The sequence below is a fragment of the Citrobacter sp. MGH 55 genome, from assembly GCF_016906145.1.
Taxonomy (GTDB): domain Bacteria; phylum Pseudomonadota; class Gammaproteobacteria; order Enterobacterales; family Enterobacteriaceae; genus Citrobacter_A; species Citrobacter_A amalonaticus.
Map to the genome: position 1 here is coordinate 1297422 of NZ_CP070239.1, position 57671 is coordinate 1355092.

General features: G+C 53.8%; 51 protein-coding genes, 6 tRNA genes and 1 rRNA gene (1 of these 58 only partly in view). 38 read left to right on the top strand and 20 right to left on the bottom strand.

Annotated features, from left to right (window positions below):
• Nucleotides 1-12 precede the first annotated feature (12 nt).
• From rrf to JTI98_RS05170, 3 genes are all read left to right on the top strand, one after another.
• Nucleotides 13-128: ribosomal RNA gene (gene rrf, locus JTI98_RS05160) — 5S ribosomal RNA — on the top strand.
• A 54-nt stretch (nucleotides 129-182) separates the two neighbouring features.
• Nucleotides 183-259, top strand: a tRNA-Asp gene (locus JTI98_RS05165).
• Between the two features lie 8 nt (nucleotides 260-267).
• Nucleotides 268-343, top strand: a tRNA-Trp gene (locus tag JTI98_RS05170).
• A gap of 104 nt (nucleotides 344-447) precedes the next feature.
• Here JTI98_RS05170 and hdfR read toward each other — a convergent pair.
• Nucleotides 448-1281 carry an HTH-type transcriptional regulator HdfR gene (hdfR, locus tag JTI98_RS05175; protein WP_181627984.1) on the bottom strand — a complete coding sequence of 278 codons (834 nt, stop codon included), beginning with the start codon at nucleotides 1279-1281 and terminating at the stop codon, nucleotides 448-450.
• A 118-nt stretch (nucleotides 1282-1399) separates the two neighbouring features.
• On the opposite strand from hdfR, the gene maoP reads away from it, so the two are divergent.
• Nucleotides 1400-1738 carry a macrodomain Ori organization protein MaoP gene (maoP, locus tag JTI98_RS05180; RefSeq protein ID WP_042326051.1) on the top strand — a complete coding sequence of 113 codons (339 nt, stop codon included), beginning with the start codon at nucleotides 1400-1402 and terminating at the stop codon, nucleotides 1736-1738.
• A gap of 26 nt (nucleotides 1739-1764) precedes the next feature.
• Here maoP and JTI98_RS05185 read toward each other — a convergent pair whose 3' ends face one another.
• Nucleotides 1765-3285, bottom strand: a complete 1521-nt coding sequence (locus JTI98_RS05185) for a YifB family Mg chelatase-like AAA ATPase (RefSeq protein WP_216082002.1) — start codon at nucleotides 3283-3285, stop codon at nucleotides 1765-1767.
• Nucleotides 3286-3637: 352 nt separating this feature from the next.
• Between JTI98_RS05185 and ilvL the strand changes: the two genes are divergently transcribed.
• From ilvL to ilvA, 7 genes are all read left to right on the top strand, one after another.
• Nucleotides 3638-3736, top strand: a complete 99-nt coding sequence (gene ilvL, locus JTI98_RS05190) for an ilv operon leader peptide (RefSeq protein WP_001311244.1) — start codon at nucleotides 3638-3640, stop codon at nucleotides 3734-3736.
• A gap of 86 nt (nucleotides 3737-3822) precedes the next feature.
• On the top strand, nucleotides 3823-3873 hold the full coding sequence (gene ilvX, locus JTI98_RS05195; RefSeq protein ID WP_193762813.1) for a peptide IlvX: 51 nt from the start codon (nucleotides 3823-3825) through the stop codon (nucleotides 3871-3873).
• A gap of 2 nt (nucleotides 3874-3875) precedes the next feature.
• Nucleotides 3876-5522 (top strand): acetolactate synthase 2 catalytic subunit, encoded by a 1647-nt coding sequence (gene ilvG / locus JTI98_RS05200; RefSeq protein WP_216082003.1) that lies wholly within the window; start codon nucleotides 3876-3878, stop codon nucleotides 5520-5522.
• Nucleotides 5519-5782: an acetolactate synthase 2 small subunit gene (ilvM, locus tag JTI98_RS05205; protein ID WP_042326055.1), complete on the top strand. Its 264-nt coding sequence runs from the start codon at nucleotides 5519-5521 to the stop codon at nucleotides 5780-5782. The genes ilvG and ilvM overlap by 4 nt, the downstream gene beginning before the upstream one ends.
• A gap of 18 nt (nucleotides 5783-5800) precedes the next feature.
• Nucleotides 5801-6730 carry a branched-chain-amino-acid transaminase gene (ilvE, locus tag JTI98_RS05210; protein ID WP_042998773.1) on the top strand — a complete coding sequence of 310 codons (930 nt, stop codon included), beginning with the start codon at nucleotides 5801-5803 and terminating at the stop codon, nucleotides 6728-6730.
• A gap of 61 nt (nucleotides 6731-6791) precedes the next feature.
• On the top strand, nucleotides 6792-8642 hold the full coding sequence (ilvD, locus tag JTI98_RS05215; RefSeq protein ID WP_042998774.1) for a dihydroxy-acid dehydratase: 1851 nt from the start codon (nucleotides 6792-6794) through the stop codon (nucleotides 8640-8642).
• A 2-nt stretch (nucleotides 8643-8644) separates the two neighbouring features.
• A complete protein-coding gene (gene ilvA / locus JTI98_RS05220) occupies nucleotides 8645-10189 on the top strand; it encodes a threonine ammonia-lyase, biosynthetic (RefSeq protein WP_043001785.1) in 1545 nt (514 codons plus the stop codon).
• Nucleotides 10190-10243: 54 nt separating this feature from the next.
• Here ilvA and JTI98_RS05225 read toward each other — a convergent pair whose 3' ends face one another.
• From JTI98_RS05225 to ilvY, 7 genes are all read right to left on the bottom strand, one after another.
• Nucleotides 10244-11965: a hypothetical protein gene (locus tag JTI98_RS05225; protein ID WP_216082004.1), complete on the bottom strand. Its 1722-nt coding sequence runs from the start codon at nucleotides 11963-11965 to the stop codon at nucleotides 10244-10246.
• Entirely contained in the window at nucleotides 11946-13100 is a 1155-nt protein-coding gene (locus tag JTI98_RS05230) for a glycosyltransferase family 4 protein (RefSeq protein WP_216082005.1), read from the bottom strand. Before JTI98_RS05230 ends, JTI98_RS05225 begins: the two co-directional genes overlap by 20 nt.
• Before the next feature lie 95 nt (nucleotides 13101-13195).
• On the bottom strand, nucleotides 13196-13588 hold the full coding sequence (locus JTI98_RS05235) for a GtrA family protein (RefSeq protein ID WP_044258263.1): 393 nt from the start codon (nucleotides 13586-13588) through the stop codon (nucleotides 13196-13198).
• Nucleotides 13585-14274, bottom strand: a complete 690-nt coding sequence (locus tag JTI98_RS05240) for a methyltransferase domain-containing protein (RefSeq protein WP_044267336.1) — start codon at nucleotides 14272-14274, stop codon at nucleotides 13585-13587. Before JTI98_RS05240 ends, JTI98_RS05235 begins: the two co-directional genes overlap by 4 nt.
• Nucleotides 14271-15560, bottom strand: coding sequence for a glycosyltransferase family 2 protein (locus tag JTI98_RS05245; RefSeq protein ID WP_216082006.1), 1290 nt, complete (start codon nucleotides 15558-15560; stop codon nucleotides 14271-14273). Before JTI98_RS05245 ends, JTI98_RS05240 begins: the two co-directional genes overlap by 4 nt.
• 726 nt (nucleotides 15561-16286) lie before the next feature.
• Nucleotides 16287-17480: an enoyl-ACP reductase FabV gene (gene fabV / locus JTI98_RS05250; RefSeq protein ID WP_042998779.1), complete on the bottom strand. Its 1194-nt coding sequence runs from the start codon at nucleotides 17478-17480 to the stop codon at nucleotides 16287-16289.
• Nucleotides 17481-17612: 132 nt separating this feature from the next.
• A complete protein-coding gene (gene ilvY, locus JTI98_RS05255) occupies nucleotides 17613-18515 on the bottom strand; it encodes an HTH-type transcriptional activator IlvY (RefSeq protein ID WP_042998780.1) in 903 nt (300 codons plus the stop codon).
• Nucleotides 18516-18673: 158 nt separating this feature from the next.
• On the opposite strand from ilvY, the gene ilvC reads away from it, so the two are divergent.
• Nucleotides 18674-20149, top strand: coding sequence for a ketol-acid reductoisomerase (gene ilvC, locus JTI98_RS05260; RefSeq protein WP_044267332.1), 1476 nt, complete (start codon nucleotides 18674-18676; stop codon nucleotides 20147-20149).
• 122 nt (nucleotides 20150-20271) lie between these two features.
• Here the strand turns inward: ilvC and ppiC are convergent, their stop codons facing one another.
• The 4 genes from ppiC to JTI98_RS05280 form a co-directional block, all read right to left on the bottom strand.
• A complete protein-coding gene (gene ppiC / locus JTI98_RS05265) occupies nucleotides 20272-20553 on the bottom strand; it encodes a peptidylprolyl isomerase PpiC (protein ID WP_001140251.1) in 282 nt (93 codons plus the stop codon).
• A gap of 101 nt (nucleotides 20554-20654) precedes the next feature.
• Nucleotides 20655-21800, bottom strand: a complete 1146-nt coding sequence (locus tag JTI98_RS05270; RefSeq protein ID WP_216082007.1) for a glycerate kinase — start codon at nucleotides 21798-21800, stop codon at nucleotides 20655-20657.
• Between the two features lie 7 nt (nucleotides 21801-21807).
• On the bottom strand, nucleotides 21808-23076 hold the full coding sequence (locus tag JTI98_RS05275; protein ID WP_042998783.1) for a GntP family permease: 1269 nt from the start codon (nucleotides 23074-23076) through the stop codon (nucleotides 21808-21810).
• Nucleotides 23077-23195: 119 nt separating this feature from the next.
• On the bottom strand, nucleotides 23196-24335 hold the full coding sequence (locus tag JTI98_RS05280) for a sugar diacid recognition domain-containing protein (RefSeq protein ID WP_044326851.1): 1140 nt from the start codon (nucleotides 24333-24335) through the stop codon (nucleotides 23196-23198).
• A 381-nt stretch (nucleotides 24336-24716) separates the two neighbouring features.
• Here JTI98_RS05280 and rep point away from each other — a divergent pair, with 381 nt between their 5' ends.
• Entirely contained in the window at nucleotides 24717-26741 is a 2025-nt protein-coding gene (gene rep / locus JTI98_RS05285; RefSeq protein WP_044258274.1) for a DNA helicase Rep, read from the top strand.
• A 44-nt stretch (nucleotides 26742-26785) separates the two neighbouring features.
• Here rep and gppA read toward each other — a convergent pair whose 3' ends face one another.
• The gene (gene gppA, locus JTI98_RS05290) at nucleotides 26786-28270 is read right to left on the bottom strand and encodes a guanosine-5'-triphosphate,3'-diphosphate diphosphatase (protein WP_042998786.1); all 1485 of its coding nucleotides are present in this window, start codon (nucleotides 28268-28270) and stop codon (nucleotides 26786-26788) included.
• Nucleotides 28271-28402: 132 nt separating this feature from the next.
• A complete protein-coding gene (rhlB, locus tag JTI98_RS05295) occupies nucleotides 28403-29671 on the bottom strand; it encodes an ATP-dependent RNA helicase RhlB (RefSeq protein ID WP_042998787.1) in 1269 nt (422 codons plus the stop codon).
• Between the two features lie 239 nt (nucleotides 29672-29910).
• Here rhlB and trxA point away from each other — a divergent pair, with 239 nt between their 5' ends.
• The 20 genes from trxA to JTI98_RS05395 all read left to right on the top strand — a co-directional run bounded on the left by trxA (nucleotide 29911) and on the right by JTI98_RS05395 (nucleotide 46988).
• Nucleotides 29911-30240: a thioredoxin TrxA gene (gene trxA, locus JTI98_RS05300; protein ID WP_001280776.1), complete on the top strand. Its 330-nt coding sequence runs from the start codon at nucleotides 29911-29913 to the stop codon at nucleotides 30238-30240.
• A gap of 133 nt (nucleotides 30241-30373) precedes the next feature.
• Nucleotides 30374-30493, top strand: a complete 120-nt coding sequence (locus JTI98_RS05305) for a rho operon leader peptide (protein ID WP_071887707.1) — start codon at nucleotides 30374-30376, stop codon at nucleotides 30491-30493.
• An 87-nt stretch (nucleotides 30494-30580) separates the two neighbouring features.
• Nucleotides 30581-31840 (top strand): transcription termination factor Rho, encoded by a 1260-nt coding sequence (gene rho / locus JTI98_RS05310; RefSeq protein ID WP_002437993.1) that lies wholly within the window; start codon nucleotides 30581-30583, stop codon nucleotides 31838-31840.
• A gap of 238 nt (nucleotides 31841-32078) precedes the next feature.
• Complete coding sequence (wecA, locus tag JTI98_RS05315; protein WP_042998788.1) at nucleotides 32079-33182, top strand: UDP-N-acetylglucosamine--undecaprenyl-phosphate N-acetylglucosaminephosphotransferase; 1104 nt, start codon at nucleotides 32079-32081, stop codon at nucleotides 33180-33182.
• Nucleotides 33183-33193: 11 nt separating this feature from the next.
• Nucleotides 33194-34240, top strand: coding sequence for an ECA polysaccharide chain length modulation protein (wzzE, locus tag JTI98_RS05320; RefSeq protein ID WP_042998789.1), 1047 nt, complete (start codon nucleotides 33194-33196; stop codon nucleotides 34238-34240).
• A 55-nt stretch (nucleotides 34241-34295) separates the two neighbouring features.
• Nucleotides 34296-35426, top strand: coding sequence for a non-hydrolyzing UDP-N-acetylglucosamine 2-epimerase (gene wecB / locus JTI98_RS05325; protein WP_044328970.1), 1131 nt, complete (start codon nucleotides 34296-34298; stop codon nucleotides 35424-35426).
• Nucleotides 35423-36685, top strand: coding sequence for a UDP-N-acetyl-D-mannosamine dehydrogenase (gene wecC, locus JTI98_RS05330; protein ID WP_044267324.1), 1263 nt, complete (start codon nucleotides 35423-35425; stop codon nucleotides 36683-36685). The genes wecB and wecC overlap by 4 nt, the downstream gene beginning before the upstream one ends.
• Nucleotides 36685-37752: a dTDP-glucose 4,6-dehydratase gene (gene rffG / locus JTI98_RS05335; RefSeq protein ID WP_046402119.1), complete on the top strand. Its 1068-nt coding sequence runs from the start codon at nucleotides 36685-36687 to the stop codon at nucleotides 37750-37752. The genes wecC and rffG overlap by 1 nt, the downstream gene beginning before the upstream one ends.
• A 19-nt stretch (nucleotides 37753-37771) precedes the next feature.
• Nucleotides 37772-38653, top strand: a complete 882-nt coding sequence (rfbA, locus tag JTI98_RS05340; RefSeq protein ID WP_058587326.1) for a glucose-1-phosphate thymidylyltransferase RfbA — start codon at nucleotides 37772-37774, stop codon at nucleotides 38651-38653.
• On the top strand, nucleotides 38631-39308 hold the full coding sequence (gene rffC / locus JTI98_RS05345) for a dTDP-4-amino-4,6-dideoxy-D-galactose acyltransferase (RefSeq protein ID WP_042998794.1): 678 nt from the start codon (nucleotides 38631-38633) through the stop codon (nucleotides 39306-39308). The genes rfbA and rffC overlap by 23 nt, the downstream gene beginning before the upstream one ends.
• 4 nt (nucleotides 39309-39312) lie before the next feature.
• Nucleotides 39313-40443, top strand: coding sequence for a dTDP-4-amino-4,6-dideoxygalactose transaminase (gene rffA, locus JTI98_RS05350; protein WP_216082008.1), 1131 nt, complete (start codon nucleotides 39313-39315; stop codon nucleotides 40441-40443).
• A 1-nt stretch (nucleotide 40444) separates the two neighbouring features.
• Nucleotides 40445-41695 (top strand): lipid III flippase WzxE, encoded by a 1251-nt coding sequence (gene wzxE / locus JTI98_RS05355; RefSeq protein WP_058587323.1) that lies wholly within the window; start codon nucleotides 40445-40447, stop codon nucleotides 41693-41695.
• Entirely contained in the window at nucleotides 41692-42771 is a 1080-nt protein-coding gene (locus JTI98_RS05360; protein WP_216082009.1) for a TDP-N-acetylfucosamine:lipid II N-acetylfucosaminyltransferase, read from the top strand. The genes wzxE and JTI98_RS05360 overlap by 4 nt, the downstream gene beginning before the upstream one ends.
• Nucleotides 42768-44120 (top strand): ECA oligosaccharide polymerase, encoded by a 1353-nt coding sequence (wzyE, locus tag JTI98_RS05365; RefSeq protein WP_044267313.1) that lies wholly within the window; start codon nucleotides 42768-42770, stop codon nucleotides 44118-44120. The genes JTI98_RS05360 and wzyE overlap by 4 nt, the downstream gene beginning before the upstream one ends.
• Nucleotides 44121-44122: 2 nt before the next feature.
• On the top strand, nucleotides 44123-44863 hold the full coding sequence (wecG, locus tag JTI98_RS05370; protein WP_216082010.1) for a lipopolysaccharide N-acetylmannosaminouronosyltransferase: 741 nt from the start codon (nucleotides 44123-44125) through the stop codon (nucleotides 44861-44863).
• A gap of 203 nt (nucleotides 44864-45066) precedes the next feature.
• The gene (locus JTI98_RS05375; RefSeq protein WP_058587319.1) at nucleotides 45067-46452 is read left to right on the top strand and encodes an amino acid permease; all 1386 of its coding nucleotides are present in this window, start codon (nucleotides 45067-45069) and stop codon (nucleotides 46450-46452) included.
• A 102-nt stretch (nucleotides 46453-46554) separates the two neighbouring features.
• Nucleotides 46555-46631, top strand: a tRNA-Arg gene (locus JTI98_RS05380).
• 57 nt (nucleotides 46632-46688) lie between these two features.
• Nucleotides 46689-46764: transfer RNA gene (locus JTI98_RS05385), tRNA-His, on the top strand.
• 19 nt (nucleotides 46765-46783) lie between these two features.
• Nucleotides 46784-46870 (top strand) — tRNA-Leu (locus JTI98_RS05390).
• A gap of 41 nt (nucleotides 46871-46911) precedes the next feature.
• Nucleotides 46912-46988, top strand: a tRNA-Pro gene (locus JTI98_RS05395).
• A 686-nt stretch (nucleotides 46989-47674) separates the two neighbouring features.
• Here JTI98_RS05395 and hemY read toward each other — a convergent pair.
• From hemY to hemC, 4 genes are read right to left on the bottom strand one after another with little or no spacing between them, the layout of a single operon-like run.
• On the bottom strand, nucleotides 47675-48871 hold the full coding sequence (gene hemY, locus JTI98_RS05400) for a protoheme IX biogenesis protein HemY (RefSeq protein WP_044258291.1): 1197 nt from the start codon (nucleotides 48869-48871) through the stop codon (nucleotides 47675-47677).
• Between the two features lie 2 nt (nucleotides 48872-48873).
• Entirely contained in the window at nucleotides 48874-50058 is a 1185-nt protein-coding gene (gene hemX / locus JTI98_RS05405) for a uroporphyrinogen-III C-methyltransferase (RefSeq protein ID WP_216082011.1), read from the bottom strand.
• A gap of 21 nt (nucleotides 50059-50079) precedes the next feature.
• Complete coding sequence (gene hemD / locus JTI98_RS05410; protein ID WP_044327607.1) at nucleotides 50080-50820, bottom strand: uroporphyrinogen-III synthase; 741 nt, start codon at nucleotides 50818-50820, stop codon at nucleotides 50080-50082.
• Nucleotides 50817-51758, bottom strand: a complete 942-nt coding sequence (gene hemC, locus JTI98_RS05415) for a hydroxymethylbilane synthase (RefSeq protein WP_046402118.1) — start codon at nucleotides 51756-51758, stop codon at nucleotides 50817-50819. The genes hemD and hemC overlap by 4 nt, the downstream gene beginning before the upstream one ends.
• Before the next feature lie 390 nt (nucleotides 51759-52148).
• Between hemC and cyaA the strand changes: the two genes are divergently transcribed.
• Nucleotides 52149-54695, top strand: a complete 2547-nt coding sequence (gene cyaA, locus JTI98_RS05420) for a class I adenylate cyclase (RefSeq protein WP_042998805.1) — start codon at nucleotides 52149-52151, stop codon at nucleotides 54693-54695.
• A gap of 33 nt (nucleotides 54696-54728) precedes the next feature.
• Here the strand turns inward: cyaA and cyaY are convergent, their stop codons facing one another.
• Nucleotides 54729-55049: an iron donor protein CyaY gene (cyaY, locus tag JTI98_RS05425; RefSeq protein WP_042998806.1), complete on the bottom strand. Its 321-nt coding sequence runs from the start codon at nucleotides 55047-55049 to the stop codon at nucleotides 54729-54731.
• Nucleotides 55050-55187: 138 nt separating this feature from the next.
• Between cyaY and JTI98_RS05430 the strand changes: the two genes are divergently transcribed.
• The 4 genes in view from JTI98_RS05430 to xerC are tightly spaced (at most 36 nt apart) and all read left to right on the top strand, a layout consistent with a single transcriptional unit that may run on beyond the window.
• A complete protein-coding gene (locus JTI98_RS05430) occupies nucleotides 55188-55391 on the top strand; it encodes a lipoprotein (protein WP_042326113.1) in 204 nt (67 codons plus the stop codon).
• A 36-nt stretch (nucleotides 55392-55427) separates the two neighbouring features.
• Nucleotides 55428-56252 carry a diaminopimelate epimerase gene (dapF, locus tag JTI98_RS05435; protein ID WP_044258296.1) on the top strand — a complete coding sequence of 275 codons (825 nt, stop codon included), beginning with the start codon at nucleotides 55428-55430 and terminating at the stop codon, nucleotides 56250-56252.
• Nucleotides 56249-56956 carry a DUF484 domain-containing protein gene (locus JTI98_RS05440; RefSeq protein WP_042998808.1) on the top strand — a complete coding sequence of 236 codons (708 nt, stop codon included), beginning with the start codon at nucleotides 56249-56251 and terminating at the stop codon, nucleotides 56954-56956. The genes dapF and JTI98_RS05440 overlap by 4 nt, the downstream gene beginning before the upstream one ends.
• Nucleotides 56953-57671 carry the 5' portion of a tyrosine recombinase XerC gene (gene xerC, locus JTI98_RS05445; RefSeq protein WP_181627970.1) on the top strand. The gene runs 178 nt beyond the window's last position, so the window shows 719 of its 897 coding nt (coding positions 1-719); it begins with the start codon at nucleotides 56953-56955; its stop codon lies beyond the right edge, outside the window. Before JTI98_RS05440 ends, xerC begins: the two co-directional genes overlap by 4 nt.

A 57671-nucleotide genomic window follows, 5' to 3' on the forward strand; every position in this document is an offset into this window, starting at 1 on the left:
AAACAGAATTTGCCTGGCGGCTGTAGCGCGGTGGTCCCACCTGACCCCATGCCGAACTCAGAAGTGAAACGCCGTAGCGCCGATGGTAGTGTGGGGTCTCCCCATGCGAGAGTAGGGAACTGCCAGRCATCAAATTAAGCAGTAAACTGATGTAAAAATCAGTGGTTGTAGAAAAATTCGGTGGAGCGGTAGTTCAGTTGGTTAGAATACCTGCCTGTCACGCAGGGGGTCGCGGGTTCGAGTCCCGTCCGTTCCGCCACCCTAATTAGGGGCGTAGTTCAATTGGTAGAGCACCGGTCTCCAAAACCGGGTGTTGGGAGTTCGAGTCTCTCCGCCCCTGCCAGAAAATAATCCTTAGCATCTGCTAAGGATTTTTTTTGTCTGTAAAACTCGCCTCCAGATACCGATCTCTTCCTTTTCTGGCATCCTTGCCAATCTCATTTCTGCTTATTCTCCCAGTACATCTATCTTTAGAAGATCTTTGATCAGTACATGTTTATCACTATTTTGCAGCCAAATAGCGTATAACGGACGCGAAAGCGTTGCGCTGTCTGCAACAGTATGCAACCCTCCTTTCTCTTTTGCCCAACGTGTGGGTAACCATGTGCAACCGTTCAGTGCATGAAGTTGCTGTCTGGCCAGTTCAGCAGAACTGGTGGTGAGTACCGGGACTTCATCGGCAGCAATCAATCCCACTTCGTTTTGTTGAAAGTCTGGCCCCCACTCCAGGCGCAGATAATTCAGAGCCTCTTTCATCGTTGAGGGGCTGGCGCAATATAACGCCAGGGTGAAATACCCCAGTAATTGACTGCTAAATTCATCCATTTTTGGGGCTTCTGTGGTGATAAGCAGATCAAGCTGACGTTCATGCAACTGTTTTACCAGGGACTGGCGCTGCGCAATACGGGCTTCGAATTGCAGGCCGTTCTGGGGCTCTTGTGACTGATACAAGAGCCCCAACCAGCCGTTGAGCATGCACTCCCACAGAGAGGCGCTGGCACCGATTGAAAATTCATTATGTCTGGATGTATGGGCGACCTCTTTACGTGCTGCCTGCCATGTATTCATTAGCGTTTCCGCATAGGGCAGAAGCTTCTCGCCGGCCGCCGTTAAACGGATATTATTTCTGTGGCGGGTAAAAAGATTCACACCCAGTTGATTTTCCAACTGTCTGATGCGAAAGCTTACCGCCGACTGAGTCAGGTAGAGCGCTTCCGCAGCCCGGCCAAAGTGGCGCGTTCGGCTAACTTCCAGGAAGGTTTTTAACAATTCCGTATCCACAGTGCTCTCCGCAAAATTATTTGTCGTTATGATTTAAATGTTTTGTTTTACACTCTGTCAAGCGTAACTAATACTCCGCGCCATAAATAGATCGGCCAAAGAATTAGGAGCGTGCAGGATGGCGGAAAGCTTTACGACGACTAATCGATATTTCGACAACAAATATTATCCACGCGGATTCTCTCGTCATGGTGATTTCACTATCAAAGAGGCGCAACTGCTTGAACGTCACGGTTATGCCTTCAACGAGCTGGATCTCGGAAAACGCGAGCCGGTTACCGAAGAAGAGAAGCTCTTTGTTGCGGTATGTCGTGGTGAACGTGAGCCAGTGACCGAAGCGGAACGCGTCTGGTCCAAATATATGACGCGTATCAAGCGTCCAAAACGTTTCCATACCCTGTCCGGCGGTAAACCGCAGATGGAAGGTGCTGAGGACTACACAGAGTCTGATGACTAATAAAAAAAAGGGCGAAGGCCCTTTTTTTATGTCAGTTGTTTCTGCAGGTGAGCAAGCAATCGATCTATCGCCCGGTAACTGACCGCTTCCTGCAAGTGTCTTCGTGAAATGTGTTCGGCTTGCGCGAGATCGGCAATAGTCCTCGATACCTTTAATAATCGCTGCCAGGCGCGTATAGACAATCCAAGATGGATGAGTGTCTCTTCAAGCCACTGCGCGTCTTCATCCGCTAACGGACAATGTTCGCGTATCTCCCTGTTTTGCAGGTGCGCATTCAATTTGCCCTGGCGTTTATGCTGACGTTCCCGCGCACCAATGACCCGCTGTTTAACCGTAAAGCTGTTTTCTCCCTTTACACCGGGCTGGCTGAGTATGCCTGGTGGTGGGAGAGGGATCTCAAGAGAAAGATCAAAGCGGTCCAGAAAGGGGCCCGATAGCCGACTGAGATAGCGTAATGTCTGTTCAGGCGTATTGCGGTTATGGTTGCCCTGATAATGACCGGTGGGACTGGGATTCATTGCCGCTACCAATTGAAAGCGCGCAGGATAGGTGATCTTAGCGCGCGTACGCGAAAGGTGGATCTGACCAGACTCTATCGGTTCACGTAGAGCATCTAATGTGCGTCGTTCAAACTCAGGCAGCTCATCAAGAAACAGTATGCCGTTGTGTGCCAAAGAAATTTCGCCTGGTGCGGGGATAGTTCCGCCACCAACCATGGCGGTCAGGGATGCGCTGTGGTGTGGTGAGCGAAAAGGTCGTTGTTTCCATAATTTTTGCACGCTGGTCGAGTTAACCAGACTGAGGATAGCGGCGCTTTCCAGGGCTTCTTCGTTACTTAATGCCGGCAACAGGCCATTAAGACGGCTGGCAAGCATCGTTTTCCCCGTACCCGGTGGGCCAACTAATAGCAGATTGTGGCCACCTGCGGCGGTGATCTCAAGGCTGCGCTTCCCTTGCTCCTGACCAATAATATCGCTGAGATCATCAGATGACACACTGATAGTGTCGTTGTTAACAACAGGATGGCTAAGGTCATGTTTTCCTTCCAGGAAGGCACAGACAGCTTGTAGATGATCGGCAACCAGACATCCTTCACCCTCAATCAGCCCGACTTCGTCTTCGTTCTCTTTTGCCACGATAATGCCCCTTCCCACCCGTATTGCCTCGGTTGCGCTGGATATGGCGCCGGGAACGCCGCGTAACACACCTGTAAGCGCTAATTCACCCACTAACTCATATTGGTCGAGTTTATGGGTTGTAAGCTGCTCAGAGGCAACCAGAAGCGCCACAGCAATAGGTAAATCATATCTCCCGCCCTCTTTGGGAAGATCGGCAGGGGCGAGATTGATGGTGATTTTCTTTGCGGGAAAGTCATATCCGCTATTAATGATCGCGCTGCGTACCCGGTCGCGCGCCTCTTTGACGGTCGTTTCTGGTAACCCCACCAGTGTTAAACCGGGTAAACCGTTGCTGATATGCACTTCGATAGTAATCGCCGGTGCATTGACACCCAGCGCAGCGCGTGTATGAACAATTGACAGTGACATAGTCCCTCCAGATGCCACTATTATGTCTAATTTCCTCTCTGCAAGATCACTGCTAAATAATGTTTATTCGCAGAAGATTCCGCACTTTTAATGCAATTAGTTTACGTCTTCTCTTTTTCTGGAAGGGCGCTCGCAATCCGTTTTCCTCTCCTGCGACGTTATGAAAAAGGGGTTTACTTCCGTCCAGATAGTGAATTTTTTTCAATTCCTGGTTTTTGTATATAAAACAAGGAGTTTTCGTTAATCCGTTAGCTGAGTCAGAAAAATGAAAAGAAAAAAATCTTGTGCTATTGGCGAAATCTATGGTAACTCTTTAGGCATTCCTTCGAACAAGATGCCAGAAAAGACAAAAATGACAGCCCTTCTACGAGTGATTAGCCTGGTCGTGATTAGCGTGGTGGTGATTATTATCCCACCGTGCGGGGCTGCACTTGGACGAGGAAAGGCTTAAAAATCAAGCCTTAACGAACTAAGACCCCCGCACCGAAAGGTCCGGGGGTTTTTTTTGACCTTAAAAACACAACAGAGGAGCAGAAAATGAATAACAGCATAAAATTCTGTTTCTTCAGATTTATGACGGGGAACTAACTATGAATGGAGCACAGTGGGTGGTACATGCGTTGCGTGCACAGGGGGTCGACACCGTATTCGGCTATCCCGGTGGCGCAATTATGCCGGTCTACGATGCGTTGTACGACGGTGGCGTGGAACACCTGCTGTGCCGACACGAACAGGGGGCCGCGATCGCAGCCATTGGCTATGCCCGTTCCACCGGTAAAACGGGGGTCTGCATCGCTACTTCTGGTCCGGGGGCAACCAACCTGATCACCGGACTTGCAGATGCGCTGTTAGATTCGGTCCCTGTTGTCGCGATCACCGGGCAGGTTGCTGCGCCGCTCATCGGCACTGATGCGTTTCAGGAAGTGGATGTACTGGGGTTGTCGTTGGCCTGCACCAAGCACAGTTTCCTGGTGCAGTCTCTGGAAGAGCTGCCACGCATCATGGCGGAGGCGTTTGAGGTCGCTAACACGGGTCGTCCGGGTCCGGTTCTGGTTGATATCCCGAAAGATATCCAGTTAGCCACCGGGGCGCTGGAACCGTATTTCACGACCGTCGATAACGCGGCAGTTTTTCCTCAGGCTGACGTAGAGCAGGCGCGTAACATGCTGGCTCAGGCGCAAAAACCGATGCTGTATGTGGGAGGAGGCGTAGGGATGGCGCAGGCGGTTCCGGCGCTGCGTGAGTTTATTGCGGTAACGCAAATGCCGGTGACCTGCACGCTGAAAGGCCTGGGGGCTGTTGAGGCGGATTATCCCTACTATCTGGGGATGCTGGGTATGCATGGCACCAAAGCCGCGAATTTTGCCGTGCAGGAATGTGATTTGTTGATTGCCGTAGGTGCACGTTTTGATGACCGGGTGACCGGCAAACTGGATACTTTCGCGCCCCATGCCAGTGTTATCCACATGGATATCGATCCGGCTGAACTGAACAAACTGCGCCGGGCGCATGTCACCTTGCAGGGCGATTTGAATGCACTGCTGCCTGCGCTGCAACAACCGGTCGACATCGATGAATGGCGTCAGCGTAATGCGGAACTGCGTACTGACCACACCTGGCGCTACGATCATCCAGGGGAGGCCATCTACGCGCCGCTGCTGCTGAAACAGCTGTCGGAGCGTAAGCCTGCCAACTGTGTTGTAACGACGGATGTCGGTCAGCATCAGATGTGGTCTGCACAACATATGACCTACAGTCGCCCGGAGAATTTCATCACCTCCAGCGGCTTAGGCACGATGGGCTTTGGTTTACCGGCTGCCGTTGGGGCGCAGGTTGCGCGACCGGACGACACCGTTATCTGTATCTCCGGTGACGGCTCCTTCATGATGAATGTTCAGGAACTGGGCACAGTAAAACGTAAGCAGTTACCGTTGAAGATCGTTTTACTGGATAACCAACGGTTAGGTATGGTTCGACAATGGCAGCAGCTGTTTTTCCAGGAACGATATAGCGAAACCACCTTAACCGATAACCCCGATTTCCTCACGTTAGCCAGCGCCTTCGGCATCCCTGGCCAACACATCACCCGAAAAGACCAGGTTGAAGCGGCGCTCGATACCCTGCTGAATAGCGACGGGCCATACCTGCTTCATGTCTCAATCGACGAACTTGAGAATGTCTGGCCACTGGTGCCGCCTGGCGCCAGCAACGCTGAAATGCTGGAGAAATTATCATGATGCAACATCAGGTCGCCGTAGAGGCTCGCTTTAACCCGGAAACGCTGGAACGTGTTTTACGTGTGGTACGCCACCGTGGTTTTCAGGTATGTGCCATGAATATGGAAGCCGCCCGTGACGCGCAGAATATAAATATCGAATTGACCGTTGCCAGTCCACGGTCGGTCGACTTACTGTTTAGTCAGTTAAGTAAGCTGGTGGATGTGGCACATGTTGCCATCTGCCAGAGCACAACAACATCACAACAAATCCGCGCGTAAGCGTGACAGGAAGAAGAAATGACGACGAAAAAAGCTGATTACATTTGGTTCAATGGCGAGATGGTTCGTTGGGAAGACGCGAAAGTTCACGTGATGTCCCACGCGCTGCACTACGGTACGTCTGTCTTTGAAGGCATCCGTTGCTATGACTCGCACAAAGGCCCGGTGGTGTTCCGTCATCGTGAACATATGCAACGCCTGCATGACTCAGCCAAAATTTATCGTTTCCCGGTCTCTCAGAGCGTGGATGAGTTGATGGAAGCCTGTCGTGAGGTGATCCGTAAAAACAACCTGACCAGTGCTTATATTCGCCCGCTGGTGTTTGTTGGCGATGTAGGCATGGGCGTGAACCCGCCTCCGGGATACACCACCGACGTCATTATCGCTGCGTTCCCGTGGGGCGCGTACCTGGGCGCTGAAGCGCTGGAACAAGGGATCGATGCAATGGTTTCCTCGTGGAACCGTGCCGCACCTAACACTATCCCGACCGCCGCAAAAGCGGGTGGTAACTACCTTTCGTCACTTCTGGTGGGTAGCGAAGCGCGTCGTCATGGCTATCAGGAAGGTATTGCGCTGGATGTGAATGGTTACATCTCCGAAGGCGCCGGTGAAAACCTGTTTGAAGTGAAAGACGGTGTGCTGTTTACCCCGCCGTTTACCTCTTCCGCGTTGCCGGGGATCACCCGTGACGCCATCATTAAACTGGCGAAAGAACTGGGTATTGAAGTGCGCGAGCAGGTTCTGTCCCGCGAATCCCTGTATCTGGCGGATGAAGTCTTCATGTCTGGTACCGCGGCGGAAATCACCCCGGTTCGCAGCGTTGACGGCATTCAGGTGGGCGAAGGCCGCTGTGGTCCAGTCACCAAACGCATCCAGCAAGCGTTCTTCGGCCTGTTCACCGGCGAAACCGAGGACAAATGGGGCTGGTTGGATCAGGTAAATTCATAATTAAAGATAAATGGGACGGCACGCACCGTCCCGTTTTACAGACACCAGGAGTAAATAACGCATGCCTAAGTACCGTTCCGCTACCACCACTCATGGCCGCAATATGGCAGGAGCCCGCGCGCTGTGGCGCGCAACCGGAATGACGGATGCCGATTTTGGCAAACCGATCATTGCCGTCGTGAACTCATTCACCCAGTTTGTGCCAGGACACGTGCACCTGCGCGATCTCGGTAAACTGGTCGCTGAACAGATTGAAGCGTCCGGCGGCGTGGCGAAAGAGTTCAATACCATTGCCGTGGATGATGGTATCGCTATGGGTCACGGGGGCATGCTTTATTCACTGCCGTCGCGCGAGCTGATCGCTGATTCGGTGGAGTACATGGTGAATGCCCATTGTGCCGATGCAATGGTCTGTATCTCCAACTGCGACAAAATCACCCCAGGGATGCTGATGGCTTCCCTGCGTCTGAACATTCCGGTGATCTTCGTTTCCGGCGGTCCGATGGAAGCCGGGAAAACCAAGCTGTCTGATAAAATCATCAAGCTCGATCTGGTCGATGCCATGATCCAGGGCGCGGACCCGAAAGTCTCTGACGATCAGAGTAATCAGGTTGAACGTTCCGCCTGTCCGACCTGTGGCTCCTGTTCCGGGATGTTTACCGCGAACTCGATGAACTGTCTGACCGAAGCGTTGGGCCTGTCACAGCCGGGTAACGGTTCGCTGTTGGCGACTCACGCCGACCGTAAACAGTTGTTCCTCAATGCCGGTAAACGCATTGTTGAGCTGACTAAACGTTACTACGAGCAGGATGACGCCTCCGCGCTGCCGCGCAGCATAGCCAGCAAGGCCGCGTTTGAGAACGCCATGACGCTGGATATCGCGATGGGCGGTTCCACCAATACCGTTCTGCACTTATTGGCGGCGGCGCAGGAAGCGGAGATCGATTTCACAATGAGTGATATCGACAAACTTTCCCGTAAAGTGCCGCAGCTGTGCAAAGTGGCGCCGAGTACGCAGAAATACCACATGGAAGATGTTCACCGTGCGGGCGGGGTGCTGGGGATTCTGGGCGAGCTGGATCGTGCGGGCCTGTTGAACCGGGACGTGAAGAACGTGCTGGGGCTGACGTTGCCGCAAACCCTTGAGCAGTATGACATCACGGTGACGCAAGATGACGCCGTGAAGCAGATGTTCCGCGCAGGCCCTGCGGGTATTCGTACTACAGAAGCGTTCTCGCAGGATTGCCGCTGGGACTCGCTGGATGACGATCGCGCTGAAGGCTGTATCCGTTCGCTGGAACATGCCTACAGCAAAGATGGTGGTCTGGCGGTACTTTACGGAAACTTCGCGGAAAATGGCTGCATCGTCAAAACCGCCGGCGTGGATGACAGTATTCTGAAGTTCACTGGCCCGGCCAAAGTGTATGAAAGCCAGGATGAGGCGGTTGACGCGATCCTCGGCGGCAAAGTGGTGGCAGGCGATGTGGTCGTGATCCGCTACGAAGGGCCGAAAGGCGGACCGGGGATGCAGGAAATGCTCTACCCGACCACCTTCCTCAAGTCGATGGGCCTCGGCAAAGCGTGCGCACTGGTTACCGACGGTCGTTTCTCTGGCGGCACCTCTGGCCTCTCCATTGGTCACGTTTCACCGGAAGCGGCCAGCGGCGGCAATATCGCGATCATTGAAGACGGTGACATGATTGCTATCGATATTCCAAACCGTGGCATTCAACTGCAACTGAGCGATGCGGAAATTGCTGCGCGTCGTGAAGCACAGGAAGCGCGCGGCGACAAAGCGTGGACTCCGAAAAATCGTCAGCGTCAGGTGTCGTTTGCGCTGCGCGCCTATGCCAGCCTGGCGACCAGCGCCGATAAAGGCGCGGTCCGCGATAAATCGAAACTGGGAGGCTGATGATGGCCGAATCACAACCTCTGTCAGCAGCCCCGGAAGGGGCTGAATATCTGCGTGCGGTTCTCCGCGCACCGGTATACGAAGCGGCGCAGGTAACGCCGCTACAAAAAATGGAAAAGCTCTCATCGCGCCTTGATAACGTGATCCTCGTGAAGCGCGAAGACCGGCAGCCCGTTCACAGCTTCAAGCTTCGAGGCGCTTACGCGATGATGGCAGGGCTGACCGAGGCGCAAAAAGCTCATGGGGTGATCACCGCTTCTGCGGGCAACCATGCCCAGGGCGTGGCGTTTTCCTCCGCTCGTCTGGGCGTGAAGGCGCTGATCGTGATGCCTGTTGCGACGGCGGATATCAAAGTCGATGCCGTTCGCGGGTTTGGCGGCGAAGTGCTGCTGCATGGCGCAAACTTTGATGAAGCGAAAGCGAAAGCGATTGAACTGTCGCAGCAGCAGGGTTTTACCTGGGTTCCGCCATTCGATCATCCGATGGTGATTGCCGGTCAGGGAACGCTGGCGCTGGAACTGCTGCAGCAGGATGCGCATCTTGATCGTGTATTTGTACCGGTCGGCGGCGGCGGTCTGGCGGCGGGCGTGGCGGTACTGATTAAGCAATTGATGCCGCAAATCAAAGTGATTGCGGTGGAGGCGGAAGACTCCGCCTGTCTGAAAGCGGCGCTGGACGCGGGCCATCCGGTCGATCTCCCACGCGTTGGCCTGTTTGCCGAAGGTGTAGCGGTAAAACGCATTGGCGATGAAACCTTCCGTCTGTGTCAGGAATATCTCGACGACATCATCACCGTGGATAGCGACGCGATATGTGCGGCGATGAAAGACCTGTTCGAAGATGTTCGCGCAGTCGCAGAGCCTTCCGGCGCGCTGGCGCTGGCGGGAATGAAAAAGTACGTCGCTCAGCACAACATCCGCGGCGAACGTCTGGCGCATATCCTTTCCGGCGCTAACGTCAATTTCCACGGTCTGCGCTACGTTTCCGAGCGTTGCGAGCTGGGCGAACAGCGTGAGGCGCTGCTGGCAGTGACCATTCCGGAAGAAAAAGGCAGCTTCCTGAAGTTTTGCCAGCTGCTGGGCGGTCGCTCAGTCACTGAATTTAACTATCGCTTTGCCGATGATAAGAACGCCTGCATTTTCGTCGGTGTCCGGTTGAGCAGGGGGATGGAAGAACGCACGGAGATCCTGAATCTGTTGCGCGACGGTGGCTACAGCGTGGTTGACCTCTCTGACGACGAAATGGCGAAGCTGCACGTACGCTACATGGTTGGCGGTCGTCCGTCGAAACCGCTACAGGAACGTTTATTCAGCTTCGAATTTCCGGAATCACCCGGCGCGCTGCTCAAGTTCTTGCATACGCTGGGGACTCACTGGAATATCTCGTTGTTCCATTACCGCAGCCACGGCACAGACTATGGCCGCGTACTGGCCGCGTTTGAACTGGGCGATCACGAACCGGATTTCGAAACGCGTTTGCAAGAACTGGGCTATGAATGTCACGACGAAACGCATAACCCGGCATTCCGCTTTTTTCTTGCAGGCTAACCGCGGCTTAACAGGAGATGACCTGACCGGGTTATCTCCTGTTTTTTTGTAAGCTCAACGGTAATACGTATGGGCAAACAGTTTTTTGTTATCATCTCCGTCTTTGAACAACCCATCATAATTCCCTTCTGGCAACAATAGCGCCTTCTCCGGACCATTAAGTAAGGTGATAGTTTTAGCGCCTGCCGACAAAGTAACCGGCGGGGCGAGTGTGATCCCTTCCACGTTTATTTGTGCTGATACGGGGGTGCCGGTTTCACTGTACAACTGATATCTTCCGGACTGCGGTACGTTAAATTCCTCCTGACGGCCAATGTGTAGTTGTCGCCCCGCCAATCTTATATTTGGCGCGACCTTGACGTAGCTGTTGTCGATGGCTTCTGCGATAGCAGAATAGATATTACTCAACCGGTAGGACCATATAATGACTTTCGGGGGGGACTGAGTCAGCACTTGCCAGGCTTCGGAATGTTTACCTTCTCGCCGTGTCTTTAAAACATACCAGGCATCGAGCCACAGCGTCGTCGGCTCCAGCCTGTTGGGCAGCATCCCTATACCATCAAAATACTTTTCGTCAGGTTTGAGTAGTGCTTCTGCTCTGGTAACCAGTTCAAGTTGTTGCACATTGTTAATTTTCAGGTAGCTGAGATTGAGACAGTAGCTTGAAACCAGGGTTACTGTTGTCACCGCCAGGATAAATAATCTCGTGGCTGGCCTGCGGTTTTGGGCGAGAAGGCTATCTACCGGGATGAGGGACCAGAGCGATATAAACGGTAGCGCCATAATAAACACATAGGGCCAGGGCTGGTTATGAGTGAAAACTAACGTGGTAATGACGAATGAAAAAATCAGGGCGATGCGCGTTTTTTCACTCAAGGTTTTCCAGCGCTTTAATGCCATTATCATGCCGCTAAAACAGAGCAGATAGAGAAGCGTATTGTCTAAAAGGGTTTGCAAGACATATACGCGAATCCCGTTATAGGCTTCGCTGCTGTATACCGCCACTTCTACCGGACCGAAGATCAAACCTTCAGCGATACGTAACGGGTCGCTGCCGCCAAATATAAAGCAATAGGCAATTGCAGGAAGTAACCAACCGGCGGTTAAGTAAAAGCCGCGAACGATAGCATCGATGAAATGTTTGCGCAGCGTAGCGTCAATCACCAATCTAAGCCCAAGCGCCAGATTGAAGAACGCTGATTTTTGGGTAACTAAAAACGCCAGTCCGCTCAGGATACCGGCGATAAAAATCTTTCTTGCGTTGAGCGTATGGCCGCGCAGAATTACCAGCACGGCGGCCAGGGCGAAAAACAGCGCCAGGGGCTCTGAACGGGTGCGGAAGATGCGCTCCATAAAATTCGTAAAACAGAGTAAAACGAGAATAATAAAAAGCGCCCGTAAGCGCTGCTCGCCCAGCGCACGCGCGCAGGCATAGACCAGCAGCAGGGTTCCACAAGCGAGGAGTGCCGTCTGCATCCGCGCGACGAGAATGATCGAAACCGCATCCCAGCCAATCAGGTGAGCCAGTTTATAAAACACCGCAAACCCTACGGCCTTAGGGGGGTGAATCGTGTCGAATAGTCCATTAGCAAAATACTTGGCGTAGCCAAGTTGGGCAAACTCATCCATGATCAAGAGAATATGCCAGGCAAAAACGAAAATAAGCGTAACTTTAATGGCAATACTCACACTAAGGAGGAGCGTTAACCTGCGCGGGCAGGCGCCAATAAAAAGCGTGCCGGAGGTATCCATTTTATTATCTTCTGGCTTTGCCATTGGCTTTATCTCCATCTCCATTTAGCACCAACTCCATGATTTCCTGCGCCATTTTTCGCCAGCTATAATGTTCTCTGGCATAACAAATCATGGTCTCACGTTCGTGGAGGGAGAGCACGCAGTTATCTATTGCGACAGAGCAGAACTGTGCCGAACGTTGTGGCTCGTTGAGGTCTATGTTCACACCATGTATCCAGCTTGCCGCTACGGGATCGGCTCTGTGAGCCGGGCTACCACAGATGACGGGTAATCCACAAGCCATTGCCTCCTGGATAACAAGGGGATAACCTTCTCCGACGGCCGGTAACAGAAGAACATCCGCACAGCGATAAAGCTCTGCCAGTGCGCGGGGGGCCTGAACGCCAAGATCGTAAACGTTGCTCAATCCCCATTCTGCGGGGCGAAGTGGGCCGTTTCCGGCCAGTAAAAACTGGCATTCCGGTCTGGTTATTGCCAGAGCGTGCAGTATCGACAACCCTTTCTTTTCAACATAACGACCCACGAATAGTATGCGCCGGGCACAAGGCGGGAGGTTGTATCTTGCCAGCGGAGTTTGACTGGATACTGAAGTCACGGGGGGATAGAAAATGGTGCTATCAACCCCGTTAAACAGCAATTTATACGGATAACGCGCAGGGGTCCCAAGCAGGTCGTGGCGGACAGTATCGCTAATAAATACCCTGGCATCGGCGGCCCATAACATCGGGCGTGTTACGACCAAATTAGCCAGCCGCATAAGCAGACGCAGTACGGGTGATCTGAAAGGAATGGCAGCAATATGTTGAATCAGAATGACGGGCTTCGCGTGGAGTTTGGCCATCATCATACCAAGGATTGATGTGGCATAGAGCGCATCGTGAATCACCACCACGTCGCTACGCCGTACGGCGTCGCTAAGTGCGCAAATGGCTGTAGGGCCAGGTAACGGCATTGGCAGACCGGTGAGTTTCTCCAACGGATCGACGCAGCGTAACGCGATAATGTTGAGATTGTCGGTAGGTAACGCATCGCTGGCGCTGGCTGCCCAATACGGTGTCGCTCCCAGGTGTGCGAACTGGCGGCACAAATGCCCGGCAACGCGTTCAATACCTCCGCCGTGTGCCTCGTAGAAATGGCTTATCATCAAGATATTCACTGGCTAGACCCTCACCAGACGCATCGAATGGGGATAAACCACGAGATGGAGTAACAACGTCTTCTGTTGATAGTGCGGATTAAGGGGAACGTTAATCATATTTGTATGGCTTTACTGCGACCTGACGTGCTGATAGCCCAACGGCTAAGGAGAAAATTCAGCACGAGCATGCAGAGCGAAGCTAGCGGCGCAGCGATGGTCATCGGAAATTCCAGCCAGTGATACCAAATCCAGGTGCTGACAAAGGCAAGAGGGATATTCAACAACATGCTGATGGTATAACGGCCAAAGCCAGCAAATGAAAGCGGTTGTTTAAACGTGAATAAGCTGTGCAGGATATAACCGACGGTAGCGATGATGGCGAAAGACAACAGGATCGCTAACCAGAGCGCAACGCATAAACTATCCGCCACGATCATGATGGCATTATGTCCCAGGAAACAGCAGCCAGAAATGCAGAGATAAGTAAAAGAGGTGCGAATTTTCATCGGGGTGCTTTCCGGGCACGAAGTAAAAATACGCAGGCGTTGTCATGCCGTACTTGCGCCGGCGTGACATAATCTTCGAACATGGCGCGCAGATTCATCATGACGGCCAGACCTGAGGCTAGAACGCCGCCGATGAGGGGGAGCCGACGGATGAAAAACGCAAAACCTGTCAGGCGAATAATGGTGGTTGTAGCCAATGGGCCAACCAGAGCGTCGACTTCTTCAACCACAAACCCGCGATCGGTAAGATCGGATATGAGACCGGTGCGGGTCCAGCGGCGGTGATCTTCGGGGTGAGGATGATAGAGCCAGGTTCCGTGCGTGGAAAGTAACAAGAGACCATCATCATTTAACAAACGCCGAATTTCAGCGCAATACGCATCAAGATCTCTGACGTGTTCCAGTACCTGGACTGAAAGTATGGCTCCTGCGGCACCATCAGCTAAAGGGATGCGTCCCTGTGGGTCAATTTTGAGTGTACCGCTGTCATCAAGATCGGCACCGCAATAGTTAATATTCAACTGACGCATCATTTCAGCATAGGGGGAATCGCCGCAGCCAAAGTCGATCATGAAGGTATTTGGCTGAATGTGACGTTCTGCTTGCTCGCGTAATCGTCTCGCCAGTGCACGTAACAACAGCCAGTCAGTGTGCCAAATTCGAGGGGTGGCCCTGTTTCTTTTCATACTCCGGGTCCTTGCGGTGAGGTATCTGAATCATGCCGGTTCAGGCTGTCCAGCAGGAGCTGTAGTACGAATCCGGCCAGGACCATCAGCACTCCAGCGATGCAGGCTGTACTGATGGCAAAAACAATGTGTACCGACTGTTCCATTGAGCCACGGGTAAATATCCAGTGAAAAGCAAGGAGGAGGTCGGCGAAAAAACCGGCTATGGCAAGCACAGATCCGCTGAATACCAGCCACTCGAGAGGGTGCGAGCGCATGAGCCAGGGGATAACCCGGCTTTCCGCAATCGGGTGGTTAATGGCGATGGCGACCTTCGCTAACACGCCTAACAGGACAGCGATAAGACCAATAAGCGTCGACATTGTCGCCAGGGCAACGAAATGGATACCAAAATAGTAACCGTTGATTTCTATGGGGCCTGCGGCAAGCAGCGCAAGGCCGATAGCTCCGAGCAGTAGTAGCGTAAAGCCAGGGATCAAATAGAGCCTGTCCGGGGCATGAGCGATGAGAAGACGCAGATGTCTCCAGCCGTCACGAAATGAACGTAAATGAGGAGGACGGTTGCGTTTGTCCGGATAGAGCTTGATCGGCACTTCATGAATGATGAGTCCTGCGCGGTGCGCGTTAATGATCATTTCAGAGGCAAATTCCATACCGGTAGAACGAGTGGCCATTTTTTGAAATGCTTCGCGGGTAAAGGCCCGCATCCCACAGTGGAAATCGCGAATGGGTGAGTGGTAAAGCAGCCTGGCTATGCCGGAAAGCAGTGGATTTCCCAGATAGCGATGCAGAGGAGGCATTGCCCCAGGTTCTATTCCCCCAGCAAATCGATTACCCATAACAAAGTCTGCACCGCTTTCCAGTGCATCGACGAAAATATCTAGTTGGCTCCAGTCATAGGAGTCATCGGCATCAGCCATAATGAGATATTTACCTTTTGCCGCACTGGCAGCCGCGCTTATTGCTGCGCCATAACCTTTGACGGATTGATGAATAACTCGGGCACCCAGTGATTTTGCAATTTCAACGGATTGGTCTGTTGAGCCATTATCACCGATGATAATTTCACCTTGAATATCCAGGCGAGTAAACGCTTCTGTTACTTTCTTAATACAGATAGCAAGCGTAAGTTCTTCATTCAGGCATGGAATGATTGCCGAAACCAGTGGCATGGGCTCTGCCGCCGGTATCTCAACTGGAGAGAAGGCAACCTGTCGAGAAATATAGTTGGCGGGAGTTAATAAATTATCAGAATAACCAAACCGATGAAAATGCGTTGAATGCATAATAGTAAGCTCCGATCCATGAGCAGGATTAAGAGTCTATCCCAATGGGCTATTACATTTGGCATTCTGAACCTGGGCAGGCGTTTGAACGGCCATCAGAGCAGCCTGAAAGGCGTGTGAAGCGAGTCCTCCTCACGTATTCCGGCTATGAACCTGTTGTGCCGGGCCACCCGTGTTGCAACATGACTGTAAAATTACACCTATTGGGATAGGCTCTGTATATCTAATGGTAACTTCAATTTAATTCATATTCTGAATGATTTAGAATATGAATGGGTGCTAGTTAATATACCCTGTGTGGATGATATACGTTAATTTAATTCACAACTTAATTTTCGTGATATATATCTAACATCAGATTGCATCGTACAGGAGTTGTCGTTATTAAGTCTACTGGTTTATGGTATGAAAAATAGTAACAGTTTATTCGTTATTTATTAATATCTATAATGTGATGATTTATTCTGCGCGTCAGGCATTACCCATAAATATATTTTCGTGTAGCAAGTGCCGACGTCTTTCACCCAATGTTATCGCCACAACGCCGTCTCTCACGCATCACAGACTACTTGTTCTGTTTTTGGGAACGGCTTAACAAGGGGAAGGTTTCATAGATTGCGGTAGGGAATATTCTTTACGCAGGGCGGCACTGCTCTGATTAGTTAAAGTCCTGACTTTTCAGCCAGGACTTGATCAGACGTCTGTTTTTGCTCTTACATCAGCAAATTACAAAGTCACCACATCAAATTCGACTTCGGGGTTCACATCAGCCTCGTAATCGACTTCGTCGAGGCCAAAACCGAACAGGTTGAGAAATTCCAGCTTGTAGCCTGCATAATCGGTTTCTTGCGCCAGGTTTTCGGTGGTGATCAGCGGCCACAGATCGCGGCATGCCTGCTGAATATCTTCACGCAGTTCCCAGTCATCCATGCGGATACGCTGGTGGTCATCAAGCGCAGCCTTGTCACCGTACAGGCTGGTGGTCATCAGACGGTTAATCTGCTCAATGCATCCTTCATGAATCCCTTGTTCTTTCATCAGCTTGAAGACCATAGAGATATACAGCGGCATTACTGGAATGGCTGAAGAAGCCTGTGTGACTACCGATTTCAGGACCGCAACGTTGGCTGTGCCATTGATTGAAGACAGTTGATTACGCAGCGCGCCTGCCGCACGGTCAAGGTCTTCTTTCGCTTTGCCCAGCGCGCCATGCCAATAGATTGGCCACGTCAGATCGGTACCGATGTAAGAATAAGCAACGGTTTTCACGCCGTCGGCCAGCACATTGGCCTGGCGCAGGGCATCTATCCACAGCTCCCAGTCTTCTCCGCCCATTACGGTCACGGTGTTCTGAACTTCTTCTTCCGTTGCGGGCTCAATGCTGGCCGTCGTGATCTGATCCTTATTGGTATCAATCGCTTTAGAGGTGTAAACCTCACCAATAGGTTTCAGCGCCGAACGGACAACTTCACCCGTTTTCGGCATTTTACGAACCGGGGAAGCGAGTGAATAAACGACTAAATCAATTTGGCCCAGGTCTTCTTTGATGAGCTTGATGACTTCATCACGACATTCGTCGGAGAACGCATCACCGTTAATGCTTTTGGAATACAGACCTTCCCGCTTTGCAGCTTCATCGAAAGCCGCGGCGTTATACCAGCCTGCTGAACCTGGTTTAGATTCGGTACCCGGTTTTTCGAAAAATACGCCGATAGTGGCGGCTCCGCTGCCAAACGCGGCGGAGATTCTTGATGCCAGTCCATAGCCGGTTGAAGCACCGATGACCAGCACGCGGGAAGGACCGTTTTCGATTTTCCCGTTTTGTTTAACGTACTCGATCTGCTTTTCCACATTGACTTTACAGCCAGTCGGATGGGTCGTTGTACAGATGAATCCACGGATTTTTGGCTTGATTATCATAATGATGGCTAATTTAGTTTGTGTTTCGCTGTCATAGGGGCAATGACACCGTCTGTGTATTATGGCGGGTCATTATACAGAAAAGATTCCGCAAAACTGAATCTACCTCTGATTTTAGACCTGACGCTGATACTACTCGGCAATTTTTCGCTCCAGCACAATTTTCCAGAACGCATCAATAAGCGGCTCATGCAGCCGTTTTTTCGGCGCGCAGACGCCCAGTTCGAACGGAGTTTTCTCGTCGCTACGCTCTAAAATCATGACGCGATTGCGCACCGGTTCGGGGCTGTTTTCCAGCACCACTTCGGGCAGCAACGCCACGCCACAGCCGAGTGCGACCATCGACACCATCGCTTCGTGACCCCCCACGGTGGCGTAAATCTGCGGGTTGCTGATTTTATGGCGACGAAACCACAGTTCAATGCGGCGGCGCACAGGCCCCTGATCGGCCATGATGAATGGTACCGTAGACCAGTCGGGTTTCTCCACCGAAACCTGATTGCGTACCGGGCAGGGCAGCGCCGGGGCAATGAGTACCACCGCCAGATTTTCCAGCATCGAAAACGCCACCGCGCCCGGCAGCGTTTCAGGCTTACCGGCAATCGCCAGATCCGCTTCGCCGGTCACCACCTTTTCCATGGCATCGGCGGCGTCGCCGGTGGTGAGTTTAATTTCTACTGAGGGATGCTCAGCGCGAAAGCGATCGAGGATTGGCGGCAGATGGCTGTAGGCGGCGGTCACCGAGCAGAAAATATGCAGTTCGCCCGATAGCGACGGACCTTGCTGATCGAGGGTGTGGCGCAGTTGCTGATACTGCAACAGCGTCTGCTGGGCAAACGTTCGCAGCTCTTCACCCGCTTCGGTCAGCGTGACCGTGCGATTATCGCGGACAAACAACGGCTGCCCGAGGTCTTCCTCAAGGCGCTGGATCTGCCGTGATAGCGTAGAAGGACTGACGTGCATCGCCCGCGCGCTGCGGCCAAAGTGGCGGCTTTCCGCCAGATGCAGGAACATTTTCAGATCGCGTAAATCCACCGGCGAACCTCTTAATTTTTACGTTGCAGTTATTGCAATGTGACGTTGTGAATATATCAATTTCCGCAATAAATTTCCTGTTGTACTGTGGAGTCATTCTCGCTGAACAGCGAACCGAATAATAAGCACCACAACACAACATCACGGAGTACACCACCATGGCTAACTACTTTAATACACTGAACCTGCGCCAGCAGCTGGCGCAGCTGGGTAAATGTCGCTTTATGGGCCGCGATGAGTTCGCCGATGGCGCGAGCTACCTTCAGGGTAAAAAAGTGGTCATTGTCGGCTGTGGCGCGCAGGGTCTGAACCAGGGCCTGAACATGCGTGATTCCGGTCTGGATATCTCCTACGCCCTGCGTAAAGAGGCGATTGCTGAGAAGCGCGCATCCTGGCGTAAAGCGACAGAAAACGGCTTCAAAGTCGGCACGTATGAAGAGCTGATCCCGCAGGCGGATTTGGTGGTTAACCTGACGCCAGACAAACAGCACTCTGACGTAGTGCGTTCCGTACAACCGCTGATGAAAGACGGCGCGGCGCTGGGTTACTCTCACGGCTTCAACATCGTTGAAGTGGGCGAGCAGATCCGTAAAGACATCACCGTAGTGATGGTGGCACCGAAGTGTCCGGGTACTGAAGTGCGTGAAGAATACAAACGTGGTTTCGGTGTGCCGACGCTGATCGCGGTTCACCCGGAAAACGATCCGAAAGGCGAAGGCATGGCGATTGCTAAAGCCTGGGCTGCAGCGACCGGCGGTCACCGTGCGGGCGTGCTGGAATCTTCCTTCGTGGCGGAAGTGAAATCCGACCTGATGGGCGAGCAGACCATTCTGTGCGGTATGCTGCAGGCTGGTTCTCTGCTGTGCTTCGATAAGCTGGTGGAAGAAGGGACTGACCCGGCATATGCCGAGAAACTGATTCAGTTCGGCTGGGAAACGATCACTGAAGCGCTGAAGCAGGGCGGTATCACGCTGATGATGGACCGTCTGTCCAATCCGGCGAAACTGCGCGCTTACGCGCTGTCCGAACAGCTGAAAGAAATTATGGCGCCGCTGTTCCAGAAACACATGGACGACATCATCTCCGGTGAGTTCTCTTCCGGCATGATGGCTGACTGGGCTAACGACGATAAGAAACTGCTGACATGGCGTGAAGAGACTGGTAAAACCGCGTTCGAAACCGCGCCGCAGTATGAAGGCAAAATCGGCGAGCAGGAGTACTTCGATAAAGGCGTACTGATGATCGCGATGGTGAAAGCGGGCGTTGAGCTGGCGTTCGAAACCATGGTGGATTCCGGCATCATCGAAGAGTCCGCGTACTACGAATCCCTGCACGAGCTGCCGCTGATCGCCAACACCATTGCGCGTAAGCGTCTGTACGAAATGAACGTGGTTATCTCTGATACCGCAGAATACGGTAACTACCTGTTCTCTTATGCCTGCGTACCGCTGCTGAAAGAGTTCATGACCACGCTGCAGACCGGCGACCTGGGTAAAGCGATTGCTGAAGGCGCAGTGGATAACGCTCAGTTACGCGATGTAAATGACGCGATTCGCAGCCATGCTATCGAGAAAGTCGGCCAGAAACTGCGTGGTTATATGACCGATATGAAGCGCATTGCCGTTGCGGGTTAAACCGACATTGTCGGGTGGCGGCTACGCCTGACCCGACCTACAAAAGTGCAAAACCGAAGGCCGGATAAGCATCGTGCCATCCGGCAAAAAAAGCCCAGAGTCTGAACGCTCTGGGCTTTTGCTTAGTTACGGTACAGCACTTTGATGATGTGGTAGCCGAACTGGGTGTGCAGCGGGCCGGTCGGTTCCAGCACCGGGCAGGAAAAGACCACTTTATCGAACGCCGGAACCATCTGGCCCTGGCGGAATTCGCCTAAGTCACCGCCTCGTTTGCCTGACGGGCAGATGGAATGTTTCTTCGCCAGTTTGCCGAAGTCGGCGCCGTTTTTAATCTGCTCCAGAAGATCCAGTGCCAGTTTCTCTTCTTTAACAAGGATATGTAGTGCTGCTGCGGTTTTTGCCATGATCGTGCCTTGAGTCGGGGAAATGAAGGGGGCGATTTTAGCATGTGGGGAGAGGGAAAGAATATCCAGGCCAGCGGTTGGTGACTGGCCTGGATATAGGATTAGTGAATTTGCTGCTGCGACAGCTTCCAGACGCTGGCAATATTACGTGCCGAAATGCGCAGATTGTATTCCGCGTCCTCTAAGGCTTCAGGTAGCGTGGTGATGCGCGTCAACACCGAGAAAACGGCATCCAGCCCATGCTCATGAACAATTTGATGATCCTGGGTCAAACCGCCGGCAAGCGCAATAACCGGTTTTTGATAGCGTTTGGCGCAGCGGGCAACGCCAATCGGCGTTTTGCCGCAGATGCTCTGGCTGTCGAGGCGACCTTCTCCGGTGATCACCAGACTGGCATCGGCTACCAGGCGATCCAGTTGCAGCGCGTTAATCACAATCTCCACACCGGGTTTTAAATCAGCGCCCAGTAGACCGAGTAATGCGGCTCCCATTCCGCCTGCTGCGCCAGCGCCCGGCGCATTCATTACATCCCGACCAGTAAACTCCTGTAGTCGCTTGCCATAAACCGCCAGCGCACCGTCTAACGCTGCAACCATCGCTTCCGTCGCCCCCTTTTGTGGGCCGAAAATGGCAGAGGCCCCCGTCGGACCGCACAGCGGATTGTTGACGTCGCAGGCCACGGTGATGGAGACCGTCTTTAGACGCGGGTCGGCGTGGGAAGTGTCGATTGTTGCCAGTTTACTGAGTGCACCGCCGCCTTCGGGAAGCGCGTCTCCGTTTTCATCAAGAAGGTCGATGCCCAGCGCCTGTAGCATGCCTGCGCCTCCGTCATTCGTCGCACTACCACCAATGCCAAGAATAATGTGCTCAACGCCCTGATCAAGTGCGGCAAGGATGAGCTCGCCCGTTCCATAGCTGGTGGTCAGCAGTGGGTTACGATGCTCTGGCGGCACATGGTGGAGACCTGACGCCGCAGCCATTTCGATCACCGCCGTCTTCCCGTCACCCAGCATTCCCCAGCGTGCCTGGACCGGTGTTCCCAGAGGGCCCGTGACATCGATAAAGTGGTAATGGCCCTCAGTGGCCTCCACCATCGACTCAACGGTGCCTTCGCCGCCGTCCGCCATAGGGAGTTTGACATACTGGGCATCGGGATATATTTCGCGAAACCCCTGTTCGATAGCCGTCGCCACCTGCATGGCAGACAAACTTTCTTTAAATGAATCTGGTGCAATAACAATTTTCATCGTGTGCTTACCCGGCGAGTCCGAAGACACCAAACAGCAGTGTCGAAATCAATGCGATGACGAAACCAACAAGGGTTTCATAAGGCAGAAGTTTTAAGCGTTCATGGATTTGCATACTGACGCTACCGCCAGTGGCGTGGAAAAAACTGCCGTGAGGGAGATGATCCAGAACCGTCGCCCCGGCATGAATCATGACTGCACCGGCAAGCGCAGAGACGCCAAGTCCCAGCAGCGTTTGACTGAACACGCCTGCTGCAACGGCGGTTCCGGCCGTTGTCGACGCGGTGGCCATCGACATAATTGCGCCAGAGATGGGGGCCAGGAGATAAGAAGGGAGACCGGAAGAGGTTAACCCGTCGATCAGGACCTCTTTTAACGCTGAGTTGGCAATGATGCCAGCCAGCGTGCCGGTACCGAGCAGCATAATGGCGACAGGTGCCATGCGCGTCAGCCCGGACATCATAAAGGCGTTACTTTGTTTAAATCGGCCCATCAGGATTGCGCCGACTAATCCTCCCACTGGCAGAGCAATGAGCGGATCGATAGCAATGCCCGCCACAGGACGCAGCGCTAACAGAATAATGGCAACAAGGGGGGCGCTGATGGCCGCCAGGAATCCGGGTTGTGTGCCGTGCGTGTCCTGAGAAATGATCTCTTCCGTCGTGACCATCGAGCCTTTTTGGCTCAGACGCTTCGCCAGAAAATAGGCGATTGCCAGGCCGAACAATCCGGGAATAATCCCCCCCATCATGACGGATGTGAGCGGGACATGGAATGAATCCGAAGCGGCAATGGCATTGGGATTCGGTGACATGACGTTACCCGCTTTGCCACCGCCAATCATCGCCAGCAAAATGGCGAGTTTTGATAGCCCGGCGCGTCTGGCGATCGAAAGCGCAATCGGCGCGACGGTAATCACCGCGACATCGATAAAAACGCCAACGGCCGTCAGAATCATCGTGGCGATGGCTAAGGCAAGCAGGGCACGACTTTCGCCCACTTTTTTCACTACCGTTTCCGCGATTGTGTTCGCGGCGCCGGATTCGATCAGTACACCAGCCAGTACGCCTGCAGCGAGAATGCGCAGTACGGCATTGGTGATGCCCTGCGCACCCGTGACCATCAGCGTGACGGTCTGGACCAGGTCTGCCCCGCCGACGAGACCACCGACCAGCGCACCAACCATCATGCCGTACGCGGGAGAGACTTTGCGTAATATTAAGACGATCGCCACCACGAGTGCGATGATGGCGCCTGTTGCGGATATTGAAACCATCTTCTGCTTTCTCCATTAAATTGACTGAGGCAGTATGGAGAAGCCGCCGGGAATAGCCTTGTGAGGATCCGCTAAAAAATACGCGTCTGACAGGATGTAAATTTGGAGGAAAATACAGACTACCGTTGCAGCTCCATGCCAATGTACAACCAAAGGAGTTGTTTCAAGTTGTTGATTTTTATTCCCGTTATCTCTTCAACGCGTTGCAGTCGATAGCGCAGGGTGTTTACGTGAATATGCAGACTGGTGGCAGTTTGCGAAAGATCACAATTATGTTCGAAATAGTGCTGCAATGTTTTTTGCATGACGCCTTTGCTGTCCTGAGCAACCAACTCGCACCATATTTTTGATAACTCTTCCGCTTGCCAGGTGCCGGAAAGTCCCCCCAGCAATGAGGCCAGCGCGTAGTCATCGTGAAAGATAAACTGATGCTTAAGCTTCAGTCTTTTCACCATTGCCTGGGTTGATTTCGCCGTCTGATAGGAGCGTCGCAGGCCATTTTCTCCCGCAAAATAGCCGCCGACGATGAGACGTGAAAAGCCGCAGGACTGTGCGTAATGCTTAAATTTCTGTAGCTCGTGCTGCTCCAGCGATTTATTGAGAGTCCCATTTTTCAGGGTGACGGGTTTGAGGATAATCAGCTCGTTAAAGTCGGAAAATGTCACCAGATGGTCGCGGGCGCTGTATTCAAAATAATCCATCAGCGTACGTAGCGCATCGCGATCCGGCTGCTGCAATTCCATGATAAGCACCACGCGCGGCAGTTGGAGATTAACGCCTAACCATGAGACCACGGCGCTTAACGATGACGGAGGCGGGTCGCGTAAAATAAGCTGGTTGATTAGCTCTTCGCGGTAGCGTTTATCCCACTGTTTTTGTTCAAGTAACGCCATTTGTTCAATGATGAGTTCCGACGCCATCTTGACGAGTTGCGCATAAGCCTTCACCTCACCCGGCTCTCCGGTGATACCCAGTACGCCGATAAGCTGATCGCGAAAATTTATTGGCAAATTAATACCGGGCTTCACACCTTTGAGTTTGTCAGCCGTCGCCGAATCGATTTCAACAATCCGGTTTTCAGTTAACGCCAGCACCGCACCTTCATGGCGCTGATGTAAACGGGACGCCTCACCTGAGGCAATGATCATGCCGTGCTCGTTCATAACGTTAACCGAATAGGGGATAATCCCCATCGTGCGTTGGACTATCTGGCGAGCGGTTGAGTCTTGTAGGTAGTAAGTGGCCTGGATCTTATTCATTGTATGCTCAGCATAAGAGGAGGTGCGGTACGTGGCAGCACCTGATTTATTAGCGTATTTGGTTCAGAAATGTTTCGGTTGAATAAACAAAGAAAGTGGGATGAACGGTCTTCTTTTTTGTCGGTTTATACAAGCCAAAGCAGCTTAGTCCGACTATTGTTACTGTTTTTCTTTTATACTCAATATGTTAATTCAACCTCTTGTGCAGGCGTTGTGTAATTTTTTCCGTGTGATCGGCGTTCAGGATTGTTCAGAATCTGGACAGCAGCACAAGCTTACTTACCCTCACAGGCAGCGTTACGCGCGGTTACGGAAAGCTCAATCTCGACCTCGCTTTCTGCTACAATTCGTCCCCCGTTCGAAGATTGAGCACTTTTACCTATGCGTTTAAACCCCGGCCAACAACAAGCTGTCGAATTCGTCACCGGACCGTGCCTGGTGCTGGCGGGGGCGGGTTCCGGTAAGACACGCGTGATCACCAACAAGATCGCCCATCTGATCCGTGGCTGCGGTTACCAGGCGCGACACATTGCGGCGGTGACTTTTACTAATAAAGCGGCGCGCGAAATGAAAGAGCGTGTCGGACAGACGCTGGGACGCAAAGAAGCGCGCGGGTTGATGATCTCCACTTTCCATACGCTAGGGCTGGAGGTGATTAAACGCGAATACGCCGCGCTGGGGATGAAGTCGAATTTTTCGCTGTTTGATGACACGGACCAGGTTGCGCTGCTCAAAGATCTGACGGAAGGGCTGATTGAAGACGACAAAGTGATACTGCAACAGCTGATCTCGACGATCTCGAACTGGAAGAACGATCTCAAAACGCCCGCACAGGCGGCCGCCGGTGCGAAAGGCGAGCGTGATCGTATCTTTGCGCACTGCTACGGGCTGTACGACGCGCATATGAAAGCCTGCAATGTCCTCGACTTTGATGATTTGATTCTGCTACCGACGCTGCTGTTGCAACGTAATGAAGAGGTGCGTGAGCGCTGGCAGAACAAGATTCGCTATCTGCTGGTGGATGAATATCAGGACACCAACACCAGTCAGTACGAACTGGTGAAATTGCTGGTGGGAAACCGGGCGCGATTCACCGTCGTAGGGGACGACGATCAGTCGATTTACTCCTGGCGCGGAGCGCGTCCGCAAAACCTGGTGTTGTTAAGTCAGGATTTTCCGGCGTTACAGGTGATCAAACTGGAGCAGAACTACCGCTCCTCCGGGCGGATCCTGAAGGCGGCGAACATCCTCATTGCCAATAACCCGCACGTCTTTGAAAAACGGCTTTTTTCCGAGCTGGGATATGGCGCGGAACTCAAAGTTCTGAGTGCGAATAATGAGGAGCACGAAGCCGAGCGGGTGACCGGGGAACTCATCGCCCATCACTTTGTAAATAAAACGGAATACAAAGATTACGCCATTCTGTATCGCGGCAACCACCAGGCGCGAGTATTCGAAAAATTCCTCATGCAGAACCGGATCCCCTACAAAATCTCCGGTGGAACGTCGTTCTTCTCGCGTCCGGAAATTAAAGACTTGCTGGCCTATCTGCGGGTGTTGACCAATCCGGATGATGACAGCGCGTTCCTGCGTATTGTGAATACGCCAAAGCGTGAAATCGGCCCCGCCACGCTGCAAAAGCTGGGTGAATGGGCGATGACGCGGAACAAAAGCCTGTTTACCGCCAGTTTTGATCTGGGGCTTAGCCAGACGCTCACCGGGCGCGGCTATGACTCGCTCACCCGTTTTACCCACTGGCTGGGCGAGGTTCAGCGGTTGGCAGAACGAGAGCCGATTGCCGCTGTTCGCGATCTCATCCACGGAATTGATTACGAATCATGGCTTTACGAAACCTCGCCCAGCCCAAAAGCCGCTGAAATGCGCATGAAAAACGTCAACCAGCTGTTTAGCTGGATGACCGAAATGCTGGAAGGCAGCGAACTGGATGAGCCGATGACGCTCACTCAGGTTGTCACCCGCTTCACGCTGCGTGACATGATGGAGCGCGGTGAGAGTGAGGAAGAGCTGGATCAGGTGCAACTGATGACGCTGCATGCCTCGAAAGGGCTGGAGTTCCCGTATGTGTTTATGGTGGGTATGGAAGAAGGCTTCCTGCCGCACCAGAGTAGCATCGATGAAGACAACATTGATGAAGAGCGCCGTCTGGCCTATGTCGGCATCACCCGCGCGCAGAAAGAGCTGATATTTACGCTGTGTAAAGAGCGGCGTCAGTACGGTGAACTGGTGCGTCCGGAGCCGAGCCGTTTCCTGCTGGAGTTACCGCAGGACGATCTGATCTGGGAGCAGGAACGCAAAGTGGTGAGCGCCGAAGAGCGAATGCAGAAAGGGCAAAGCCATCTGGCGAATCTGAAAGCGATGATGGCGGCGAAAAGAGAGAAATCGTAGGCTGGAGGCCGGATTAGGCATTTACGCCGCCCTCCGGCAGTGAATCATTCACGCACTGCTAAAGGCCAGTGGACATAGCTCTGCCACTGGCTTTCTTGTTCAATCAACTCTTTCCCCAACGGATGCTGTTCCAGCCAGTCCGGCGGTAGCGCCAGGGTGAGAATTTCATTCGATGCCTGTAGCGTAATGGCTGGCACCAGATCGTCACGACGGCGGCTGGCGAAGATAATCGCCAGTCTGAGCAGACGACAAAGATGCTCCGCCACACGCGGCGGTACGGCATTTTGCTGATGCAACGACGAGAGATCGACCGGGTTGGTCTGATTTAACAATAGCGTGGCGAGCAGTTTTTTCTGTGCGGGCGTGAAACCCGGCAGATCCAGATTACGGACCAGATAGGCGGCATGCTGAGGCGCTTGCTTAAAATCAACGCTCAGGCCTATCTCGTGCAGCTGGCAGGCGCTGATCAGCAGTTCGCGGCTGATCGGCTCAAGATGCCACTCATTTTCTACCTGATCGAGAAAACTCACCGCCAGATTCGCAACGCGATGCGCCTGTTCGGTATCCACCATAAACCGGCGCTGAATATTACGCAGCGTGCGGCTGCGAATATCCTGATCCACCGCAAGATGCAGCATCCCGTAGACCAGCCCTTCACGTAATGCCCCACCGGCCAGGGTCATACACTGAATATTGAGTTCGGTGAAGATGGCGATAAGAATAGCCAACCCGCTGGGGAACACCAGCGCTCGTTCCAGGGTTAAGCCTTCAATTTCAAGCTCTTCCAGACGACCACAGTGAATCGCCCGCTGTTTCAACTGCTGCAGTTTCGCCAGCGTGATGCGCTCATCCATCCCCTGCGCCATCATGATTTCCTGCAACGCCTGAACGGTACCGGAGGCACCGACGCAGACTTTCCAGCCGTGATAGCGAAGTTCATCGGCGACCGGGCGCAGCACATCGCGCGCCGCTTTTTCCGCTTCGTCGAAATTCTCTTGTGCCAGATTGCGATCGGTAAAGTAGCGTTCGAGCCAGGTGACGCAGCCCATTGACAGGCTGAACAGGGAGGTGGTTTGCGCACCTGTTCCGGTGACCAGTTCGGTGCTGGCGCCGCCGATATCGACGACCAGACGCTGATCCGCTCCGCCAGTGGTGTGCGCCACGCCCTGATAAATCAGGCGCGCTTCTTCTTCACCGCTGATGACCTGAACCGGACAACCGAGGATTTCCTGCGCTTTAGCGATAAACTCGCTGGCGTTTACCGCGATACGTAACGTAGCCGTAGCGACCACGCGAATTTGCGGCTGCGGAATATCCTGAAGGCGCTCGGCAAACAGACGCAGGCATTGCCAGCCGCGTTCCATTGCTTCAGCAGAAAGGACATTGTTGCTGTTCAGACCGGCGGCCAGACGCACTTTGCGTTTAATGCGCGTGAGCGTCTGGATGCTGCCCGCTACCTCGCGTACGACCAGCATATGAAAACTATTGGAACCGAGATCGATAGCGGCGTACAACGAGGTAGAATTCATACACTTCATCCTTCAACCGGTATCTGTGCTGGCTGCGTTTTTTCACTCGAATCACTGAAAGTAAGTTCATCAGGATTCGTTTTCTTGCCGCCCTGATACAGGCTGAATGATGTTGTGTATGGCATAACTTTCTTAACCTGAACGACGACGATTACGCGGAGCACCGCCAGAGCGGCGCGGGCCATTGCCAGGGCGCGTACGCGTCAGGCGCAGCGGCTTCGGCAGATTGTTCATCAACGCTTCCGGGTTGTATTTACTCACCGGAATCGAGTGACCAATGTAGGTTTCAATCGCAGGCAGGTTCAGGGCGTACTCTTCACAGGCCAGGCTGATCGAGTGACCGCTTGCGCCAGCACGGCCCGTACGACCGATGCGGTGTACGTAGTCTTCGCAATCGTCCGGCAGATCGTAGTTAAAAACGTGCGTGACGGCAGGAATGTGCAGGCCGCGCGCGGCAACATCGGTTGCGACCAGAATATCCAGATCGCCACGGGTAAATTCGTCGAGAATACGCAGACGTTTTTTCTGCGCCACATCGCCAGTCAGCAAACCAACGCGATGACCATCGGCGGCCAGATGGCCCCAGATATCTTCGCAGCGGTGTTTGGTGTTCGCGAAGATGATGGCGCGATCCGGCCACTCTTCTTCGATCAGCGTTTGCAGTAAGCGCATTTTCTCTTCGTTAGACGGATAGAAAAGCTCTTCTTTAATACGGTGACCCGTTTTTTGTTCCGGCTCGACTTCAACGTATTCGGCGTTGTTCATCTGTTCGAACGCCAGTTCACGCACGCGGTAAGAGAGGGTAGCAGAGAACAACATGTTCAGGCGTTGGTTGGCCGGCGGCATGCGGCGGAACAGCCAGCGAATATCTTTAATAAAGCCCAGATCGTACATGCGATCGGCTTCATCGAGGACCACCACCTGGATGGCGCCCAGGTTGATGTGATTCTGTTTCGCGTAGTCGATCAGACGACCCGTGGTGCCGATGAGAATATCGACGCCGCTTTCCAGCACTTTTAGCTGTTTGTCGTAACCGTCACCGCCGTAAGCGAGACCCAGCTTCAGACCGGTCGTCTGTGCCAGCGGCTCGGCATCAGCGTGGATCTGCACGGCTAACTCACGCGTCGGCGCCATAATTAAGGCGCGTGGCTGGTTCACCTTGCGATCGTCAATCGCGGGATGAGAGAGAAGATAATGAAACGTTGACGTCAGGAACGCCATCGTTTTTCCGGTACCGGTTTGCGCCTGCCCTGCAACATCGCGACCAGCCAGCGTAAGCGGCAGTGCGAGGGCCTGAATGGGCGTGCAGTTATGAAAGCCTTTATTTTCAAGGGCTTCGATAACCTTTGGGTGCAGGGCGAAGTCGGAAAACTTCTGTTCTGTTAAATGTGTTTTGCTCATAGTGTGGTAGAATATCAGCTTACTATTGCTTTACGAAAGCGTATCCGGTGAAATAAAGTCAACCTTTAGTTGGTTAATGCTGTACACAAATCATTCATGATGCGTCGAGGCGGCAAGCGAACTCGTCCACAAGAACGTACAGAGTACGTGACCTGGACGATGAGTGAAGCCAACAAAGAGGCAGCTTAAAGGATGATGTGTATACACCAACACACCAGGCTTATTCCTGTGGAGTTTATATGAGCGATAAAATTATTCACCTGACTGACGACAGCTTTGACACGGATGTACTCAAAGCGGACGGGGCGATCCTCGTTGATTTCTGGGCAGAGTGGTGCGGACCGTGCAAAATGATCGCCCCGATTCTGGATGAAATCGCTGACGAATATCAGGGCAAATTGACGGTTGCTAAACTGAACATTGACCAAAACCCAGGCACTGCGCCGAAGTATGGTATCCGTGGCATCCCGACCCTGCTGCTGTTCAAGAACGGTGAGGTTGCAGCGACCAAAGTGGGCGCACTGTCCAAAGGTCAGCTGAAAGAGTTCCTCGACGCGAACCTGGCGTAAGCCGGACGTCTCATGTTCGGGCGACCTGAATCCTAATTGATTCGGATGACTGGACGCCCGACTTGAGTCGTGCTAAGTTAGTGTTGACTTCGTATTAAACATACCTTATTAAGTTTGAATCTTGATAACTCCAATACTTCCCGTTTTTTCTCGCACGCGAAGTGGACAGATTCCTGGCTTATCATTCAATCCGTCTTGTCGTTTCAGTTCTGCGTACTTTCCTGTGACCAGACAGCGAACAGACATGAGTTGATGGCCGTAAACAGGCATGGATGACCCTGCCATACCATTCACAACATTAAGTTCGAGATTTACCCCAAGTTTAAGAACTCACACCACTATGAATCTTACCGAATTAAAGAATACGCCGGTTTCTGAGCTGATCACTCTCGGCGAAAATATGGGGCTGGAAAACCTGGCTCGTATGCGTAAGCAGGACATTATTTTTGCCATCCTGAAGCAGCACGCAAAGAGTGGCGAAGATATCTTTGGTGACGGTGTGCTGGAGATATTGCAGGATGGATTTGGTTTCCTCCGTTCTGCAGACAGCTCCTACCTCGCCGGTCCTGATGACATCTACGTTTCCCCCAGCCAAATCCGCCGTTTCAACCTCCGCACTGGTGATACCATCTCTGGTAAGATTCGCCCGCCAAAAGAAGGCGAACGCTACTTTGCGCTGCTGAAAGTTAACGAAGTTAACTACGACAAACCGGAAAACGCCCGTAATAAAATTCTCTTCGAAAACTTAACCCCGCTGCACGCAAACTCTCGTCTGCGTATGGAACGTGGTAACGGCTCTACCGAAGACTTAACGGCGCGCGTTTTGGATCTGGCTTCACCAATCGGTCGTGGTCAGCGTGGTCTGATCGTCGCACCGCCGAAAGCCGGTAAAACCATGCTGCTGCAAAACATTGCGCAGAGCATCGCTTACAACCACCCTGACTGTGTGTTGATGGTGCTGCTGATTGACGAACGTCCGGAAGAAGTGACCGAGATGCAACGTCTGGTGAAAGGTGAAGTTGTTGCTTCTACCTTTGACGAACCGGCATCCCGTCACGTTCAGGTAGCGGAAATGGTGATCGAGAAAGCGAAACGTCTGGTTGAACACAAAAAAGACGTTATCATTCTGCTCGACTCCATCACCCGTCTGGCACGTGCATACAACACCGTGGTTCCGGCTTCCGGTAAAGTGCTGACCGGTGGTGTGGACGCTAACGCTCTGCATCGTCCGAAGCGTTTCTTCGGTGCGGCGCGTAACGTGGAAGAGGGCGGCAGCCTGACCATCATCGCAACGGCGTTGATCGATACCGGCTCTAAGATGGATGAAGTCATCTACGAAGAGTTTAAAGGCACCGGTAACATGGAACTGCACCTCTCTCGTAAGATTGCTGAAAAACGCGTCTTCCCGGCTATCGACTACAACCGTTCCGGTACCCGTAAAGAAGAGCTGCTCACCACTCAGGAAGAGCTGCAGAAAATGTGGATCCTGCGCAAGATTATTCACCCGATGGGCGAAATCGACGCAATGGAATTCCTCATTAATAAACTGGCGATGACCAAGACTAACGACGACTTCTTCGACATGATGAAGCGCTCGTAAACGAGCTCTCAGCCGAAAACGCCACGTTTTTACGTGGCGTTTTGCTTTTATGTCTGTAATCTTAACGACAAGTTAACAAATCAGGGGTTATTGTCCTCCGCTGCACGTGCGTCAGCCATCAAGTGCGACACGTGGTTAATAATTATACAAAACAGACGGTTCGGAGTGGAGTTTCCCTTCTGAATACAGGCCTTCGTGGTTATACTTCTGCTTATAATTTTCTCTGAGAGCACGCATTGTGAATTTACTGACAGTCAGTACTGATCTCATCAGTATTTTTTTATTCACGACACTGTTCCTGTTTTTTGCACGGAAGGTCGCAAAAAAGGTCGGTTTAGTGGATAAACCCAACTTCCGTAAACGCCACCAGGGATTGATACCGTTGGTTGGGGGCATCTCAGTTTATGCGGGGATTTGTTTCACATTTAGCATTGTGAATGTCTATATCCCCCACGCTGCTCTCTATCTGGCTTGTGCCGGTGTCCTGGTTTTTATCGGCGCACTGGACGATCGCTTTGATATTAGCGTAAAAATACGTGCCACCATTCAGGCTGCTATCGGCGTAATTATGATGGCGGTGGGCAAGCTTTATCTCAGCAGCCTCGGTTATATCTTTGGCCCGTGGGAGATGGTGCTCGGGCCGTTTGGTTATTTCCTCACGCTTTTCGCCGTATGGGCCGCGATCAATGCCTTCAACATGGTGGATGGTATCGATGGCTTATTAGGCGGGCTCTCCAGCGTCTCATTTGCCGCAATGGGGCTTATTCTGTGGTTTGATGGACAGACCAGTCTGGCTATCTGGTGCTTTGCCATGATCGCCGCCATCCTGCCCTATATTCTCTTGAACCTCGGTGCGCTTGGCCGTCGCTATAAAGTGTTTATGGGTGACGCCGGCAGTACGCTGATTGGTTTTACCGTTATCTGGATCCTGCTTGAAACCACCCAGGGTAAAACGCACCCGATAAGCCCGGTTACCGCGCTGTGGATCATCGCCATTCCGCTGATGGACATGGTGGCCATCATGTATCGTCGTCTGCGTAAAGGGATGAGCCCGTTCTCGCCAGACCGTCAGCATATTCATCATTTGATCATGCGTGCAGGGTTTACTTCACGTCAGGCGTTTGTCCTGATCACGCTAGCCGCCGCAATACTGGCCTCGATTGGCGTGCTGGCGGAATATTCTCATTTTGTCCCGGAATGGGTCATGCTGGTGCTCTTTTTGCTAGCATTCTTCCTCTACGGTTACTGCATTAAGCGTGCCTGGAAGGTGGCGAGGTTCATTAAGCGCATGAAGCGCAGATTACGAAGAAACCGTGATAACAATCCAAAATTAACCAAGTAAATGAGGGTGCGATGACTCAACCATTACCGGGGGCACACGTTGTGAGCGCTGAAAATGAACTGGATATTCGTGGGTTGTTTCGTACCTTATGGGCCGGGAAGGTGTGGATTGTCGGTATCGCGCTGTTATTCGCGCTGATCGCGCTGGCGTATACTTTTTTTGCTCGTCAGGAGTGGAGCGCGACCGCGATCTCCGATCGCCCCACGGTGAATATGCTGGGGGGTTACTATTCCCAACAGCAGTTTTTGCGGAATCTGGATGCGAAAGCGGACAACGCGTCAGGCGATCAACCTTCGGTCATGGATGAAGCCTATAAAGAGTTCGTGATGCAACTGGCTTCCTGGGATACGCGTCGCGACTTCTGGCTGCAAACCGACTATTACAAGCAGCGGATGGTTGGCAACAGCAAGGCCGATGCCGCCATGCTGGATGAGATGATCAACAACATTCAGTTCACCCCCGGTGATTTTGCCCGTGCCATTAACGACAGCGTCAAGCTGATTGCCGAAACCGCACCTGATGCGAACAATCTGCTGCGTCAGTATGTGGCGTTCTCCAGCCAGCGTGCGGCAAGCCATCTCAATGAAGAACTGAAAGGCGCGTGGGCCGCGCGGACCGTGCAAATGAAGGCGCAGGTGAAACGTCAGGAAGAGGTGGCGAAAGCAATTTTCTCCCGCCGCGTGAGCAGTATTGAACAGGCGCTTAAAATCGCTGAACAGCACAATATCTCCCGCAGTGCGACCGATGTGCCAGCGGATGAATTACCGGATTCGGAGCTGTTTCTGCTCGGACGTCCCATGCTCCAGGCACGCCTTGAAAATTTACAGGCGGTCGGCCCCTCTTTCGATCTGGACTACTTCCAGAATCGAGCCATGCTAAATACATTGAATGTGGGCCCCACGCTGGACCCGCGTTTTCAGACCTATCGCTATTTGCGTACACCGGAAGAACCGGTAAAACGCGATAGCCCGCGCCGTGCCTTCCTGATGGTGATGTGGGGCATCGTGGGGGGGCTTATCGGCGCAGGTGTTGCGTTAACCCGCCGCCGCACGATTTAGCACGACTGCCGCAGTGAGGGGCTGGGCCCTCACTGACTATTCGAAGAGAATCGATGTGAAAGTACTGACTGTATTTGGCACGCGACCGGAAGCCATAAAAATGGCACCTCTGGTGCATGCGCTGGCAAAGGATCCTGATTTCGACGCAAAAGTCTGCGTTACCGCGCAGCACCGGGAGATGCTCGATCAGGTATTGAATCTCTTTTCTATTGTTCCTGATTACGATCTCAATATTATGCAGCCGGGTCAGGGATTGACAGAGATAACCTGTCGGATACTGGAAGGGCTGAAGCCTATCCTCGCTGACTTCAAGCCGGATGTGGTACTGGTACACGGAGATACCACCACCACGATTGCGACCAGTCTGGCCGCGTTTTATCAACGTATACCGGTCGGCCATGTCGAAGCCGGGTTACGCACTGGCGATCTCTATTCCCCGTGGCCGGAAGAGGCAAACCGTACGCTGACCGGGCATCTGGCGATGTATCACTTTGCGCCGACGGAGAACTCGCGGCAAAACCTGTTGCGCGAGAATATTGCCGACAGCCGCATCTTTGTCACCGGCAATACGGTGATCGATGCGCTGATCTGGGTGCGCGACCGCGTTCTGGCTAGTGATACGTTGCGTTCAGAACTGGCCGAGCAGTATCCGTTCCTCAGTTCGGATAAAAAACTGATCCTGGTGACCGGTCATCGTCGCGAAAGTTTTGGTCGCGGATTTGAGCAGATTTGCCATGCGCTGGCGGAGATTGCGGCTGCCAATCAGGATGTGCAGATTGTCTATCCAGTGCACCTGAACCCGAACGTCAGCGAGCCGGTCAACCGCATTCTCGGTCATGTTGAAAACGTGACGCTGATTGAACCGCAGGACTATCTGCCCTTTGTCTGGCTGATGAATCACGCCTGGCTGATTCTGACGGACTCCGGCGGGATTCAGGAAGAGGCGCCGTCACTGGGCAAACCGGTGCTGGTGATGCGTGAAACAACCGAACGACCCGAGGCCATTACCGCCGGGACCGTGCGTCTGGTGGGGACAGACTCCCAGCGCATTGTTGAAGAAGTCACGCGTTTGCTGCATGACGAAAACGAATATCAGGCTATGAGCCGCGCCCATAACCCTTACGGTGACGGGCAGGCCTGCGGCCGCATTTTACACGCGTTAAAAAACAATCGGGTATCGCTATGAGTTTTTCTACCATTTCTGTTATTGGTCTGGGATATATCGGTTTGCCGACGGCGGCTGCCTTTGCTTCGCGCCAAAAGCAGGTGATTGGGGTGGACGTTAACCCGCATGCGGTGGAGACCATCAACCGCGGTGAAATCCATATTGTTGAGCCGGACCTCGATAACGTCGTGAAAACGGCGGTGGAAGGCGGTTTTCTGCGCGCCACCACGACCCCTGTCGATGCCGATGCGTATCTGATTGCAGTACCGACGCCGTTTAAAGGTGAGCATGAGCCGGATATGACCTATGTCGAAGCGGCGGCGAAATCCGTTGCGCCAGTGCTGAAAAAGGGCGCGCTGGTGATCCTCGAGTCGACCTCTCCGGTTGGCGCGACCGAACAGATGGCGGCGTGGCTGGCCGAAATGCGTCCGGATCTCACTTTCCCGCAGCAGGCGGGCGAGCAGGCGGATGTGAATATCGCCTATTGTCCTGAGCGCGTTCTGCCGGGTCAGGTGATGGTTGAACTGATCAAGAATGACCGGGTCATCGGCGGCATGACGCCGGTGTGCTCGGCGCGCGCCAGCGAACTGTACAAGATATTCCTTGAAGGCGAGTGCGTGGTGACCAATTCCCGTACGGCCGAAATGTGCAAGCTGACGGAAAACAGCTTCCGCGACGTCAATATCGCCTTTGCGAACGAACTGTCGCTGATTTGCGCCGAGCAGGGGATTAACGTCTGGGAACTGATCCGCCTGGCGAACCGTCATCCACGCGTCAACATTCTCCAGCCGGGACCGGGGGTGGGCGGGCACTGTATTGCTGTCGACCCGTGGTTCATCGTGGCGCAGAATCCGTTGCAGTCGCGTCTGATCCGTACCGCGCGTGAAGTAAACGACGGTAAACCACACTGGGTCGTCGATCAGGTCAAAGCCGCCGTTGCGGACTGCCTGGCGGCGACGAATAAGCGCGCCAGCGAGGTGAAAATCGCCTGCTTTGGCCTCGCATTCAAACCCAATATCGACGATTTGCGTGAAAGCCCGGCAATGGGGATCGCAAAAAGTATCGCCCAGTGGCACAGCGGTGAAACGTTGGTGGTGGAACCGAATATTCACCAGTTGCCGAAAAAGCTGGACGGTCTTTGTACTCTTGCCGCCCTGAACGACGCGCTGGCGACGGCCGACGTGCTGGTGATGCTGGTCGATCATAGCCAGTTTAAAGCCATTCAGGGCGATGCTGTGCAGCAGCAGTACGTCGTGGATACCAAAGGAGTGTGGCGTTAATGAAACGGATTCTGGTGACGGGTGGCGCAGGTTTCATCGGCTCAGCGGTGGTACGGCATATCATTAATGAGACGGCAGATGCGGTGGTGGTGGTGGATAAACTCACCTACGCCGGCAATCTGATGTCGCTGGCTCCGGTTGCGCAGAACGATCGCTTTGCTTTCGAGAAAGTGGATATTTGCGATCGTGCCTCTCTGGATCGGGTTTTTCAACAGTATCAGCCAGACTGCGTGATGCACCTGGCCGCCGAAAGCCATGTCGATCGTTCCATCGACGGACCGGCGGCGTTTATCGAAACCAACATTGTTGGCACCTACACGCTGCTGGAAGCGGCGCGGGCGTACTGGAGTGAACAGGCTGACGAGAAGAAATCGGCGTTTCGCTTCCACCATATCTCGACGGACGAGGTGTATGGCGATCTGCATTCGACGGATGATTTCTTTACCGAGACGACGCCCTACGCCCCTAGCAGCCCCTATTCCGCGTCGAAAGCCAGCAGCGATCACCTGGTGCGCGCCTGGTTGCGCACTTACGGTCTTCCAACCCTTATCACCAACTGCTCTAACAACTATGGCCCTTACCACTTCCCGGAAAAACTGATCCCGCTGATGATTCTTAATGCGCTGGAGGGCAAACCGCTGCCGGTGTATGGCAACGGACAGCAGGTCCGCGACTGGCTGTATGTGGACGATCACGCGAGAGCGCTGTACTGCGTGGCGACCACCGGAGAAGTCGGTGAAACGTATAACATCGGCGGTCATAACGAGCGTAAGAATCTGGACGTGGTTGAGACGATTTGCGAGCTGCTGGAAACGCTGGCGCCGAACAAACCGCGGGGTATCGCACATTACCGCGACCTGATTACCTTTGTGGACGATCGTCCTGGTCACGACTTACGTTACGCCATTGATGCGTCAAAAATCGCCCGTGAGCTTGGCTGGACGCCGCAGGAAACCTTTGAAAGCGGCATGCGTAAAACCGTGCAGTGGTATCTGGCGAATGAGGCCTGGTGGAAGCCCGTACAAGACGGTAGTTATCAGGGGCAACGTTTAGGTCTGAAGGGCTAATTTCCCGGAGGAGGAAGGCATGAAAGGTATCATTCTGGCGGGCGGCTCTGGCACCCGTTTGCATCCTATCACGCGTGGCGTGTCGAAACAGCTGCTCCCCATTTACGATAAGCCGATGATTTATTACCCGTTATCGGTGCTCATGCTGGCCGGCATTCGTGAGATCCTGATTATCACCACGCCGGAAGACAAAGGATATTTTCAGCGTCTGTTAGGCGACGGTTCTGAATTTGGCATTCATTTGCAGTATGCCGAACAACCGAGTCCGGATGGCCTGGCGCAAGCGTTTATCATCGGTGAGACGTTCCTGAACGGCGAACCTTCCTGCCTGGTGTTAGGCGACAATATTTTCTTCGGTCAGGGGTTCAGTCCTAAATTGCGCCATGTCGCCGCGCGTACCGAAGGGGCGACCGTGTTTGGCTATCAGGTGATGGATCCAGAACGGTTTGGCGTGGTGGAGTTTGATGACAATTTCCGCGCCATCTCGTTAGAAGAGAAACCGAAGCAGCCAAAATCTAACTGGGCGGTGACCGGGCTCTATTTCTACGACAGCAATGTGGTGGAGTACGCAAAGCGCGTGAAACCATCTGAACGCGGCGAACTGGAGATCACCTCTATCAATCAGATGTACCTTGACGCAGGCAATCTGACCGTTGAGCTGCTGGGCCGCGGTTTTGCCTGGCTCGATACGGGAACGCATGACAGCCTGATTGAGGCGAGCACCTTTGTGCAGACGGTTGAAAAGCGTCAGGGATTCAAAATTGCCTGTCTGGAAGAGATTGCCTGGCGCAATGGTTGGCTGGATGATGACGGCGTGAAACGTGCCGCCAGCGCTCTGGCGAAAACAGGTTATGGCCAATATTTACTGGAGCTGCTTCGTGCACGTCCACGCCAGTATTGAGCCGCTGGGCTGGGAAAACCGCTTCTTTGGCATCAACAGCGCCATTGTCCGGCTGGATCCGGCGGCGCCGTTATTGACCGCAGAAGCCTTACAGCCCTGGTCGCGGGTGCAGGCCAAAATCCCGGCGGCCAATACCCGCGAGCTGGATGCTCTGCAACAACTGGGTTTCGCGCTGGTGGAAGGGGAAGTCGATTTTGTTCTTCCTGTCGGGAAAAACAACGGTCAAACTGGCGCAGAAATTGCACAACTGACGGACATTCCGGCCTTGCGCCAGCTCGCTGCGGCGGCCTTTGCGCAAAGCCGCTTTCGCACGCCGTGGTATGCGCCTGACGCCAGCGCTCGCTTTTATGCGCAGTGGATTGAAAACGCGGTGCATGGCACGTTTGATCATCAGTGTCTGGTTCTTCGCACCTCAAATGGGGATATTCGCGGCTATGTCTCGCTGCGTGAACTGGATGACCGCGAGGCGCGAATCGGCTTGCTCGCCGGGCGTGGCGTTGGGGCAGAGCTGATGCAGGCGGCGCTGGGCTGGGCGCAGGCGCGCGGCAAAACAACATTGCGGGTGGCGACCCAGATGGGCAACACCGCCGCGCTTAAACGTTATATACAAAGCGGTGCGAATGTAGAAAGCACCGCGTACTGGTTATACAGGTGACAACATGATTCCGTTTAACGCACCGCCGGTGGTGGGTACCGAACTTGAGTATATGCAGTCTGCAATGGGCAGCGGCAAGCTGTGTGGCGACGGGGGCTTTACCCGTCGTTGTCAGCAGTGGCTTGAGCAGCGTTTTGGCAGTGCGAAGGTACTGCTGACGCCTTCCTGTACCGCCTCACTGGAGATGGCGGCACTGCTGCTGGATATCCAGCCGGGTGATGAAGTGATCATGCCGAGTTACACCTTCGTGTCGACCGCGAATGCCTTTGTGCTGCGCGGCGCTAAAATCATCTTTGTGGATATCCGTCCGGATACCATGAACATTGACGAAACGCGCATTGAAGCGGCGGTCACCGAAAAAACGCGGGCGATTGTGCCGGTGCATTATGCGGGTGTGGCCTGTGAGATGGACACCATCATGGCGCTGGCGGATAAGTACAACCTGTTTGTGGTAGAAGACGCCGCGCAGGGGGTGATGTCGACTTACAAAGGCCGGGCGCTGGGAACGATCGGCCACATCGGCTGCTTTAGTTTCCATGAAACCAAAAACTACACCGCCGGTGGCGAAGGCGGCGCAACGCTGATTAACGATCGCAGCCTTATTGAGCGAGCCGAAATCATTCGTGAAAAAGGGACTAACCGCAGCCAGTTCTTCCGTGGTCAGGTCGACAAATATACCTGGCGTGATATTGGTTCCAGCTATTTGATGTCCGATCTACAAGCCGCTTATCTCTGGGCACAGCTGGAAGCGGCGGACCGCATTAATCAGCAGCGTCTGGCGTTGTGGCAGACCTACTACGATGCCCTCGCACCGCTGGCGCGTGCGGGCAGAATTGAATTGCCATCCATTCCGGATGACTGCAAACAGAACGCCCATATGTTTTATATCAAGCTGCGCGACATTGACGATCGTAGCGCGCTGATTAACTTCCTGAAAGAAGCCGAGATTATGGCGGTGTTCCACTACATTCCGCTGCATGACTGCCCGGCTGGCGACAAGTTTGGTGAATTCTCCGGCGAGGATCGCTACACCACCAAAGAGAGCGAACGTCTGCTGCGCCTGCCGCTGTTCTATAACCTGTCGGCAGTGAATCAGCGCACGGTGATTACGACATTGCTGAACTATTTCGCCTGATATGTCGCTTGCGAAAGCGTCCTTGTGGACGGCGGCCAGCACGCTGGTCAAAATTGGCGCGGGGTTACTGGTCGTTAAGCTGCTGGCGGTGTCATTCGGCCCGGCGGGTGTCGGGCAAGCGGGAAATTTCCGTCAGATGGTCACCGTGCTTGGCGTCCTGGCGGGGGCCGGCATTTTCAACGGCGTCACCAAATACGTTGCGCAGTCTCACGATAACCCCGAACAATTGCGGCAGGTGGTCGGGACATCCTCGGCGATGGTGCTGGGTTTTTCGACGCTGCTGGCGCTGGTGTTTCTGCTTGCGGCGGTACCGATTAGCCAGGGACTGTTTGGTCATACGCAGTATCAGGGGTTAGTACGCTTAGTGGCGCTGGTGCAGATGGGGATTGCCTGGGCCAACCTGCTGCTGGCGTTAATGAAAGGATTTCGTGATGCGGCCGGGAATGCGCTGTCACTGATTGTCGGCAGCCTGGTGGGCGTTGTCGCCTATTATGGCTGTTACCGGCTGGGCGGCTATGAAGGCGCGCTCCTCGGCCTGGCGCTGGTGCCCGCACTGGTGGTGATCCCGGCGGCAGCCATGCTGCTGAAACGCGGAATGATCCCTCTGCGCTATCTCAAGCCATCCTGGGATAACGGGCTGGCGGGCCAGCTCAGCAAGTTTACCCTGATGGCGCTGATCACCTCCGTCACGCTGCCAGTGGCGTATGTGATGATGCGAAACCTGCTGGCGGCGCACTACAGTTGGGATGACGTCGGGATCTGGCAAGGGGTGAGCAGTATCTCGGATGCTTACCTACAATTTATTACCGCGTCGTTTAGCGTTTACCTGTTGCCGACGCTGTCGCGCCTTACCGAAAAGCGGGACATCACACGGGAAGTGGTGAAGTCGCTGAAGTTTGTTCTGCCTGCGGTGGCCGCTGCGAGCTTCTCCGTCTGGCTGCTGCGTGACTTTGCTATCTGGCTGCTGTTCTCTGAGAAATTCACCGCCATGCGCGATCTGTTTGCCTGGCAGTTGGTTGGAGATGTGCTGAAAGTTGGGGCATATGTCTTCGGTTACCTGGTGATCGCCAAAGCGTCACTGCGGTTTTATATTCTGGCGGAAATCAGCCAGTTCATTTTATTGACGGCATTTGCGCACTGGCTGATCCCGGCACATGGCGCGCTGGGTGCGGCACAGGCCTATATGGCAACGTATGTCGTCTATTTTTCTTTATGTTGTTGTGTATTTTTACTCTGGCGTAGGCGGGCATGACTGTACTGATTCACGTACTGGGATCGGATATCCCTCACCATAATCAAACCGTGCTGCGGTTTTTCAACGATACGCTGGCATCGACCAGCGAGCATGCCCGTGTCTTTATGGTCGCCGGTCAGGATGCCGGGTTGACGGAAAGTTGCCCGGCGCTCTCCATCCGTTTCTACAGCGGTAAAAAATCGCTGGCGCAAGCGGTGATAGCGCAAGCTAAAGCGAACAGACTGCAGCGTTTCTTCTTCCACGGTCAGTTTAATATGGCGCTGTGGCTGGCATTACTGAGCGGTGGAATTAAGCCCAGTCAGTTTTACTGGCACATCTGGGGCGCGGATCTGTATGAAGTCTCCAGTGGACTGAAATTCAAACTGTTTTATCCGCTTCGCCGTCTGGCGCAAAGCCGTGTTGGGGGCGTTTTTGCCACCCGTGGCGATCTGAACTATTTCGCCCAACAGCATCCGCGTGTGCCGGGAGAACTGCTCTATTTCCCGACGCGAATGGATCCCGCGCTCAACAATATGGTGAACGATCGCCAACGCAGCGGAAAAATGACCATTCTGGTGGGCAACTCAGGCGATCGCAGCAACGAACATATCGCCGCGCTGCGGGCGGTGCATCAGCAGTTTGGCGACACCGTAAATGTGGTTGTCCCGATGGGCTATCCGGCGAATAACGAGGCGTATATCGCGGACGTTCGTCAGGCGGGGCTAAGACTGTTCAGTGCAGATAACCTGCAGATCCTCAGCGACAAGCTGGCGTTCGACGACTATCTGGCGCTGCTTCGTCAGTGCGATCTCGGGTACTTTATTTTTGCCCGTCAGCAGGGAATTGGCACCTTATGTTTGCTGATTCAGGCAGGCGTTCCCTGCGTGCTGAACCGCGAAAATCCCTTCTGGCAGGACATGGTGGAACAGCATCTTCCGGTGCTGTTTACGACCGATGAACTCAACGAACAGGTGGTGCGCGAGGCGCAGCGCCAGCTGGCATCCGTGGATAAAAATACGATTACCTTCTTTAGCCCGAACTATTTGCAGCCCTGGCATCACGCGTTGCAGGTTGCCGCAGGGGAGGCGCTATGAGTCTGATGCAGTTCAGCGGCCTGTTTGTCGTCTGGCTCCTCTCCACGTTGTTTATCGCCACGCTAACCTGGTTTGAGTTTCGCCGCGTGCGCTTCAACTTCAACGTGTTCTTCTCGCTGCTGTTTTTGCTGACCTTCTTTTTTGGCTTTCCGCTGACCAGCGTGCTGGCGTTCCGCTTTGACGTTGCCGTCGCACCGCCGGAAATCCTGCTACAGGCGCTGCTTTCCGCCGCCTGTTTCTACGCGATCTACTATGTGACCTATAAGACCCGCTTGCGCAAACGGATTGCGGACGCGCCGTACAAACCGCTGTTCACGATGAATCGGGTGGAAACCCATCTCACCTGGATGATTCTGATGGGGATTGCGCTGATCAGCGTGGGCATCTTCTTCATGCATAACGGTTTCTTACTGTTCCGCCTGCAGTCGTATAGCCAGATTTTTTCCAGTGAAGTTTCCGGCGTGGCGTTAAAACGCTTCTTTTACTTTTTCATCCCGGCGATGCTGGTGGTCTATTTCCTGCGTCAGGACAGTAAAGCGTGGTTGTTCTTCCTGGTCAGCACCGTCGCATTTGGCCTGCTGACGTATATGATTGTCGGCGGCACTCGCGCCAATATCATCATTGCCTTCGCCATTTTCCTGTTTATCGGCATTATTCGCGGCTGGATCTCGCTGTGGATGCTGGCGGCGGCAGGCGTGCTGGGGATTGTCGGGATGTTCTGGCTGGCATTGAAGCGCTACGGGCTGAACGTCAGCGGTGACGAGGCGTTCTATACGTTTCTCTATCTCACCCGTGACACGTTTTCTCCGTGGGAGAACCTGGCGCTGCTGCTGCAAAATTACGACAAAATCGACTTTCAGGGGCTGGCGCCAATTGCCCGTGATTTCTACGTCTTTATTCCTTCCTGGCTTTGGCCAGGGCGGCCGAGTGTGGTGCTGAATACGGCGAACTACTTTACGTGGGAAGTGTTGAACAACCATTCCGGTCTGGCGATTTCGCCAACGCTGATTGGTTCGCTGGTGGTGATGGGCGGCGCGCTGTTTATCCCGCTGGGCGCGGTTGTGGTAGGGCTTATCATCAAATGGTTCGACTGGCTGTACGAGCTGGGTAATCGTGAGGCCAACCGCTACAAGGCCGCGATTTTGCATAGTTTTTGCTTTGGCGCGATTTTCAATATGATCGTGCTGGCGCGAGAGGGACTGGACTCGTTTGTCTCGCGTGTTGTTTTTTTCCTGGTGGTTTTTGGTGCCTGTTTGCTGGTGGCAAAACTTCTGTTCTGGCTGTTTGACCAGGCCGGACTGATCCATAAACGTTGGCGAGCCCTGCCAGACAAACAGGTTGAAGGATAGCAATGACTGATAATACAACAGCACCAATTTACGATCTGCGCGGACTCCAGCTGATTGGCTGGCGTGATATGCACCATGCGCTGGATTATCTCTATGCTGGCGGCCAGCTTAAACAAGGTACGCTGGTGGCGATTAACGCAGAAAAGGTCCTGACGGCGGAAGATAACCCAGAAGTCCGTACCCTGATTGAGGCAGCAGAGTATAAATATGCCGACGGGATCAGCGTCGTGCGCTCGGTACGCAAAAAATTTCCGCATGCCCAGGTTTCTCGCGTAGCGGGTGCCGATCTCTGGGAAGCGTTGATGGTCCGCGCGGGTGAGGAAGGCACGCCGGTATTCCTTGTGGGCGGAAAGCCGGAAGTGCTGGCACAAACGCAAGCGAAACTGCGCGCCCAGTGGAATGTGAACATTGTCGGCAGCCAGGACGGTTATTTTACGCCGGAGCAGCGTCCTGCGCTATTTGAGCAAATCCACGCCAGTGGGGCGAAAATCGTCACCGTGGCGATGGGATCGCCGAAACAGGAAATCTTTATGCGCGATTGCCGGCAGGTGCATCCGCATGCGCTCTATATGGGCGTCGGCGGTACCTATGATGTTTTCACCGGTCATGTAAAACGTGCGCCGAAGGTGTGGCAAAATCTGGGGCTGGAGTGGCTGTATCGCTTGCTGTCGCAGCCGAGCCGCATTACCCGCCAGCTCCGTTTACTGCGTTACCTGCGCTGGCACTACAGCGGAAATATTTAAAAATCCCTTCTTCATGCAGGTAGCGCATTATGCTCTATGCGCTACCTTGTTGCCTCATTTTTGCACCGTTTTTACAAAAAAATGCAATTTTTTAATGCTTCGTTTGCCATTTTGCCAAATTTGCGAAAACATGCGCCCCCAGCGATGTACCCATAACAATAACCGGCAATGCCGGAAAGCATGTAAACACGACAAGAGGATTTATGGCAGAGAATAAACCGGAGCTACAGCGTGGGCTGGAGGCTCGTCATATCGAATTGATTGCCCTCGGGGGCACCATTGGTGTCGGCCTGTTTATGGGGGCGGCAAGCACCCTGAAATGGGCAGGACCATCGGTACTGCTGGCATATATTGTCGCCGGCCTGTTCGTCTTTTTCATTATGCGTTCAATGGGCGAGATGCTGTTCCTGGAGCCGGTTGCCGGTTCTTTCGCCGTTTACGCTCACCGCTACATGAGCCCGTTCTTCGGTTATCTCACCGCATGGTCATACTGGTTTATGTGGATGGCGGTCGGTATTTCGGAGATCACCGCGATCGGCGTCTATGTCCAGTTCTGGTTTCCGGAAATGGCGCAATGGATACCGGCGCTAATTGCCGTTGGACTGGTGGCGCTGGCAAACCTGGCGGCCGTTCGTCTGTATGGCGAAATTGAGTTCTGGTTTGCGATGATCAAAGTCACCACCATCATCGTGATGATTGTGGTGGGGCTGGGCGTGATTTTCTTCGGCCTCGGCAACGGCGGGCAGCCGATTGGCTTTGGTAACCTGACCGGGCACGGCGGTTTCTTTGCCGGTGGCTGGAAAGGCTTCCTCACCGCGTTGTGTATTGTGGTCGCCTCTTATCAGGGCGTGGAGCTGATTGGGATTACGGCGGGCGAAGCCAAAAACCCGCAGGTCACGCTGCGTAGCGCGGTAGGTAAAGTGCTGTGGCGTATTCTGATCTTCTACGTGGGAGCGATTTTCGTGATCGTCACTATCTTCCCGTGGAACGAAATTGGTAGCAACGGCAGTCCGTTCGTCCTGACCTTTGCCAAAATTGGTATCACTACCGCGGCGGCGATTATCAACTTTGTCGTGCTGACCGCCGCGCTGTCTGGCTGTAACAGCGGAATGTACAGCTGTGGTCGTATGCTTTACGCGCTGGCGAAGAATCATCAACTACCAGCGGCGATGGCGAAAGTCTCCCGTCACGGCGTTCCGGTGGCGGGTGTCGCGCTGTCGATTTTGATCCTGCTGGTCGGTTCGTGCCTGAACTACATCATTCCTAATCCGCAGCGCGTCTTCGTCTATGTTTATAGTGCAAGCGTGCTGCCGGGGATGGTGCCGTGGTTTGTGATCCTGATTAGCCAGCTGCGTTTTCGTCGGGCGCATAAAGCGGCGATGGCCAGCCATCCGTTCCGTTCGATTCTGTTCCCGTGGGCAAACTATTTGACGATGGCTTTCCTGGTTTGCGTACTGATCGGCATGTACTTTAATGAAGATACCCGTATGTCGCTGTTTGTCGGCATCATCTTCCTGCTCTCCGTGACGGCTGTTTACAAGGTTTTTGGCCTCAACCGTCAGGGTATCGCCCAGAAAACGGGGGAATAAGCGACAAAACGCGCAAAGCGTAACCAAACGCGCATTTTATTTAAAAAGGCACTAGACAGCGGGGTGTGAAGTCCGTATTATCCACCCCCGCAACGGCGCTAAGCGCCCGTAGCTCAGCTGGATAGAGCGCTGCCCTCCGGAGGCAGAGGTCTCAGGTTCGAATCCTGTCGGGCGCACCATTTACCCGGTGCTGGAGCTGCGGTGGTTTTGATACCGCGTAACAAAGATTTGCAGTGGTGGCTATAGCTCAGTTGGTAGAGCCCTGGATTGTGATTCCAGTTGTCGTGGGTTCGAATCCCATTAGCCACCCCATTATTAAAAGTTGTGAAATGCGAAGGTGGCGGAATTGGTAGACGCGCTAGCTTCAGGTGTTAGTGTCCTTACGGACGTGGGGGTTCAAGTCCCCCCCCTCGCACCACGACTTAACGAATTGAACTAAAAATTCAAAAAGCAGTACATCGGCGAGTAGCGCAGCTTGGTAGCGCAACTGGTTTGGGACCAGTGGGTCGGAGGTTCGAATCCTCTCTCGCCGACCAATTTTGAACCCCGCTTCGGCGGGGTTTTTCTTTTTCTATGCCACACTTTCTTCTTCTTTTCCCCTGTTGCTTCCCTGAGACAACCCTGTTTGCCATTGTCGCCATTTGGTGACGATTAACCTTCTGAAATTTCAAGACTTTCGTATATCGGGCGAGATCTGTCTCTGCTGAGCGACAATGGGGTGTATTTCCGACTGGCAGAAAAAGGCAAAATTGCCGACAACCCGCGCCAGTACAGGGATAGCGAATTATCCTAATCCCTATTTTTAGCGGTGCAATCCTGGCATGCAATGTGCAATAATAGACGGGTAGATGCTCATTCCATCTCTTATGCTCGCCATAGTGCCTCATAAACTCAGGAATGATGCAGAGCCGTTTACGGTGCTTATCGTCCACAGACAGATGTCGCTTCGGCCTCATCAAACACCATGGACATAACGTTGAGTGAAGCACCCATTTATGTTGTCATAAAGACCTGTTTAACGCCTGCTCCAAAAGAGCGGGCGTTTTTTTATGAATATACGTCATCCTCCAGGCTGCCTCTTTGTTGGCTGCGCCTGCTCACCCCGGTCACTGACTTATGTAAGCTCCCGGAGATCCTCAGACTTGCCGCCTCGATGCATCCTGAATGATTTTGTGTATGCGATTAATGCCCGGAGCGCGAAGCGTCACCGGGCGTCAGGGCGTTATTGCGGGGGATTATTCTGCAACGTCAGCATCAGGCCGTCACGGCGCATGGTGGCCGCTTCTTCCGGTTGATGCAGGCGGTCGAGCGCGTCGGCAAGCCAGGCGTAATCGTACGCGTCCGGACGCTGCTTCAGCGCGGCGCGGAAGGCAACGGTCGCTTCCTGCCATTCGCCGTGCTTCATCAGCGACTGACCCAGCGTACTCCACAGCAGAGGGCGATCGCCGACGGTCTTGATTTGCTGACGCAGGACTTTCTCCAGCTGTTCCGGATTATTGGTTTTCAGACGCGGAATTGGCAGCACGAGGCGATCGTCATACTGACGCTTCAGACCGTCGATAATGATTTGCTGTGCCATGTCGTGATCGTCGCATTCAATCAGATGCTCGGCCATGGCCACCTGCAGGGCGACCTGATGACGGGTTTTACGGCTCTGGTTTTTCCACCATTCGCGTAGACCATCGCTGCCCTGATCGGCGCGCGCCTGATCCATCAGACCAATCCACGCCTGCTGTTCCAGCATCGCACGATGCTCTTCATCACCGACGTTCGCTTTCGCCATTGACGGGATGATATCCAGCAGCGAGCTCCAGGCACCGGTGCGAATGTAGGCCTGTTCTGCCAGACGCAATACTTCCGGATGGCGCGGCGTCACCTCCAGCAGTTTATCCACGCCGTGGCGCGCGGCATGGTTCTCATTGCGCGCCAGTTGCAGACGGACACGCGCAATCTCAACCGGAATCGTGTCGTTACCCGCGAGTTCTGCCGCACGTTCCAGATGTTGGTTTGCGCGCGCTTCGTCACCACGCTGTTGCGCTGCTTCAGCGGCGAGCAGGTAGTTCACTACCGGCTGTTCAGCATGATCGGCATTTTTCGCCATCAGCTTCTCAACCTGCTGATAGTCTCCTTCCGCCAGTTTCAACAGTGCCTGTTCGGTCTGCTTGCGGGCGCGACGACGTTTGCGACCCACAAACCAGCCGCGTGTATGTGCGCCGGTTCGGAAGAGGCGGCGCAGCAGCCATTCGATGGCAAACAGTACCACCATCGCAAGGATCAGGATAATGACCAGCCCGGTCACGCTGGTTTCAATATTGTAGGTGTCGGTCTGGATCAGGACATAACCCTGGTGACCGGCAATCATCGGGCCGATCACGATACCCGCGATCAACAGCACAAAGAGCAATAATACTTTTAGCATCATTATTCTCCTTGCGGCGCGGCTGCCGGGGTTTCTGCCTGCGGTGCTTCAGACGCAGGGGCCGCTTCAGATGGCGCGGCGCCCGGTTGTGCCAGCAGGTTACGCACGCGGGTTTGCATCAATTTTTCGAGGATCGCCTGGCTTTGCAGCGTTTCCGGTACGTCCATCGTGATGCTCTGCTGACTCAACTTGTCCACTTCTTCAAGGAAGGCTTTTGTCGTGGCGTCGTCGGTATCGTAGTAGGCACGCACCCAGGTGGAGACGTTATCCAGCGCCTGACGGTAAGTCTCTTCCTGATGGCGCGGCACGGCCTGGGCGGCAACCAGCAGACGAGAGCGGATGTTTTCCCGCAGATAGACATCCTGATTCGGCGCTAACAGCGGGACCGCAGTATCATCGCGGCGGCGGATGGTGATAAAGCTGTCCATAAAGTTCTGCCAGCTTTTTTGTAGATTGACGCGCCATTCGCTGATTGAACTGGAAAGCTCAGGGCTATCGGCGTCCATCGGTGAACCGTCGCTGTCGTTATCCGCCAGACGCAGGTTATCGATCTGATTAGAAAGCTGATTAATTTTCAGGATGATACCGTCGTAATCCACCTGAGCGACGGAGGAAAGACTGGCGATATCATCGGTGATAGCCCGGCGTGCGGTAATCAGGCTGGGATCGTTCATGTCCGCGAGGCTGGCATCTGCACTCTTCAGTAGCGCGGCCGCCGTCGTCACATCCTGATCGCTCCACAGCTTACGTCCGGCCAGCTTGACCAGGAAATCGGCCTGCGCAAGCAGCCAGGTTTTGGCATCACTACCGGAAATCGTGGCGACTTTCTGTTGGACTTCATCCAACTGTTTCGCTAGTTCAGTTTGCTGACGGTTGGCCTGCTCAAGCTGCGCCGCCTGCTGTTTAATGACGTCTTCCAGCTCCGCCTTCTGGCTTTCCTGCGCTTTTTGCAGCGCGGTCAGTTGATTAGCCAGTGCATCGCTGGTGGCGGTCTGTGTGATCGCCTGTTGTTTTCCCCAGCCATAGAGTCCAACACCGGCTGCCAGCGCGATGGCGATTGCCACCGCACTCAGGATGAGCGCAGTGCCGTTTTTACTCTTTTTTTCAGCAGTAGCTGGCTGTGGCTGAGTTTCCACGGCCTCCCTGGTCTCTTCAACCACGGCGGAGGATTTTTCTTGTTCCGTCATTATGGCTTCCCATTATGAGAGTTATTGTAATGCGCGCAGTAGCGCATCGTTGTCGGCGTTATCAGCGACCTTAATATCTTGCCAGCCCAGTTCCCGGGCGAGGTGCGCCAGACGCTCGCTGACGACAATAAGCCGACAGCGTAGTAACCAGTTTTCGCGATACCACTGCGGGATTAGTGCGTTAAGCTGTTGCAGCATTTCCCCGCTGGTGACCACTATCGTTGTCACGCCGCGCGACTGCCAGCGCATCGCTTCTTGTGCCCCATCGTAAGGTTTAGCACTACGTTGATAACATTCATAAAACGTGACATCTGCACCGCGTGCCGCCAGGGTTTCGCCTAATAGCTCCCGACCGCCGTTGCCGCGTAAGATCAGCGCACGTTTGCCCGCAATATTTTGTAATTCAGGTAATTGTAGCAAGACTTCGCTGATTTCCCGATCCAGTGGATAGCGAATGTCATATCCGCTGACGGTATGCAGCGCCAGGGCGGTCGTGCGACCAATAGCAAAATAGTGCGCGGCGGCCGGCCACTTCAGCCCTTCACGTTCCAGTTGCGCATGGGCAAAAGAGACCGCGTGCTGTGACAGCACAAAGAGCAGATCGTTATCAGTGATCGTCGAAAACACCCCGGCCAGTCGCGATAAATCCTGACCCGGGGTAAATTCGATGAGCGGAAAACTCCAGGCCTCCTGCCCCAGTGTGCGCAGACGGCTCACTAACTCTTCCCCTGCGGGAGACGGGCGGGTGACCAGGATACTCATGCGGGGGATTCTCCGTTATAAACCTCGGTCAGAATCGCGCGCGCGCCGTTATCCAGCAGCTCTTCGGCCAGCGAAATGCCCATCTGCTCCGCCTGATCGGGCGAGCCACGGCGCTCTCCGCGTACCATTTGTGAACCGTCTGGCGCACCGACCAGCGCGCGTAGCCAAATCTCACCATCAATGATTTCAGCATAGCTGCCAATTGGCACCTGACAGCCCCCTTCCAGGCGGGTGTTCATGGCGCGCTCGGCTTTGACGCGAAGTGCGGTCATTTCATCATTCAGCGGGGCCAGCAGCGCCTGAGTCCAGCTATCGTCGAGGCGGCATTCGATGCCAACCGCGCCTTGCCCCACGGCAGGCAGCGACACTTCTGGTGGAAGCGCCGTGCGGATTCGCGATTCCAGTCCTAAGCGTTTTAAACCGGCAACGGCCAGGATAATGGCATCATAGTCGCCGTTATCCAGCTTGCTCAGGCGGGTTCCAACATTGCCGCGCAGTGAACGAATGACGAGATCCGGACGGCGTTCTGCCAGCTGACACTGGCGGCGCAAACTGGAGGTACCCACGATGCTGCCGGCAGGCAGTTCATCAAGGGTGTTATATGTGTTCGAGACAAAGGCGTCGCGCGGATCTTCGCGCTCACAGATAGTAACCAGTCCCAGACCTTCCGGAAATTCAACCGGAACATCTTTCATTGAGTGCACCGCGATGTCGGCACGTTTTTCGAGCAGCGCAACTTCCAGCTCTTTTACGAACAGACCTTTGCCGCCTACTTTCGCCAGTGGGGTATCAAGAATGACATCACCACGCGTCACCATAGGCACCAGCTCCACGACCAGGCCGGGATGGCTCGCCATCAGAGCGTCTTTGACATAATGTGCCTGCCAGAGCGCGAGGGGGCTTTGGCGTGTGGCAATTCTTAAAACATTGTCTAACATGCTTGTTACCGTCATTATCGTCCGTGGTTCATCCTAACATCCTTACAAGTGGGATGTCAGTGTTACGGTCAAAGGTAAGTCAAGGATAAGACACTGTGTTGCGGCTGGCAGTATTTAATGACGAGAAACCGTCCGGGCGTACTTCAGAATTTACGCGAAGCGATTGGTGCTACACTTGTATGTAGCGCATCTTTCTTTACGGTCAATGAGCAAGGTGTTAAATTGATCACGTTTTAGGCCATTTTTTCGACTGAACGCACAAAAAAAAGGTCGTAAAAGGTAACGGTTATTTTTGTCATTTGGTTTATCCCGAATGGTGAAGGTTGTTGGTAAGCGGATCGCGCTGCGACAATCGACGGCATGACGGGTAGCAACATCAGGCGATACGTCTTGTACCTCTATATTGAGACTCTGAAACAGAGACTGGATGCCATTAATCAACTGCGTGTGGATCGCGCGCTTGCTGCCATGGGACCTGCTTTCCAGCAGGTGTACAGTCTTCTGCCGACATTATTGCACTATCACCATCCGCTGATGCCGGGATACCTCGATGGTAACGTTCCCAGAGGCATTTGCTTTTACACGCCTGATGAAACCCAACGCCACTATCTGAACGAACTGGAACTGTATCGCGGTCTGGCGCCGCAGGATCCGCCAAAAGGTGAGTTGCCGATTACCGGCGTTTATTCCATGGGCAGCACCTCCTCTGTCGGACAAAGTTGTTCGTCGGATCTTGATATCTGGGTGTGCCACCAGTCCTGGCTGGACAGTGAAGAACGACAACTGCTGCAGCGTAAATGCAGTCTGCTGGAAAGTTGGGCCGCTTCGCTGGGGGTGGAAGTCAGCTTCTTCCTGATTGATGAAAACCGTTTCCGCCATAATGAAAGCGGCAGTCTGGGTGGTGAAGACTGTGGCTCGACGCAGCATATCCTGCTGCTGGATGAATTCTACCGTACCGCGGTGCGTCTCGCCGGTAAGCGTATTCTGTGGAATATGGTGCCGGGCGATGAAGAAGAGCATTACGACGACTACGTTATGACGCTCTACGCTCAGGGTGTGCTCACGCCAAACGAATGGCTGGACCTGGGCGGATTAAGCTCACTCTCCGCTGAAGAGTACTTTGGCGCCAGCCTCTGGCAACTGTATAAAAGTATCGATTCACCGTACAAGGCGGTGCTGAAAACGCTGTTGCTGGAAGCCTACTCCTGGGAATACCCCAATCCACGCCTGTTGGCGAAAGACATTAAACAGCGCCTGCATGACGGCGAGATCGTCTCGTTTGGTCTTGACCCGTACTGCATGATGCTGGAACGCGTGACGGAATACCTCACGGCGATTGAAGATCCGACGCGCCTGGATTTAGTGCGCCGATGTTTCTACTTAAAAGTTTGCGAAAAACTGAGCCGCGAACGCGCCTGCGTCGGCTGGCGTCGTGAAGTGCTCAGTCAGTTAGTAAGCGAGTGGGGATGGGACGAAAATCGTCTGGCCATGCTCGACAACCGGGCGAACTGGAAGATTGATCAGGTACGTGAAGCGCACAACGAACTGCTCGATGCCATGATGCAGAGCTACCGTAATCTGATCCGCTTTGCGCGTCGTAATAATCTCAGCGTCAGCGCCAGTCCGCAGGATATTGGCGTTCTGACCCGTAAGCTGTACGCCGCGTTTGAAGCGTTACCCGGTAAAGTTACGCTGGTGAACCCACAGATTTCGCCGGACCTCTCTGAACCGAACTTAACCTTTATCCACGTTCCGCCAGGTCGCGCCAACCGTTCAGGTTGGTATCTCTACAACCGTGCGCCAAACATGGATTCCATCATCAGCCATCAGCCGCTGGAATATAACCGCTATCTGAATAAGCTGGTGGCCTGGGCGTGGTTTAACGGTCTGCTGACGTCGCGCACGCATCTGTTTATTAAGGGCAACGGCATTGTCGATCTGCCGAAATTGCAGGAGATGGTGGCCGATGTGTCGCACCATTTCCCGCTACGTTTGCCTGCGCCGACGCCGAAAGCGCTCTACAGCCCGTGTGAAATTCGCCATCTGGCGATCATCGTTAACCTCGAATATGACCCGACGGCGGCATTCCGCAATCAGGTGGTCCATTTTGACTTCCGTAAGCTGGATGTTTTCAGCTTTGGCGAAGAGCAAAATTGCCTGGTGGGCAGCGTAGATCTGCTGTACCGCAACTCGTGGAATGAAGTGCGTACGCTGCATTTCAACGGCGAACAGGCGATGATAGAAGCACTGAAAACGATTCTGGGCAAAATGCACCAGGACGCCGCGCCGCCGGACAGCGTGGAAGTGTTCTGCTACAGCCAGCATCTGCGTGGTTTGATTCGTACCCGCGTGCAGCAACTGGTTTCAGAGTGCATCGAGCTGCGTCTCTCCAGTACCCGTCAGGAGACAGGGCGCTTTAAGGCATTGCGCGTTTCCGGTCAGACATGGGGCCTGTTCTTTGAACGCCTGAATGTGTCGGTACAGAAGCTGGAAAACGCCATTGAGTTCTACGGCGCAATTTCGCATAACAAATTGCACGGCCTGTCAGTTCAGGTGGAAACCAATCAGGTGAAACTGCCGTCGGTCGTGGATGGCTTCGCCAGCGAAGGGATCATTCAGTTCTTCTTTGAAGAGACCGGTGATGAGAAGGGCTTTAACATCTACATTCTGGACGAGAGTAACCGGGCGGAAGTGTATCATCACTGCGAAGGCAGCAAAGAAGAGCTGGTGCGCGACGTCAGCCGTTTCTACTCCTCGTCGCACGACCGCTTTACCTACGGCTCCAGTTTCATCAACTTCAACCTGCCGCAGTTCTATCAGATTGTGAATACGGACGGGCGCGCACAGGTGATCCCGTTCCGCGCACAATCACTCGGCAACGTTCCGCCAGCCAATCAGGATAACGACACGCCGCAGTTGCAGCAGTATTTCTCGTGATAGTTTTGCCGGATGTTATCCGGCAAATAAGACTTAACGGAAGCTGACTTCTTCGCCCGCCTGATGCGTTGCCGCCTGTTCCAGCAGATCCCAGAAGGTTTCTCCGCTCCGGTCGCAAACCCATTCATCCCCTTTCAGGTCAAAATGGTAGCCGCCCTGTTTGGTCGCCAGCCACACCTGGTGCAGCGGTTCCTGACGGTTAATAATGATTTTGCTGCCGTTTTCAAAGCTAATGGTCAGTACGCCGCCATTGATTTCGCAGTCGATATCGCTGTCGCCGTCCCAGTCGTCAAGACGTTCTTCGATGGTCATCCACAAGGTATCGGCCAGGCGATGAAATTCACTGTCGTTCATTGTCGTTTCCCGTTTTTTCGTGATGGCGGCAGTATAACCTGAAACAAATCGCGTTGCAGATTACAGGCAAACTCTTGCTTTTACGCCTTCTCCTGCGATGATAGAAAACAGAAAGTATGAACTTACAGGCAATCCATAATGAAAAACGTCTTTCAGGCACTCGCTGTTCTTCTCACTCTGTTCAGCCTGACGGGTTGTGGCCTTAAAGGGCCGCTCTATTTCCCTCCGGCTGATAAAAATGCACCGCCGCCGACTAAACCGGTTGATACACAAACGCAATCCACCACGCCCGATCAAAACGATCGTGCCACGGGAGATGGGCCTTCCCAGGTGAACTACTGACGGTGTGTTTCTGTACCCGCGTGAACGGAGTGAATAATGCAATTCTCTAAAATGCATGGCCTTGGCAACGATTTTATGGTCGTCGACGCGGTAACGCAGAATGTCTTTTTTTCGCCAGAATTGATCCGTCGTTTATCTGACAGGCATCTGGGGGTGGGGTTTGATCAACTGCTGGTGGTTGAACCTCCGTACGATCCTGAGCTGGATTTTCATTACCGCATTTTTAATGCCGACGGCAGTGAAGTGTCGCAGTGTGGTAACGGCGCGCGCTGTTTTGCCCGTTTTGTGCGCCTCAAGGGGTTAACCAACAAACGTGATATTCGCGTCAGTACGGCGAATGGGCGGATGGTGTTGAGCGTGACGGACGATGAGTTGGTGCGCGTCAACATGGGTGAACCCAATTTTGAGCCATCGCAGGTGCCTTTTCGCGCTAACAAAGCGGAAAAGACCTATATTATGCGAGCGGCGGAACAGACAATATTGTGCGGTGTCGTTTCAATGGGTAATCCGCACTGTGTGATTCAGGTCGACGATGTTGATACGGCGGCGGTGGAAACGCTGGGACCGATTCTGGAAAGTCACGAACGTTTTCCTGAACGGGCCAATATCGGTTTTATGCAGATCATGAAACGCGAGCATATTCGCCTACGCGTTTATGAGCGCGGCGCGGGAGAGACACAGGCCTGTGGGAGCGGCGCGTGCGCGGCCGTCGCCGTCGGCATTCAGCAAGGTTTGCTGGCGGAAGAGGTCCGCGTGGAATTACCGGGCGGTCGCCTTGATATCGCCTGGAAAGGTCCGGGTCATCCGTTATACATGACTGGCCCGGCGGCACATGTCTATGACGGGTTTATCCATCTATGAAGCAGCCAGGGGAAGAACTACAGGAAACGCTTACGGAACTCGATGACCGGGCGGTCGTCGACTATCTGCAGAAAAACCCTGAGTTTTTTATCCGCAATGCGCATGCCGTGGAAGCGATGCGGGTGCCGCACCCGGTGCGGGGCACCGTCTCGCTCGTTGAGTGGCACATGGCCCGCGCGCGTAATCACATTAACGTCCTTGAAGAAAATATGTCGCTGTTGATGGCGCAGGCGAATGCCAACGAAAGCCTGTTTTATCGCCTGTTGCATTTGCAGGGACGTCTGGTTGCCGCGACCAGCCTGGACGATATGCTGATGCGCTTTCATCGCTGGGCGCGTGAACTGGGCCTTGCCGGTGCCACGGTGCGCCTGTTTCCCGATCGCTGGCGTCTCGGCGCGCCGTCAAGCTATACCCATCTGGCGTTAAGCCGCCAGGCCTTCGAACCGCTGCGTATTCAGCGGCTGGGGCAGGAGCAGCACTATCTGGGCACCTTAAACGGTCCGGAATTGCTGGTGGTGTTGCCGGAAGCGAAGGCGATTGGTTCGGTGGCGATGTCGATGCTGGGACGTGACGGCGATTTGGGCGTCATTTTATTCAGCAGCCGCGACACGCATCACTATCAGGCAGGCCAGGGAACGCAACTCCTGCATGAAATCGCGCTGATGATGCCGGATCTGCTGGAGCGCTGGATTGAACGCGTATGACGGACTTTGCCACCGATGTCACCCGATTTCTGCGCTATCTGGGCGTAGAACGCCAGCTTAGCCCCATCACGCTGAAAAACTATCAGCGTCAGCTTGATGCCATCATCGCTTTAGCCGGAGAAACCGGACTGCAAAGCTGGCAACAATGTGACGCTGCAATGGTGCGCAGTTTTGCGGTGCGCAGCCGCCGTAAAGGACTTGGCCCTGCGAGTCTCGCGCTACGCCTCTCTGCTCTGCGCAGCTTCTTCGACTGGATGGTTAGCGAAGGCAAGCTGAAAGCCAATCCGGCGAAAGGGGTACAGGCACCCAAAGCGCCGCGCCATTTGCCGAAAAATATCGATGTTGATGATGTGAACCGTTTGTTGGATATCGACCTTAACGATCCGCTCGCCGTGCGCGACCGTGCGATGCTGGAGGTGATGTACGGTGCGGGTCTGCGTTTGTCGGAGCTGGTGGGGCTGGACATCAAACATCTGGATCTCGACAGCGGTGAAGTGTGGGTGATGGGGAAAGGCAGCAAAGAGCGTCGCCTGCCCATTGGTCGCAATGCGGTGGTGTGGATTGAGCACTGGCTGGATCTGCGCGGGTTGTTTGGCAGCGAGGAAGACGCGCTGTTCCTGTCGAAGCTGGGCAACCGTATTTCCGCGCGCAACGTGCAAAAGCGTTTTGCCGAGTGGGGCATTAAGCAGGGGTTAAACAGCCACGTGCATCCGCA

Bases quoted from the DNA above. Each gene is read 5' to 3' on its own strand.
- maoP (WP_042326051.1), top strand. From the start codon at position 1,400: ATGGCGGAAAGCTTTACGACGACTAATCGATATTTCGACAACAAATAT.
- JTI98_RS05185 (WP_216082002.1), bottom strand. From the start codon at position 3,285: ATGTCACTGTCAATTGTTCATACACGCGCTGCGCTGGGTGTCAATGCA.
- ilvL (WP_001311244.1), top strand. From the start codon at position 3,638: ATGACAGCCCTTCTACGAGTGATTAGCCTGGTCGTGATTAGCGTGGTG.
- ilvG (WP_216082003.1), top strand. From the start codon at position 3,876: ATGAATGGAGCACAGTGGGTGGTACATGCGTTGCGTGCACAGGGGGTC.
- ilvM (WP_042326055.1), top strand. From the start codon at position 5,519: ATGATGCAACATCAGGTCGCCGTAGAGGCTCGCTTTAACCCGGAAACG.
- ilvE (WP_042998773.1), top strand. From the start codon at position 5,801: ATGACGACGAAAAAAGCTGATTACATTTGGTTCAATGGCGAGATGGTT.
- ilvD (WP_042998774.1), top strand. From the start codon at position 6,792: ATGCCTAAGTACCGTTCCGCTACCACCACTCATGGCCGCAATATGGCA.
- ilvA (WP_043001785.1), top strand. From the start codon at position 8,645: ATGGCCGAATCACAACCTCTGTCAGCAGCCCCGGAAGGGGCTGAATAT.
- JTI98_RS05225 (WP_216082004.1), bottom strand. From the start codon at position 11,965: ATGGCAAAGCCAGAAGATAATAAAATGGATACCTCCGGCACGCTTTTT.
- JTI98_RS05235 (WP_044258263.1), bottom strand. From the start codon at position 13,588: ATGAAAATTCGCACCTCTTTTACTTATCTCTGCATTTCTGGCTGCTGT.
- JTI98_RS05240 (WP_044267336.1), bottom strand. From the start codon at position 14,274: ATGAAAAGAAACAGGGCCACCCCTCGAATTTGGCACACTGACTGGCTG.
- JTI98_RS05245 (WP_216082006.1), bottom strand. From the start codon at position 15,560: ATGCATTCAACGCATTTTCATCGGTTTGGTTATTCTGATAATTTATTA.
- fabV (WP_042998779.1), bottom strand. From the start codon at position 17,480: ATGATAATCAAGCCAAAAATCCGTGGATTCATCTGTACAACGACCCAT.
- ilvC (WP_044267332.1), top strand. From the start codon at position 18,674: ATGGCTAACTACTTTAATACACTGAACCTGCGCCAGCAGCTGGCGCAG.
- ppiC (WP_001140251.1), bottom strand. From the start codon at position 20,553: ATGGCAAAAACCGCAGCAGCACTACATATCCTTGTTAAAGAAGAGAAA.
- JTI98_RS05270 (WP_216082007.1), bottom strand. From the start codon at position 21,800: ATGAAAATTGTTATTGCACCAGATTCATTTAAAGAAAGTTTGTCTGCC.
- JTI98_RS05275 (WP_042998783.1), bottom strand. From the start codon at position 23,076: ATGGTTTCAATATCCGCAACAGGCGCCATCATCGCACTCGTGGTGGCG.
- JTI98_RS05280 (WP_044326851.1), bottom strand. From the start codon at position 24,335: ATGAATAAGATCCAGGCCACTTACTACCTACAAGACTCAACCGCTCGC.
- rep (WP_044258274.1), top strand. From the start codon at position 24,717: ATGCGTTTAAACCCCGGCCAACAACAAGCTGTCGAATTCGTCACCGGA.
- gppA (WP_042998786.1), bottom strand. From the start codon at position 28,270: ATGAATTCTACCTCGTTGTACGCCGCTATCGATCTCGGTTCCAATAGT.
- rhlB (WP_042998787.1), bottom strand. From the start codon at position 29,671: ATGAGCAAAACACATTTAACAGAACAGAAGTTTTCCGACTTCGCCCTG.
- trxA (WP_001280776.1), top strand. From the start codon at position 29,911: ATGAGCGATAAAATTATTCACCTGACTGACGACAGCTTTGACACGGAT.
- rho (WP_002437993.1), top strand. From the start codon at position 30,581: ATGAATCTTACCGAATTAAAGAATACGCCGGTTTCTGAGCTGATCACT.
- wzzE (WP_042998789.1), top strand. From the start codon at position 33,194: ATGACTCAACCATTACCGGGGGCACACGTTGTGAGCGCTGAAAATGAA.
- wecC (WP_044267324.1), top strand. From the start codon at position 35,423: ATGAGTTTTTCTACCATTTCTGTTATTGGTCTGGGATATATCGGTTTG.
- rffG (WP_046402119.1), top strand. From the start codon at position 36,685: ATGAAACGGATTCTGGTGACGGGTGGCGCAGGTTTCATCGGCTCAGCG.
- rfbA (WP_058587326.1), top strand. From the start codon at position 37,772: ATGAAAGGTATCATTCTGGCGGGCGGCTCTGGCACCCGTTTGCATCCT.
- rffA (WP_216082008.1), top strand. From the start codon at position 39,313: ATGATTCCGTTTAACGCACCGCCGGTGGTGGGTACCGAACTTGAGTAT.
- wzxE (WP_058587323.1), top strand. From the start codon at position 40,445: ATGTCGCTTGCGAAAGCGTCCTTGTGGACGGCGGCCAGCACGCTGGTC.
- JTI98_RS05360 (WP_216082009.1), top strand. From the start codon at position 41,692: ATGACTGTACTGATTCACGTACTGGGATCGGATATCCCTCACCATAAT.
- wzyE (WP_044267313.1), top strand. From the start codon at position 42,768: ATGAGTCTGATGCAGTTCAGCGGCCTGTTTGTCGTCTGGCTCCTCTCC.
- wecG (WP_216082010.1), top strand. From the start codon at position 44,123: ATGACTGATAATACAACAGCACCAATTTACGATCTGCGCGGACTCCAG.
- JTI98_RS05375 (WP_058587319.1), top strand. From the start codon at position 45,067: ATGGCAGAGAATAAACCGGAGCTACAGCGTGGGCTGGAGGCTCGTCAT.
- hemY (WP_044258291.1), bottom strand. From the start codon at position 48,871: ATGCTAAAAGTATTATTGCTCTTTGTGCTGTTGATCGCGGGTATCGTG.
- hemX (WP_216082011.1), bottom strand. From the start codon at position 50,058: ATGACGGAACAAGAAAAATCCTCCGCCGTGGTTGAAGAGACCAGGGAG.
- hemD (WP_044327607.1), bottom strand. From the start codon at position 50,820: ATGAGTATCCTGGTCACCCGCCCGTCTCCCGCAGGGGAAGAGTTAGTG.
- hemC (WP_046402118.1), bottom strand. From the start codon at position 51,758: ATGTTAGACAATGTTTTAAGAATTGCCACACGCCAAAGCCCCCTCGCG.
- cyaY (WP_042998806.1), bottom strand. From the start codon at position 55,049: ATGAACGACAGTGAATTTCATCGCCTGGCCGATACCTTGTGGATGACC.
- JTI98_RS05430 (WP_042326113.1), top strand. From the start codon at position 55,188: ATGAAAAACGTCTTTCAGGCACTCGCTGTTCTTCTCACTCTGTTCAGC.
- dapF (WP_044258296.1), top strand. From the start codon at position 55,428: ATGCAATTCTCTAAAATGCATGGCCTTGGCAACGATTTTATGGTCGTC.
- JTI98_RS05440 (WP_042998808.1), top strand. From the start codon at position 56,249: ATGAAGCAGCCAGGGGAAGAACTACAGGAAACGCTTACGGAACTCGAT.